General features: G+C 38.9%; 48 protein-coding genes, 1 other RNA gene and 1 pseudogene (2 of these 50 only partly in view). 21 read left to right on the top strand and 29 right to left on the bottom strand.

All coding sequences use genetic code 11. The annotated features are described in order from the left end of the window. Window positions 1-252, bottom strand: the 5' portion of a protein-coding gene (fdxA, locus tag BLV99_RS03875; RefSeq protein ID WP_053580096.1) for a ferredoxin FdxA. The gene continues 72 nt to the left of window position 1, outside the view; only the first 252 of its 324 coding nucleotides appear in the window; it begins with the start codon at window positions 250-252; the stop codon falls past the left edge of the window. Window positions 253-457: 205 nt separating this feature from the next. After that, window positions 458-3,109: a DNA mismatch repair protein MutS gene (gene mutS, locus BLV99_RS03870; protein WP_092687909.1), complete on the bottom strand. Its 2,652-nt coding sequence runs from the start codon at window positions 3,107-3,109 to the stop codon at window positions 458-460. 235 nt (window positions 3,110-3,344) lie between these two features. On the opposite strand from mutS, the gene BLV99_RS03865 reads away from it, so the two are divergent. Then, a complete protein-coding gene (locus tag BLV99_RS03865) occupies window positions 3,345-3,557 on the top strand; it encodes a hypothetical protein (protein ID WP_092687906.1) in 213 nt (70 codons plus the stop codon). Window positions 3,558-4,145: 588 nt separating this feature from the next. Further along, entirely contained in the window at window positions 4,146-6,335 is a 2,190-nt protein-coding gene (locus BLV99_RS03860; protein WP_092687903.1) for a TonB-dependent receptor, read from the top strand. 185 nt (window positions 6,336-6,520) lie between these two features. Here the strand turns inward: BLV99_RS03860 and BLV99_RS03855 are convergent, their stop codons facing one another. The 20 genes and pseudogenes from BLV99_RS03855 to BLV99_RS03765 all read right to left on the bottom strand — a co-directional run bounded on the left by BLV99_RS03855 (window position 6,521) and on the right by BLV99_RS03765 (window position 31,240). Further along, window positions 6,521-7,876, bottom strand: a complete 1,356-nt coding sequence (locus BLV99_RS03855; RefSeq protein ID WP_092687900.1) for a PepSY-associated TM helix domain-containing protein — start codon at window positions 7,874-7,876, stop codon at window positions 6,521-6,523. A 166-nt stretch (window positions 7,877-8,042) separates the two neighbouring features. Then, window positions 8,043-8,279 (bottom strand): annotated as a pseudogene (locus BLV99_RS18400) (tyrosine-type recombinase/integrase); the annotation flags it as partial. Between the two features lie 47 nt (window positions 8,280-8,326). Continuing rightward, on the bottom strand, window positions 8,327-9,598 hold the full coding sequence (locus BLV99_RS03850; protein ID WP_092687897.1) for a GGDEF domain-containing protein: 1,272 nt from the start codon (window positions 9,596-9,598) through the stop codon (window positions 8,327-8,329). A gap of 721 nt (window positions 9,599-10,319) precedes the next feature. Next, complete coding sequence (locus BLV99_RS03845) at window positions 10,320-12,329, bottom strand: esterase/lipase family protein (protein ID WP_092688060.1); 2,010 nt, start codon at window positions 12,327-12,329, stop codon at window positions 10,320-10,322. 124 nt (window positions 12,330-12,453) lie between these two features. Then, complete coding sequence (locus BLV99_RS03840) at window positions 12,454-13,368, bottom strand: ABUW_2363 family tetratricopeptide repeat lipoprotein (RefSeq protein WP_092687894.1); 915 nt, start codon at window positions 13,366-13,368, stop codon at window positions 12,454-12,456. Between the two features lie 110 nt (window positions 13,369-13,478). Then, window positions 13,479-14,285: a serine O-acetyltransferase gene (gene cysE, locus BLV99_RS03835; RefSeq protein WP_092687891.1), complete on the bottom strand. Its 807-nt coding sequence runs from the start codon at window positions 14,283-14,285 to the stop codon at window positions 13,479-13,481. Beyond that, window positions 14,278-15,135, bottom strand: a complete 858-nt coding sequence (locus tag BLV99_RS03830; RefSeq protein ID WP_086183377.1) for an RNA methyltransferase — start codon at window positions 15,133-15,135, stop codon at window positions 14,278-14,280. The genes cysE and BLV99_RS03830 overlap by 8 nt, the downstream gene beginning before the upstream one ends. Before the next feature lie 33 nt (window positions 15,136-15,168). Next, window positions 15,169-18,732 carry a DNA polymerase III subunit alpha gene (dnaE, locus tag BLV99_RS03825; protein ID WP_092687888.1) on the bottom strand — a complete coding sequence of 1,188 codons (3,564 nt, stop codon included), beginning with the start codon at window positions 18,730-18,732 and terminating at the stop codon, window positions 15,169-15,171. 214 nt (window positions 18,733-18,946) lie between these two features. Beyond that, window positions 18,947-19,642: a methionine ABC transporter permease gene (locus tag BLV99_RS03820; protein ID WP_086183375.1), complete on the bottom strand. Its 696-nt coding sequence runs from the start codon at window positions 19,640-19,642 to the stop codon at window positions 18,947-18,949. After that, the gene (locus BLV99_RS03815; RefSeq protein WP_092687885.1) at window positions 19,639-20,664 is read right to left on the bottom strand and encodes a methionine ABC transporter ATP-binding protein; all 1,026 of its coding nucleotides are present in this window, start codon (window positions 20,662-20,664) and stop codon (window positions 19,639-19,641) included. The genes BLV99_RS03820 and BLV99_RS03815 overlap by 4 nt, the downstream gene beginning before the upstream one ends. Before the next feature lie 73 nt (window positions 20,665-20,737). After that, the gene (locus BLV99_RS03810) at window positions 20,738-21,607 is read right to left on the bottom strand and encodes a MetQ/NlpA family ABC transporter substrate-binding protein (RefSeq protein ID WP_092687881.1); all 870 of its coding nucleotides are present in this window, start codon (window positions 21,605-21,607) and stop codon (window positions 20,738-20,740) included. A gap of 765 nt (window positions 21,608-22,372) precedes the next feature. Then, window positions 22,373-22,840 (bottom strand): hypothetical protein, encoded by a 468-nt coding sequence (locus BLV99_RS03805; RefSeq protein WP_092687878.1) that lies wholly within the window; start codon window positions 22,838-22,840, stop codon window positions 22,373-22,375. 211 nt (window positions 22,841-23,051) lie between these two features. Next, window positions 23,052-24,335 carry a phosphoribosylamine--glycine ligase gene (gene purD, locus BLV99_RS03800; protein ID WP_092688057.1) on the bottom strand — a complete coding sequence of 428 codons (1,284 nt, stop codon included), beginning with the start codon at window positions 24,333-24,335 and terminating at the stop codon, window positions 23,052-23,054. Window positions 24,336-24,466: 131 nt separating this feature from the next. After that, on the bottom strand, window positions 24,467-26,041 hold the full coding sequence (gene purH, locus BLV99_RS03795) for a bifunctional phosphoribosylaminoimidazolecarboxamide formyltransferase/IMP cyclohydrolase (RefSeq protein WP_092687875.1): 1,575 nt from the start codon (window positions 26,039-26,041) through the stop codon (window positions 24,467-24,469). A 94-nt stretch (window positions 26,042-26,135) separates the two neighbouring features. Beyond that, the gene (gene fis / locus BLV99_RS03790; protein ID WP_001086304.1) at window positions 26,136-26,405 is read right to left on the bottom strand and encodes a DNA-binding transcriptional regulator Fis; all 270 of its coding nucleotides are present in this window, start codon (window positions 26,403-26,405) and stop codon (window positions 26,136-26,138) included. Window positions 26,406-26,793: 388 nt separating this feature from the next. Continuing rightward, window positions 26,794-27,654 carry a DUF3426 domain-containing protein gene (locus BLV99_RS03785; RefSeq protein WP_092687871.1) on the bottom strand — a complete coding sequence of 287 codons (861 nt, stop codon included), beginning with the start codon at window positions 27,652-27,654 and terminating at the stop codon, window positions 26,794-26,796. Between the two features lie 3 nt (window positions 27,655-27,657). Further along, a complete protein-coding gene (prmA, locus tag BLV99_RS03780) occupies window positions 27,658-28,575 on the bottom strand; it encodes a 50S ribosomal protein L11 methyltransferase (protein ID WP_092687868.1) in 918 nt (305 codons plus the stop codon). Window positions 28,576-28,704: 129 nt separating this feature from the next. Continuing rightward, window positions 28,705-29,595 (bottom strand): bile acid:sodium symporter family protein, encoded by an 891-nt coding sequence (locus BLV99_RS03775; protein ID WP_092687865.1) that lies wholly within the window; start codon window positions 29,593-29,595, stop codon window positions 28,705-28,707. Between the two features lie 262 nt (window positions 29,596-29,857). Then, window positions 29,858-30,748: a bile acid:sodium symporter family protein gene (locus BLV99_RS03770; RefSeq protein ID WP_092687862.1), complete on the bottom strand. Its 891-nt coding sequence runs from the start codon at window positions 30,746-30,748 to the stop codon at window positions 29,858-29,860. Between the two features lie 141 nt (window positions 30,749-30,889). After that, window positions 30,890-31,240 (bottom strand): hypothetical protein, encoded by a 351-nt coding sequence (locus tag BLV99_RS03765; RefSeq protein WP_086164048.1) that lies wholly within the window; start codon window positions 31,238-31,240, stop codon window positions 30,890-30,892. Window positions 31,241-31,494: 254 nt separating this feature from the next. Here BLV99_RS03765 and mnmG point away from each other — a divergent pair, with 254 nt between their 5' ends. From mnmG to BLV99_RS03750, 3 genes are all read left to right on the top strand, one after another. Beyond that, window positions 31,495-33,375, top strand: a complete 1,881-nt coding sequence (mnmG, locus tag BLV99_RS03760) for a tRNA uridine-5-carboxymethylaminomethyl(34) synthesis enzyme MnmG (RefSeq protein WP_086183365.1) — start codon at window positions 31,495-31,497, stop codon at window positions 33,373-33,375. A 316-nt stretch (window positions 33,376-33,691) separates the two neighbouring features. Then, complete coding sequence (gene mhpT / locus BLV99_RS03755) at window positions 33,692-34,897, top strand: 3-(3-hydroxy-phenyl)propionate transporter MhpT (protein WP_092687859.1); 1,206 nt, start codon at window positions 33,692-33,694, stop codon at window positions 34,895-34,897. A 115-nt stretch (window positions 34,898-35,012) separates the two neighbouring features. Continuing rightward, on the top strand, window positions 35,013-35,339 hold the full coding sequence (locus BLV99_RS03750) for a hypothetical protein (protein ID WP_092687856.1): 327 nt from the start codon (window positions 35,013-35,015) through the stop codon (window positions 35,337-35,339). A 56-nt stretch (window positions 35,340-35,395) separates the two neighbouring features. On the opposite strand, the gene glnG is transcribed toward BLV99_RS03750, so the two are convergent. Together glnG and glnL are read right to left on the bottom strand one after the other, a co-directional pair. Continuing rightward, window positions 35,396-36,877: a nitrogen regulation protein NR(I) gene (gene glnG, locus BLV99_RS03745; protein WP_086164043.1), complete on the bottom strand. Its 1,482-nt coding sequence runs from the start codon at window positions 36,875-36,877 to the stop codon at window positions 35,396-35,398. Continuing rightward, complete coding sequence (gene glnL / locus BLV99_RS03740; protein WP_086164042.1) at window positions 36,864-37,973, bottom strand: nitrogen regulation protein NR(II); 1,110 nt, start codon at window positions 37,971-37,973, stop codon at window positions 36,864-36,866. Before glnL ends, glnG begins: the two co-directional genes overlap by 14 nt. 362 nt (window positions 37,974-38,335) lie before the next feature. Between glnL and rimO the strand changes: the two genes are divergently transcribed. The 12 genes from rimO to lpxA all read left to right on the top strand — a co-directional run bounded on the left by rimO (window position 38,336) and on the right by lpxA (window position 50,691). After that, a complete protein-coding gene (rimO, locus tag BLV99_RS03735; RefSeq protein ID WP_086183361.1) occupies window positions 38,336-39,679 on the top strand; it encodes a 30S ribosomal protein S12 methylthiotransferase RimO in 1,344 nt (447 codons plus the stop codon). A 49-nt stretch (window positions 39,680-39,728) separates the two neighbouring features. Continuing rightward, window positions 39,729-40,457: a UMP kinase gene (gene pyrH, locus BLV99_RS03730; protein WP_004651724.1), complete on the top strand. Its 729-nt coding sequence runs from the start codon at window positions 39,729-39,731 to the stop codon at window positions 40,455-40,457. A gap of 78 nt (window positions 40,458-40,535) precedes the next feature. Further along, window positions 40,536-41,090, top strand: coding sequence for a ribosome recycling factor (gene frr / locus BLV99_RS03725; RefSeq protein WP_004651725.1), 555 nt, complete (start codon window positions 40,536-40,538; stop codon window positions 41,088-41,090). 6 nt (window positions 41,091-41,096) lie between these two features. Next, window positions 41,097-41,843 (top strand): polyprenyl diphosphate synthase, encoded by a 747-nt coding sequence (gene uppS / locus BLV99_RS03720; protein WP_092687852.1) that lies wholly within the window; start codon window positions 41,097-41,099, stop codon window positions 41,841-41,843. A gap of 10 nt (window positions 41,844-41,853) precedes the next feature. Then, window positions 41,854-42,678 (top strand): phosphatidate cytidylyltransferase, encoded by an 825-nt coding sequence (locus tag BLV99_RS03715; RefSeq protein ID WP_086183360.1) that lies wholly within the window; start codon window positions 41,854-41,856, stop codon window positions 42,676-42,678. Continuing rightward, window positions 42,679-43,875, top strand: coding sequence for a 1-deoxy-D-xylulose-5-phosphate reductoisomerase (gene ispC / locus BLV99_RS03710; protein WP_092687849.1), 1,197 nt, complete (start codon window positions 42,679-42,681; stop codon window positions 43,873-43,875). It begins immediately after the preceding gene. 3 nt (window positions 43,876-43,878) lie between these two features. Next, window positions 43,879-45,234 (top strand): RIP metalloprotease RseP, encoded by a 1,356-nt coding sequence (gene rseP, locus BLV99_RS03705; protein ID WP_092687846.1) that lies wholly within the window; start codon window positions 43,879-43,881, stop codon window positions 45,232-45,234. Window positions 45,235-45,275: 41 nt separating this feature from the next. Next, entirely contained in the window at window positions 45,276-47,810 is a 2,535-nt protein-coding gene (gene bamA / locus BLV99_RS03700) for an outer membrane protein assembly factor BamA (protein WP_092687843.1), read from the top strand. 35 nt (window positions 47,811-47,845) lie between these two features. Beyond that, a complete protein-coding gene (locus tag BLV99_RS03695; protein ID WP_092687840.1) occupies window positions 47,846-48,343 on the top strand; it encodes an OmpH/Skp family outer membrane protein in 498 nt (165 codons plus the stop codon). Between the two features lie 3 nt (window positions 48,344-48,346). Further along, window positions 48,347-49,414 carry a UDP-3-O-(3-hydroxymyristoyl)glucosamine N-acyltransferase gene (gene lpxD, locus BLV99_RS03690; RefSeq protein ID WP_092687837.1) on the top strand — a complete coding sequence of 356 codons (1,068 nt, stop codon included), beginning with the start codon at window positions 48,347-48,349 and terminating at the stop codon, window positions 49,412-49,414. A gap of 6 nt (window positions 49,415-49,420) precedes the next feature. Further along, window positions 49,421-49,906: a 3-hydroxyacyl-ACP dehydratase FabZ gene (gene fabZ / locus BLV99_RS03685; protein WP_086183700.1), complete on the top strand. Its 486-nt coding sequence runs from the start codon at window positions 49,421-49,423 to the stop codon at window positions 49,904-49,906. Beyond that, window positions 49,903-50,691 carry an acyl-ACP--UDP-N-acetylglucosamine O-acyltransferase gene (lpxA, locus tag BLV99_RS03680; RefSeq protein ID WP_004651735.1) on the top strand — a complete coding sequence of 263 codons (789 nt, stop codon included), beginning with the start codon at window positions 49,903-49,905 and terminating at the stop codon, window positions 50,689-50,691. Before fabZ ends, lpxA begins: the two co-directional genes overlap by 4 nt. Before the next feature lie 56 nt (window positions 50,692-50,747). Here the strand turns inward: lpxA and BLV99_RS03675 are convergent, their stop codons facing one another. After that, on the bottom strand, window positions 50,748-51,581 hold the full coding sequence (locus BLV99_RS03675; protein ID WP_092688054.1) for a YbgF trimerization domain-containing protein: 834 nt from the start codon (window positions 51,579-51,581) through the stop codon (window positions 50,748-50,750). A 294-nt stretch (window positions 51,582-51,875) separates the two neighbouring features. Between BLV99_RS03675 and ffs the strand changes: the two genes are divergently transcribed. After that, window positions 51,876-51,972, top strand: an RNA gene (ffs, locus tag BLV99_RS03670) — signal recognition particle sRNA small type. Window positions 51,973-52,012: 40 nt separating this feature from the next. On the opposite strand, the gene BLV99_RS03665 is transcribed toward ffs, so the two are convergent. From BLV99_RS03665 to BLV99_RS03650, 4 genes are all read right to left on the bottom strand, one after another. Continuing rightward, window positions 52,013-52,609, bottom strand: a complete 597-nt coding sequence (locus BLV99_RS03665; RefSeq protein ID WP_092687834.1) for a regulatory protein RecX — start codon at window positions 52,607-52,609, stop codon at window positions 52,013-52,015. An 85-nt stretch (window positions 52,610-52,694) separates the two neighbouring features. After that, on the bottom strand, window positions 52,695-53,738 hold the full coding sequence (gene recA / locus BLV99_RS03660; protein WP_086183352.1) for a recombinase RecA: 1,044 nt from the start codon (window positions 53,736-53,738) through the stop codon (window positions 52,695-52,697). Between the two features lie 162 nt (window positions 53,739-53,900). Beyond that, window positions 53,901-54,323, bottom strand: a complete 423-nt coding sequence (locus BLV99_RS03655; RefSeq protein ID WP_092687831.1) for an RNA-binding S4 domain-containing protein — start codon at window positions 54,321-54,323, stop codon at window positions 53,901-53,903. After that, complete coding sequence (locus tag BLV99_RS03650; RefSeq protein ID WP_086183350.1) at window positions 54,316-55,002, bottom strand: HAD-IA family hydrolase; 687 nt, start codon at window positions 55,000-55,002, stop codon at window positions 54,316-54,318. Before BLV99_RS03650 ends, BLV99_RS03655 begins: the two co-directional genes overlap by 8 nt. A gap of 13 nt (window positions 55,003-55,015) precedes the next feature. Here BLV99_RS03650 and BLV99_RS03645 point away from each other — a divergent pair, with 13 nt between their 5' ends. From BLV99_RS03645 to BLV99_RS03635, 3 genes are all read left to right on the top strand, one after another. Beyond that, complete coding sequence (locus BLV99_RS03645; protein ID WP_092687828.1) at window positions 55,016-55,870, top strand: 3'(2'),5'-bisphosphate nucleotidase CysQ family protein; 855 nt, start codon at window positions 55,016-55,018, stop codon at window positions 55,868-55,870. Window positions 55,871-55,924: 54 nt separating this feature from the next. Then, window positions 55,925-56,662, top strand: coding sequence for a histidine phosphatase family protein (locus BLV99_RS03640; protein ID WP_086183348.1), 738 nt, complete (start codon window positions 55,925-55,927; stop codon window positions 56,660-56,662). A gap of 373 nt (window positions 56,663-57,035) precedes the next feature. Then, window positions 57,036-57,671, top strand: partial view of a M66 family metalloprotease gene (locus BLV99_RS03635; protein WP_092687824.1) — the 5' end (the start) only. It continues 2,232 nt past the right edge of the window; the window shows 636 of its 2,868 coding nt (coding positions 1-636); the start codon lies at window positions 57,036-57,038; the stop codon falls past the right edge of the window.

Raw genomic sequence — 57,671 nt, 5'->3', positions numbered from 1 at the left:
CTGTGTAATGTTTGGCCACTTTTGTGAAAGTTCAGTATTGAGTTCAATAAAGACTTCTTGACCTTCTGGTAACTCATCTTCAGAGAAAATAGCGTTAGCAGGACATTCAGGTTCACATAAAGCACAGTCAATACATTCATCAGGATTAATGACGAGGAAATTTGGACCTTCGTAGAAACAATCCACTGGACAAACTTCTACGCAGTCTTGGTATTTACATTTAATACAATTTTCAGTGACAACAAAGGTCATGGCGACAGCTACCTAAAAAATATGGTTCTAATTACTCTTGCTGTATTTTAGGCAAAAAAGCATGTAAGTAACAATTGCTTTTATTGATATTTGTTATATGCAGGGCTGTTTATTCTAATAAAAACTGAATATATGACTAAATAGAGGGCGTAAATGACAAAGACTCCTATTCGGGAGTCTTGGTCTGATACAAAATAGTTTTAAATTATGCTTCTAAAGCATCTTTTAAAGCATATATTTGCTGTAGCGCCTCACGTGGTGAAAGATTGTCGACATCTAAAGCTCTTAATAGATTGAGTACGGGTACATCTTTCTCAACTTCTATAATACGTTCAATGACTTCAACAGTAGGTTCATCCGCGACACTGAACAAGTCATTTTGCACGGCTTTATTAAATTGTAGATGTTGCTGTTTTTCTAAAATCTTTAAGCGATTTTGTGCTTCTTTAATTACGCTGGCAGGAATACCCGCTAATTTAGCGACTTGTAAGCCATGACTTTGACTTGCTGGGCCATGCTGAACTTTGTGCAATAAAATTAAATTGCCATTTAATTCTTTGGCTGTGACATGGTAGTTATCAATGCCTGATTCTTTGCCAAGTTCAGTGAGTTCAAAATAATGCGTGGCAAATAGACACAGACATTTAATCCGCTTACTGAGGTCGAGCACACATGCCCATGCTAAGGATAAGCCATCATAGGTACTGGTGCCACGTCCAACTTCATCCATCAACACTAAAGATTGGTTGGTTGCATGGTGCAAAATTTGAGACGTTTCCGTCATTTCAACCATAAAGGTTGATTTACCCGTAGATAAATCATCGGCAGAACCAATACGAGTGAAAACACGATCGATAGGGCCCAAAATGGCAGATTTGGCAGGAACATAACATCCGCAATAAGCCAATAAACTAATCAGTGCTGTTTGGCGCATAAAGGTTGATTTACCACCCATATTGGGTCCAGTCACAATTGCCATGCGGTGGTTGAAGTCTAAACTGGTATCATTCGGTGTAAAGGCAGTTTTGCTTAAGGCTTCAACCACAGGGTGTCGACCCGCAATAATTTTTACCCCAATTTCAGGGCTAAATTCAGGGCGAGACCAATTGCGTAAACGTGCTTGATGGGCGAAGTTAGCCAACATATCAATTTGTGCAATCGCGCTACTCATCATTTGTAGATTGCCAATATCTTGACGTAATTCATCCAACAGAATTTCAAACAACATTTTTTCACGCGCAAGGGCACGAGATTCACTGGATAAAACTTTATCTTCAAAAGATTTTAATTCTGGTGTGATATAGCGTTCAGCATTTTTTAAAGTTTGGCGACGAATGTAATGCTCAGGTGCTTGCTCTGCCTGAGCGCGAGTCAGTTCAATATAGTAACCGCTGACTCGGTTGTAACCAATTTTAAGCGTTGAAACGCCTGTGTTTTGACGCTCTTGAATTTCTAAGTCGATGAGGAATTGACCTGCATGATCGCGGATCTTACGCAGTTCATCGAGTTCACTATCAAAACCTTCTGCAATTACATTGCCATCACGAAGTAATACAGGTGGGTGTTCAACAATGGCTGACATTAAGCGTTGGTGTAGACCATTAAAATCACCTAATTCATGATCCAATTGCTGAATTAAGTTGGATTGATGCGCCTGTGTAATGGGTTGAATCGCATGGCGTAGTAAAGGAATTTGTGCGCAGGCTTGACGCAGTTGTACCAAATCACGTGGACGTGCACTACCTAGGGCTACACGGCTCAGCACACGTTCAATATCGCTAATGTCTTTAAGTACTAAGCGAATAGGAGAATCGTGATAGCCATTGAGCACAGAAGCCGTGGCATCGAGTCGGGCATCCAGTAATTTGGTGTCTCGTAAGGGCTGCATGATGGTACGGCTGAGTAAACGACTGCCCATCGCTGTTTGGCAGTCATTAATGAGTTGAAACAGTGATGTGCCGTGTTCAAATAAGGGTTCGACCAGTTCTAGATTACGACGCGTTACTGGATCAAGTGCAATAAAGTCACTGCTTTGTTCTAACTGAATTGAGCGAATGTGCGGTAAAGCCGTTTTTTGTGTTTCTTTGGCATAATGAATGAGCGCTGCCGCAGAGGCTTTGGCAAGCGGTAAATGATCAATTCCAAAACCAGAAAGTGTAGATACCGCAAATTGGTCACATAATGTTTTTTGCGCATTATTGATGTTGAAGTCAACATTGGGACGTTTTGTAACAGGGCAGTCCAGTTGTTTTTTTATTTGTTCAATAATATTGGGGTCGACAATATCTTCATCAACCAAAATTTCACTTGGCATTAAGCGAGATAGTTCGATAGCAAGCTGTTCTTGTTGAAAATTTTGCTGTTGAACTTTAAAAATACCCGCACTTAAATCAAGGAGTGCAATCCCAATTTGATTTTGTTGAACACAAAGCGCGACTAAATTAGACGATTGATGACTGTTTAAGAGTGCATCATCGGTCAGCGTGCCGGGAGTAATAATTCGGACAACGCCACGTTCCATAGGTGCCTTACTGCGAGTGCCTGCGCTCTCGCCTTCGCCAAGCTGTTCACAAATGACAACTGTTTCCCCTTTTTTTACTAGTCGCGCTAAATAACCTTCAGCAGCATGATAGGGAACGCCTGCCATAGGAATAGGTTCGCCATTGGCTTTACCACGATGGGTGAGGGTGATCCCAAGTAATTTTGCTGCCTTATGTGCATCGTCAAAAAATAATTCATAAAAGTCACCCATGCGATAAAACATGAGTGAGTGTGGATGCTGCATTTTTATCGTTAAATACTGCTGCATCATAGGTGTTAGTAAGGACAGGTCGGGTGTTGTTTTATCAGCATTCATCTATTAAAGCCCTTTAAATATATACGTTTTTTCAGTAAGTTGCATTTGATGCGCTGTCCTATTTTGACCTATGGTGTTTCATGTAAATCAAAAGAATCCGAAACATAAGTGTACCTTTTGGTAGACCTAATTTTAAATGCTAATGTGTGATCTGTATCAGAAGTTCAAAGTAACAAAGCCCGTTACTGGGGAATTTTAACAAAATCTAATGAATCAGAAAGGGAAATAGGAATAGATGGGTGAAAATAATACATTTGCTTTAAAAAAGGCAGTTTTGTCTGCTGGTGTGATAAATAAAATGACGCTTGAGCTTGAGGCTATAATGGACTTCTTTCATAAGTCGTTTTTTGATCAACACAAATCGTTTGAAAGCCAAAATTTAAAAACAAATTCTAGGAAGTATTGGGTTGATGAGTGTGGCATGAATGCCGCACATTTCCCATCCTGAGCCAGTTTTAAAGCAGTGCCTTAAAACTGGCTCAGGATGTCATGTATGGGAAACAAAAGGTTTTTCTTGCGAACTCAAAATATATTTTGAAATCCTTATTTTGACCTTTCAAAAGTAGAGATAATGCCTACGCAAAGGCATAAAAATTGAAGTACTCAAAATGAGGCAGTGCAAATTTCAAATAATCGAATATTGAATTTTTTTGATTTATGCAAGTTATCTAATACTTAGCCAATAAAACTGAACTGAATGGTTGGGCAATATCTAAAGCTAACACCATGTTTAATAGAGAAGGACGCGGTGCAGAACTGAGTTCAGCCAAAGATATTGTATAAACAAGTCAAAATCAGTCGGATGTTGCTTTACAGTGGTTTAAGTATTTCTTAGAGATTATGATTTTACCGCTTATGGAGTTTTATCATAAGTTTGGTATGGTATTTGAAGCACAGAAAAATCAAATGTTAGAAAAAACAGCCATTTAATCCAGCATGCTTAAAAATCATTAAAATTGAAACAAAAGTTTTACAATGTAAATAATAATGATTATTATTTTCGCTAATATTAATACTTATGATTCAAGGAATAATAATGCGTCTGTCTCACTTTAGTCTTTGCCTGCTGACCACAGCCATTTGTACACACTTGTATGCAGATGAAGTTACAGCACCATCATTGCAAACAAAGAAAGCAGATACGCAGTTAGCTCCAATTGTAGTAACAGCAACGCGAACACCTAAAAGTATTGCGGAAGTGGCAGGAACAGTTCAAACCATTCGTGGTGAGGAAATTGCTCAACAGGCTGGGGCAGGTCGCAAGGTCGCAGATGTTTTGGCACAACTTGTACCGCCTTTAGCACCAAGTAGTGGAACAACCAGTAATTACGGTCAAACTATGCGTGGGCGTAATGTGCTGGTGATGATTGATGGGGTATCGCAAACGGGTTCTCGTGATGTAGCGCGTCAGTTGAATAGTATTAGCCCGAATATGATTGATCATATTGAAGTCGTTTCTGGTGCAACCAGTATTTATGGTTCAGGGGCAACAGGCGGGATTATTAATATTATTACTAAACGTGCGGATAAATCAGAACCTGTTGCTTTTCAAACCAAGCTAGGTATGACATCGGCTGATAATTTCCGTGGTGATAGCTTAGCGTATCAGGTTGGACAAACCGCTTCATTTAGTCATGACAAAGTGGATGGCTTTTTAGGTTTAGACTATACCAGCCGTGGTTCTCAGTTTGATGGCAATGGTGATCGTATTTCATTAAGTCCGTGGCAAGGCAGCACTATGGATACCGATACCATCGATGTAAATGGTCGTCTAAACTTTAATTTAACTGACCATCAAAGCTTAAGTTTTGGCGCTCAATATTATAAAGATGAACAAGATACAGAATATGGGCCTGACTATTCTTATTTAAAAACAAAAACCCAACCCTCTTATAAAGCGATTAAAGGCTGGAGTTTAGATAATCAGCCATTTACAGAGCGCTATGCGTTTAATACTCAGTATCAAAACCAAAATTTCCTTGGGCAAATTTTGAATGTCGAAGCGTATTACCGCAATGAAAAATCCCGCTTTGTACCTTATGGTTATTCGGCTGATGGTGTTGATGTAAAACAAAGCCAATCTAATGTGGACTATGCGGGTATTCGTTCTACGGTTCAATCTGATCTTAAAGTTGCAGAACGGGATCTAAAACTCACTTATGGTCTAGATTACGATTGGGAAAAAGACCATCAATGGGCCGAATTCTATAAACCGACTAATAATGGTTTGGTCTATACCGCAACGGGGGAGACACAAGGTTCAGGGCCAGACACACAAATCCAAAATATTGGGACATTTTTACAAGGGGACTATGCTTTAACAGAGCGCTTAAATGTTCAGGCTGGAGTACGTTATCAATATGTTCAGGCAGACACAGACAGTTATTTAACTGCGCGTAAACCTTATACTTTAATGGCTGCCGATTCGACAGATTCTGATAAATTCTTATTTAATTTAGGTGCAGTCTATAAACTGACCGATGCTCAACAAATTTATGCGAATTTCTCACAAGGTTATAGCTATCCCGATGTACAGCGTGTGCTACGGGATGTTGCTGCTTATACATTAACGACTTCAGGCATTGCACCGATTACGGTCAATAGCTATGAATTGGGTTGGCGCTTAAATCAAGATGATGGTCTAAATCTGGGCTTAACAGGTTTTTATAATACTTCTGATAAAGTGGTACAGTTCAATTCAGACCGATCAGTGAATATTGTCGATACCGATCAACGTGTTTATGGTGCAGAAGCCAATATTAGTTATCCATTTATGGAAAACTATAAAGTAGGCGGCACTTTGGGTTATACCCGCGGGCAATATAAAAATGGAGCAAATAATTGGCATGAATTAAATGCCTTTGCTATTTCTCCAATAAAAGGCACACTGTTTGCTGAATGGAATAATGATGACGGCTATGGTGTCCGTGCACAAATGCAAGCCATTAAAGGAACAGATAAAGCCTATCAAGATGACCAAGCATTAAAAGCAGCAGGCTTAACAGATAGTAATAGCGCGGCAGAGATTAAAGGTTATACCACAATGGATGTATTGGCACATTTCCCTATGGCGAAAGGGCGTGTAGATTTCGGTGTTTATAATGTTTGGGGAAATCAATATAAAACAGTATTTGCTCAACAAGCAGCAGTAACCAATGCAAATACATTGTTAGCAATTCCTGCTGAAGGTCGTACTTTTGCCTTAAGTTATACGATTAATTATTAACCTTTTCTATCAAAATATCCGTAAATTTTGCGGATATTTTGAGATAGAACTGTTTTGTTGTACAAACCCATCATTGAAGATTAGTTCAGTCATATAATTCTAATAGTCATATAATTTTAAAATGAATAAACCTGCATCTGAAACTTACCGTACTTTCGACTGGTCACCATACAATAGCGCTTTAACTAAGTCCGATTAATATTTTCTTGTGCTGTTACATGCTTAATGATGATGACAACTAGAGCAATAAGCACACTGATCCCAAATATGGGCAAAAGAATTCCCATGATGCTCAGAACAAAAAATAGTATTATTTTTTGTTTAATTGCAGCCTGCTTCCAAATCATTATCGTTTGACCGACGAGTTGAATGGTTGTTTGTTTTAAATCAGTCCGTTTGTACCAAGCCAAATATGCATAAATAATCATACTGCATAGCGCAAGTGCATAAATGATTAAAACGAGTTGGTTTATCCAGCCAAATAAAATACCGATATGTGCATCAACTCCCCAACGTGTCAGTTTGGCAATCAATGGATAATCTTGGAAATAAAGCTGATCTAAGACTTGATGCTGTTGCACATCAATGGCAATACTGTCTGCCTGAGTCGGCCAGCGCCGCTGAATTTCTGAAACAGTCCATACTTGGTTCACATCTGAAGGAGGCTTGATTTGTATTTGAGACGCATCGATACCATGCTGCCGTGCAATTGCTAAAGCAGTATCGAAATCTTCAGAGGAAATATGCACAGTAGGATTGTTAGGAGTCATGACATGATCGCCATGATGCATTATAACTGCTGGCATACTCTCTGCTTTGAGCGATGTTACTAATGTAGGTGTTTGCCAACTCAGTGATTGCCGAAGAATACGAATATTTTCTCCCGCCCATTCAGACCATGTTAGACCAGTAATCGCAATAAAGAGCAGCAGGGGAAATAAAAATAACCCGATCGTGCTATGTTTTTGAATGAGTCTGTTGTGATTGGTTTTCTTATCTTTTAATATTTTACGACGTTTAATCCATTGATATAAACCTGTAAAGATTAAAATGGCTAACCAACTTGCTGCTAGTTCACTATAAAAGCGTCCCCAATTTCCTAATAATAAATCTCGATGAAGGTGGTCAAGTGTTGTTCGAAATGGCAATAAGCCACTTGTACCATACACAGCGAATTGACCTTTGATTTCAAGCGTATAGGGATCTACAAAGACAGCTTCATTTTGTTGCTTTAGCTTCGGGTCTGAGAAAATAACCCGAGTCGTTTGGTTAGGCGCTGCCGATGGACGGACTTCTGTAATGTGTGCAGAGGATGATAAAGATTGTTTAGCTATTTCAATTTGTTGACTAAGAGGCTGAATTTTTGAATGGTTTTGATCTACATATAGTATTTCACTGTAAATCAACTGTTCAATTTGAGGCGTGGCAGCATAAAAAAGGCCAGTTAGTGCAGCAATAAAAATAAATGGAGCAATAAAAATTCCAGCATATACATGTATTAAACGGAAAAATATTTGCCAAAAATTAAAGTTCAAATTCATTTTCTAACGCAATTTTAGGGAGCCAAGTTAAAAAGCTTACTTGATATAAAAATAGATATAAACATGTAAGTGTTTATGAAGATTTAGCATAAAGCCGTTTTGGATCAAAACCTATGCCATTTTTTTTAGCTTTTTGTTCATACATCGGCTTGATCAAAACTGTTTATGACATATCAGAGCACATTCTATCACTTCGAAGTGCAGGGAAAATAAAATGACTGTGTATCATTTTGAATGGATTCGAGTAAATTGATAGCTTTTTGGGTAAAGGAACACTTGGAAGAAATTATTATTTTTTCTGCCGTATATGTTGAACAAATTCTGCAACCTGTGCATAGGGGAAAGATGGATGAGGAGGTGATCCTTGCTTCAGATTACTTAAGATTGACTCTAAATTTCCTTTGCATATAGTAAGATTAATCTTACGATAAAATGTTGACTTGCTAAGCTCTAAAGGTAAATGTGCTTATTTGTTGTGTCTGTAGAGGTGGTTTCGGCATAGGGTTCAGCAATATGATAACGGTTTCGTCCTTCATTTTTGGCGAAATACAATGCACGATCCGCTAAGTTAATCAGTTCCGAGATTTGATGATCCGCTTGCGGTACTACGGTCGAGATTCCTACACTAATGGTAATGTGTTCAGAAATAGGACTGGATGGGTGGGGAATAGCAGCTGCCTCAATGAGTTGTAAAAGGCGTATGGTTAGTGCTTCGGCTTGCTGTTGGTCTGTCATTGGAAAAACGAGTAAAAATTCTTCTCCACCATAGCGTGCAGCTAGATCATTGCTTCGTGCAGTAATCGAGTGTATTGAATCTGCAATCAATTGCAGACATTGATCACCTGCGATATGCCCAAGATGATCATTGTAGTTTTTAAAAAAGTCGATATCGACCATTAATATACTTAATGGTGTTTGATGTCTTAGCGCATAGCGCCACTCTTTATCGAGAACCTCGTTTAAATAACGTCGATTAGCCAAACCTGTGAGTGAGTCTAATTGTGATAATAATGCCAATTGTTGAGCTTGTTGGGTTAATTCAATTTGGTTCAATTCAATAATACAGTTTTGTAAATAATTTTCCCGATGCTGGCGGTCAATGGCATAGGTTAAAGCCATGCCTAAAAAGCTATAAAAAGTATAGGTTCTATTTAATAAGGTCCAGCCAATATCTTGATTTGACCAGATTGAAATGAAAATCGCAATCAGACCACCCATCCAACATACAATAACTGCCGTGTAAAATCGCATACCGACAAAACTGTAAGTAATCACCACGGCATACATCATGGCAGTATGAAATAGCACATTATTCTGTGCGGTATTATTGGGATCTGCGCCAATATTGGTGATAATGATAAAGGAGATGGCAATCGCGACCATGGAACCAAAACCGGTATAATAGTCGAAATATTGGTTAAATTTTTTAAAAAAAGATAAGATCCAAGCGGTGATGACAATAATTCCGACCCATGCATAATAGGTGAGCCACTGCTGCATTATGTCATGGTCAGAAATAGTTTGATAAATACCTAAACTGAGAAATAAGTACAAAATTAATATAATTAATCCACGAAATCTAAATTCATAAGCTGCTTCATTTTTATATTGTTCTTGGTAAATCCGCTCGAGTGTTTTAGAAAAATGAACAGAGTTTAATCCCCTAGAAGCAACTTGTTCAATTTGCATTCTATTTAATGCACTAGACCCTTTTAATTTCATGAATTTTCTCACTATTCATGTAAAAAATGATTGTTCATTTTTTTATTAAATATTCTATATTAAAAAACAATATACTTATCAATATAATAAATAGCTTGCATAAATCAAAAAATGTTTAAAATTCAATTTTTATGCTTTTATGTCAGTATTTCACAGCTATGAATCTAATCTTTCCTAAAGTTTATTTTTTAATGTCGGCTTTATAAATTATGTGCATTGATCAAAAAATGACTTGTGGAAGAAGTCTAATATAATTGAATTTTTCCTGAAAGAATAGCCATTTATGAAAATAAGCAGTGCTATTTCTGCGCTTTCGATATGGTTCAGTAAGCGTTTTAAAAGTCTTTAGATTGCCAATATATGTGCGATTCTGATGGTTATTTTATTGATTTCTTGGTTATGCGATTCCAATTCTGGAGTTAATGTGCATCCTTATTTGGTTTTTAAAAATAACGCGCTTCTTGTATAAAAAGAATGAAGATCCTGCTCGTCTGGATCTTGTATTTAGGCATTAAATGTAAATTATGGTTAAATCAGGTACTGCTCTTTTACAGCTCAGAATGTAAAGTGCCTTATAGTGAATTATCGTTTGTACTTGAACGGAAGGAGCTTTCTACTTGGGGATAACATTATTCTGATTGATTTTATTTCCATGACCACACAACGGATTAAGCCGTTATGTGGTGACAATTCAGCCATGCTTAGCGCTTGAATTTGCTCACTAAGGTTTATACACACCTAGCTGTGTGAGATGTAATCGTAGAATACGACGTAATTCTAAAACGGCTTCTGGTGTTTCCTGAATAGAATGCCCACCGTTGATGATCTTTTCAGAAACAGCACCATCTAAGTGTGCGCTTTTATACGGCACGACATCATCGGTAATCAGATTAAGATCATCACTCTTGGTCGCATTACCAATAATTGAATGGAAGGCTAAACCTTTACGTGGGCTAACGTCTTTGGTGAGCTCCATAAATTTTGATTGATAGCTTAAATCGCTTGGCCCATTTTGAATTAGCCCGTGATCAATCTGTTTTAATAAATCTTTAAAGTCTAAATCTTGGCTCTGTAATGTATCGCCTATGGCAGAAAGGAATGCACCAGGTAAACGAATGACTTTACGTGCTGCTTTGGTAAACCATCGGTCAGCAAATTCGGTTCCTTTATGTGGTGAAGCAAGGAAAATTGCGCGATTAAAGTTAGGAATATCTTTAAGAATTAAACGCTGCGATACAATCGGGATATTTTTATATTTATTCAATTGACGATTGCTCATCATGGATAATGCTTTTTGAGTGAGGTTGGCGTCACTGACCAATAGTCGGGCAATAATTCCACCCATGCTATGTCCAACAAGAACAGCATCTTTTTTTGCCGCAGCTTTAGGATCAACTTGAGAAAAAGTTTGGTTAAGCAAGGCATAAATCTGGAAGCGGCTTTCAATAATGGGCATATTGGTGGAGTAGAACACTTGCCATACTTGGAAGTGTTCACGTAGCACAGGGTCGCCCATAATGTCATTGGTGAGACGTATCCATGCTTCTGGGCTACTGGCGAGACCATGAACCAATACGATGACCTTTTTATTCGGATTATAGGGTTCCAGCATATATAAATGCGGCATGGTGAGATGATCATCACGATCAATCAAAGTTAAATATGCAGCTTTACCTAAATTGTTTTGTGCAAGCCATAAACCATAAGGGGTAGAGAAGTTGGCTGCAAGTGGATAGGTTTTACCCGCCATCACAACATTGTCATATTTGTAAGGATCAAAGGCTTTTAATTCAAACTCGGGATTATTTAAAATATCCTCAATACTGCTGGCTGACTTAGGTTCTACGGTGAGCGTCGCAGCTAAATAACGGGCTTGGTGGATATTCGGATTGATGCCATTTTTATAACTAAAATTGATCGGATCAATAATATACTTGCTTTTAGCTTCGCCAATATCATTTTTAACTTGGGGTAAAACAACGACAAATTCCGAACCAAAACCATCACGGCGGTTAATGGAACGTAAACCAGAAAAATTGAGATTATAGCTAGAGAGCATTTGTTCAATTTTTTGTTCTTTTAATTGAGGATAATGGTCAAAGTTAATGTTGTAGATACTTTTGCCAACTTTAATTTGGTGTTCTACTTCTGTTGGTTTGTAACGTAGCGCATAAGCTGAAACCAATTTTGCGATGGCTAAATTATAAAAATCTCGAATTTGTACTTGTCTGTTATCAAAAATACGGTCTTGCGGGCCACGTTTGGTTTTGAACATGTATGCATAACTATAGCGGATACTTTTATCCAACATATAGAGTTGTTGATCTAAGCATTTTTCATAAGCAGTTTGTTGTAATTTTTGTTTTTCTTCAGATTTATGACTGGTTAAAATGCTGACTTTACAATCACTTGATTTTTCATATGCCAAAGCTTTGGCTAAAAAAACTTCACTTGCTGTAGAAAGGATTTGTTCGTCTTGAATTTGAGGGATTTGTTGTATTTCTTGGATGCACTGTTCTGGTTTGTCAGCGCAAATTTTTGCTTCGCGCCCTGTCATAGAAAGTACATTTAAACTGGCTTCACTTAATTTGTTGCGGGTGAGTATGCTTTCTCGCTCATTGGTAATGGTTACGTTGATGGCTTGATTTTTGACACTGACGATTTGACAACCCGTCAATAGAGAACTACTCAATAGTGCAGCAAACAAAATTTTGTATAGCGAGTTTGGCATAAAGATCATCTGCATTAAGTATTTGTTTGAGTTTTTCTTCATCATACAGTCATTCTTCTAATTTTCCATTGCTACAAACAAAAATAGACCGTACAAGACGGTCTATTTGATGAGGACTTAAAACTTAAGATGCTTTAGGTGAACTAAGCACTTGCCATACGTTCCAACGACCTTGTTTTTCAATTTCATTGATTAAACGGTCTGCAACTTCTGCTTCTTGCGGATATTTTACTTTGTAATTTTTCAAAGTTTGAATCGCATTTTTCTTCTGTTCCATCGCAATATAGTTATTTGCGGCAGATAGATAAGCCTCTTGTACGCCTGCTTTCATGGCTTTGTCTAAATATGGAATCGCTTCACGTTGACCGCCACCTTCAGACAAACCAAAGCCAAACCAAAAGTTTGCTTCAGCATCGTCTTTGTTAATTTTTAAAATACGCTGTGCGTAGGTTAAAGACTTGGTGGTGTAGACCGAACCCAAATCAAGGTTACGTGCCATCACGCTGGCTTTAAATGCGCGAATCAGGACATCGAAAGACGCATTATCTTTAGATGCCAAGGTGTCTAGCTGTTGTGTTAACTCTTTGAGTTTGGCTTCAAAGCCTTTACGTTCTTGACGTTCACTAAAGCGAGGTGGGTAATGACGTGCTTTACCTTCAACCAATTGTAAAAAGTCATCAATTTCAGTGATGTCAATTTCATTATTACCCGCAAGAACAGCATATTTTAAAGTACGTTGATTGCTGTTCACGGTTGGAATGATCAGTTTATTAACATCTAAAGTGATTTTTTTAGATGGGTCACTTTGCAGATTCACTTCCATTTTAGTCACAGGCTGTGCAGCTGCTTTTCTAAGTGCAATTTCAAATGGAGGTGGTGCATCGTAATTAAATGGATTTAGTGCATAGAATGGTGCAGTTAAATCAGGTTCAGTGAAGATGATTGGGCTATTCGGTTTTTTATCTTCAGTTGGTGCCATGCTACATGCAGAGAGCAAAGACATTGCAATGAGTGTACATGCCAAAGGCTTAAGTGTCATATGGGTCATCCATTCATTTAATTTTAAAGTTGATCAATAAGCACATTTGTCAGTCTAAGAAAACTCTGATCAACATGCAAGTTAGCGCTTGTTAATATTTCATAACAACTTTAGGCTTTAGATTGAGTGCTTTGTGCTTCACATTCGCGTCGCACATCTTCAATAATTTTAAGTTCTTCAATACTAAAAGGCTGTTCATCTTGCTGTTTCTTAAATGATGGATCGAGCAAAGATAAGCGCTGACATAAAGTATTCATACGTTTTTCATTATGCTGAATTCTGTCCAGTAGAACACGCATACCCTCTAAAATTGGGTCAGATTGATCTTGCGTTGCTGCATATGGCTGGAAACCAATACTTTCAGCATAATCACGACGACGTGCTTCTTCGGCATCTTTAGGTTTGTCTTTGGTGATAAAACGGGCAGGGTTACCGACTGCTGTGGTATCTGGCGGAACTTCTTTGGTTACGACTGCGTTAGAACCCACTTTAGAGTTTTTACCAACAGTAAATGGCCCTAGAATTTTTGCACCAGCACCGACCACCACACCATCTTCTAATGTCGGATGACGTTTGCCTTTATTCCACGTGGTGCCGCCTAAAGTGACACCGTGATATAGCGTGACATCATCACCAATTTCAGCCGTTTCACCAATGACGACACCCATGCCGTGATCGATAAAAAAACGACGACCAATTTTAGCACCCGGGTGAATTTCAATACCTGTGGCAAAACGACTAAAAGAAGACAACAGGCGAGCAGAGCCTTTACACTCTTTTTGCCAAAGTTCATGAGCAACACGGTGCATGATGAGTGCGTGAATGCCGGGATAAGTGGTGAGAACTTCCAAAGTGTTTCGAGCAGCGGGATCGCGCGCGAATACAGCTTGTATGTCTTCTTTGAGCTGTTTAAGCATGAGGTTGATCCTCTGAAGAATCTGTTGTTTTATCTACTGATTTTTTCCATGTACCATTATTCATCGCTTGTACACGAGTGAATATGCCACGAAGTAAATGGTATTCCATACGGTCTAATTGTATACGTCCAAATAGGCGACGCAAGCGTAAAGGCAATAATCTTGGGTTTTTAGGGTCCATAAATTCAATTTCAGCCAACATTTTTTCAATGTGTGGATAAAACTGTTCCATTTGTTCATGCGTGACTAAAGGCTCATCCCAATGCATAGATTCTGTTTCGGTCACAGGCATGCTTGCTTCAGGATTTTCCTTTTGTTCTACAAACGCCATCGCGGCCATACGCATTTCATAACAAATGACTTGAATGGCTTGTGCAACATTCAATACGCCATAATCAGTATTGACTGGAATAGTGACGTGATAATTCGCCATCGCCAATTCTTCGTTGGTCAAGCCGCGATCTTCACGACCAAATACAATCGCAATTTCTTGTTGGTCTTTAACAACTGCTTGCATGGATTTTTCAGCAGCAGGGCGTGCATCAAGCAAAGGCCACGGAATGGTACGGCTACGCGCACTGGTGCCAAAAACAAGGTGACAATCTTTAATGGCATCTTCTAATGTCGCTACAATTTCAATCTGTTCGATGAGATCTACAGCACCTGCGGCTAAAGCATTAATATCGGGGTGTGGATAGGTTTTAGGCGCAACCAACACCAATTTAGATAAGCCCATGGTTTTCATGGCTCTTAATGCACTGCCAATATTTGCAGGTAATGTAGTATTCACCATGACAATACGCACATGGGAAAGATGTGCTGAAACAACAGCATTGTCAACTTGACTCATAAGGTGTCCAATTTGAATTTAAATATTTAAAAATTAAGAATATTGGTTGGCTTCAGCCTGATACATGTCCATTGCATCATCCATGCTGACATTGGCAGGTGGCGGTGCAATTTGCGCGGGCTTACTATACTGTACGGCTTTTGCGGCCTTAGATTTCACTTGATATTCGATATGGATGACATCTTTACCAAAATAATCGCGTAATTTAGCCAGCAATTCATCCTGTGGTGCAACTTTCCAGTTTAATCCCAAGTGAACTTCGGCAGTCGCATAGGGATAATCAATTTGTAATTGCATTGGAATGTGATTACACATATCGACATTGCAAAATGGCAGCAGAATTTTTTGTAAATCTAGACTGAGTGATTTGGTCAGATGTTCAGCAGCCAATTTAATTTGGATACTATTGGCTCGTTTCTGGCGAATCTCATTGAGACTAAAGGCTTTGGTTAAGCGTCCCATTGGGCGATCATAACCTTCACGCTCATAGATTTCACCTTCAATCACCACCACACGGTCAGCTTGGATAATATCTTTAAAGCGTTGGAAGCGTTCATGGTTGGCAGACACTTCAATTCGCGCTGTACCATCATCTAGGGTGACCATCATCCGATTTGGGAAATTGGCAACATCCACCACCAAGCCGGCAAAAACGGTGGTAACCCCACGACGTGTAGGTGTTAATTCATTAATACGCACAGGAATAAATGACTTTAACTCTGGGCGATAAACATCAATCGGATGTCCAGTTAAATATAAGCCAAGGGTATCTTTTTCACCTTTGAGACGGACTTCATCTGACCATGCTTTAACGGGTTTAGCAGGTTTACGTTGAACTTCTTCAACTTCACCAAATAAATCCATGATGCCCGTTTCACGATTAGAGCGTGCTTGATCAGCTGCTTGCACCGCTTCAGGCAATTGCGCCATGATGCTGGCACGATCAATACCTAAGCAATCTAAAGCACCTGAGCGAATCAGGGCTTCTAAAGTTCGTTTATTGATTTTTTTCAAATCAATACGATGGCAGAAGTCGAATAGATCTTTGTAAGGGCCATCTTGCAAGCGTGAATCAATCACCGATTGCATAGCGGCTTCGCCCACACCTTTAATTGCACCTAAACCATAGACAATGGTTTTTTCATCACTGGCATGGAACTGATAAAAAGACATGTTAATTGAAGGAGGAAACACTTCTAAACCATTGATTCGACAGTCATCAATCAAAAATACAATACTGTCGGTATTCTGCATTTCTGAAGTCAGTACTGCCGCCATAAATTCAGATGGATAATAGGCTTTTAGCCACGCGGTTTGGTAAGCAACGAGGGCATAGGCTGCGGCATGTGATTTGTTAAAACCATAGCCAGCGAATTTTTCCATATAGTCGAAAATATGGTTGGCGGTGGCTTCATCAATGTCTTTTTGCGCGGCACCTTCAATAAAGATTTGACGCTGTTTGACCATTTCCTCAGGTTTCTTTTTACCCATGGCACGACGTAACATGTCTGCGCCACCCAGTGTATAACCCGCACAATATTGCGCGGCTTGCATCACCTGTTCTTGGTAAACCATAATCCCATAGGTTGGTTCTAAAACCCCTTCGAGTAAGGGATGTAGATATTCAAACTCGCCACCATGCATACGGTGAATAAAGTCAGGAATAAGATCCATTGGACCCGGACGGTACAAGGATACAAAGGCAATAATTTCTTCAAACTTACTTGGACGTGCCTCTTTCAGCATTTTTTTCATGCCGACGGATTCAAACTGGAAGATCGCAGTGGTATTGGCATCGGCAAAGATTGAATAGGCTTTTGGGTCGTCTAACGGAATATACGTAATATCGACTGATTTTTCAGGCCCAATGCGTTTATTAATATTTTGAATGGCATCTTCAATTACGGTTAGGTTACGTAAACCTAAAAAGTCGAATTTAACTAAACCTGCTGATTCGACATCATCTTTATCGAATTGTGCTACGCGGTTAGTACCATCCGCATCACACATCACGGCTGAATAATCGGTGATTTTACCCGGTGCAATTACCACACCGCCGGCATGTTTACCGGTATTACGGGTAATGCCTTCAAGTTTTAAAGCCATTTCCCAGATTTCGGCTGCATCGTCATTATCTGGGTTAGATGGATTGGTCACGATGTCTTTCAGCTGCGGCTCGATGTCGATGGCACCACGCAGGTCTACACCTAAGGGTTTGGTCGGGATCATTTTCGAGATACGGTCTGCCAAACCATAAGATTTACCCAATACTCGCGCGACATCTCGAATTGCACCTTTCGCGGCCATCGTCCCGAAAGTCGCAATTTGTGAAACCGCTTCACGGCCATAATGACGCGCAACATAATCAATCACGCGGTCACGCCCTGCAATACAGAAGTCGATGTCAAAGTCGGGCATCGAGACACGTTCTGGATTCAAGAAACGTTCGAATAGCAGGTCGTAACGGAGTGGATCAAGATCGGTAATTTTTAAACTATAGGCCACCAATGAGCCTGCACCTGAACCACGTCCTGGGCCTACTGGAACGCCATTATTTTTAGACCATTGAATGAAGTCCATCACGATCAGGAAGTAACCGGGGAATCCCATGTTTAAGATGGTGCCAATTTCATAGGCGAGGCGTTCATCATAAACTTTACGAATTTCAGGCCAATCTTCATCGCGTTTTTCAACGGGATAAAGGAAATCTAAACGTTCTTCTAAGCCTTCTTGAGAAACATGCTCAAAGAAGGTGTCAATGGTATGACCTTCAGGTACTGGGTAATCTGGCAGGTCATTGAAACCTAGGCGTAAGCTGACATTACAGCGTTTAGCAATGTGGTAGGTGTTTTCAATCGCAGACGGAATATCTGAAAAGAGTTCCGTCATTTCCTCTGCGGTTTTAAAATATTGTTCAGAACTATAATAACGAGGACGACGACTGTCACCTAAAACATAACCATCGGCAATACAAACACGAGCTTCATGTGCTTCAAAATCTGTGGGTGCAATGAAATGCACATCATTATGCGCAACGACACCGATATTGTATTTTTGAGCCAGTTTGATTGCCCCAGCAATGAAATTTTCTTCATCAGGGCGGTCGGTGCGGGTCAGGGCTAAATAGACACGATTGCCAAATTTTTCGATCCATTCTTCTAATAATGGTTCCGCTTTTTGTGGGTTGGATGAGTTCAGCATTTTACCCACATCACTATGCATGCCTAAGAGTGCAATAATGTCTTGGTTTTGTTCAAGAACCCACTCTTTTTGTACACAAGGGATATCAAGTTGCTGACCTTCAATAAAGCCACGCGAAACAATTTCAGTGAGACTACGCCAACCTTTGTTGGTCATTGAAAGCAGTGTGACTTTATGTTCTGCATCATTTAGGCGAATGTTACTGCCCATAATTGGCTTAATGCCTTTATCTAAGCATTTTTTATAAAATTTAACTGCGGCATGTAAATTAGATAGATCAGTTAATGCCAAAGCTGGCATTTCATCATTCACTGCAGCTTTAATAAGATCAGGTATACGTACGATAGATTCCGTAATTGAAAATTCTGTATGTATACCAAGATGAACAAAGTGCATAAATGAGTCCCTGCAAAAACCGTCGGCTATTTTAGCATGCTCTGAATATTGTTATGGCTTATATTTGGCAAATTCAAAGCTGATTATGTGGTCTATTATTGACCATAGTGTATGTTTTTATGTATCGCTGATGCAGCTGACTTATTTTTAAGCGAAAAGCATAAATAAAAAACCCTCAAATTTGAGGGTTTTAAAGGATTTCTTCAATGCTGATTTATCTGAGCTTAGCTAACCAATTACCTAAAGTCTGCACAATTTGAACAAGCACTAAGAGGACAATAACGGTGAGGTAGACGACACTTTGATCAAAGCGTTGATAGCCATACGAAATCGCTAAGTCACCAATACCACCTGCACCGACAGCACCCGCCATCGCTGTTGCACCAATAAGACTAATGGTTGCTGTTGTGAGGCTCAAAATTAATGAACTACGAGATTCAGGAATAATGAATTTGAAAATAATCTGCCAAGGAGATGCTCCCATCGCTTGGGCAGACTCAATAATTCCTTCATTCACTTCAAGCAATGATGTTTCTACAAGGCGACCAATGTAAGGGCCGACATAAATGGTCAGTGGTACAATGGCTGCCCAAGTGCCAATGGTTGTCCCGACTAACGCTTTGGTGAGTGGGAAAACAGCAATCAGTAGAATAATAAAGGGCAGTGAGCGTAGCGCATTTACAATCGGATTTAAAATTTGATAAACCGCTCGATTTGGCAGAATACCATTCGGACGAGTGACCAATAACGTGATCGCTTGAATAAAGCCCCAAATTGTACCGAACAACATAGCGAAAACGACCATTTGAATCGTTTCTTGCATTGCTGTAACAAATTGGTCAATGCTTAAAGAGCTTTCCCAAAATGGTGCTGTCAGTGTGGTGAGCCATTGTACGATGAGTTCTCTCATGGTCTAACTCCTGACTGTTCCACTTTGACGCCATTTTGTTCGAAGAAGTCGATGGTTTGACGAATTATTTCGGGGTCACCCAAAAGTTGTACGAACATTTGACCAATTACTGAACCATTAATTTCAGTCATATTGGCAAACAAAATGTTTAAACTCACATCAAATTGCTTAATTGCAGTTTGTACGACAGTTTCTTGTGCAGATGTACCTAAAAATTGCAGGCTATAAATACTTTTATGATTTTGGTTTTCTAGATTATTTAAAATATTAACTGGCAATTGTTGTTGTAAAACAGTTTGAATAAAGTTTTTAGTCGTTGGATGTTGAGGTTGACTAAAAATTTCTAAAGTAGAACCCGTTTCAATGACTTTACCTTGTTCCATGACTGCAACATAATCACAAACAGATTCAATGACATCCATTTCATGCGTGACCATGACAATGGTAATGCCTTGCTCCTTATTAATCTTTTTAAGCAAAGCAAGAACAGATTTCGTGGTTTGCGGATCAAGTGCAGACGTCGCTTCATCACAAAGTAAAATTTTAGGGTGATTGGCTAAAGCTCGGGCGATACCGACACGTTGCTTTTGACCACCTGAAAGTTCATCAGGGAAAGCATCTTTTTTATGTGTTAAATCAATAAATTCAAGTAATTCATTGAGCCGTTTTTCACGTTCAGCCTTATTTACACCCAGCAGTTTCAAAGGCATTTCAATATTGTCTGCAACCGTTTTGGTTTGGAGTAAATTAAAATGCTGAAAAATCATGCCGATATTTGCACGTTCTTGACGTAATGTACGTGAATCCAGTGCCGTAAAATCTGTTTGATTAATAATGACTTGTCCATTATTTGGACGCTCAAGCAAATTAATCAAGCGGATTAAGGTACTTTTTCCTGCACCACTATAGCCAATAATGCCAAAAATACTGCCTGCTGGAATTTCCAAATTAATTTGGTCCAGTGCGCGTATGGTTTGACCTTTCAGCTCATAGTGTTTTGAAATGTTTTTAAATTCAATCATATCGTCAAAAGCTATACAAAAATGAAAAAACAGGCAAATTAACTTTGCCTGTTTCGTTTAAGTCATTATAAGACTATTTTGATTCTGTAAGATAGCTTACAGGTTTATTTACATCGACTTTAGTTCCACCGAAGTGTTTTTGAACATATGTACCTACAGCTGGAACGTGATATAGCTCACCCACTTTTTTCAAAATAGGATCATCTTTACGTGATTCAGCAACGGCAAGAACATTGACATTCATTTTTGTGCTTTGGTCAGTAGGCTCATAGTAAATAGAGTCTTTCAGTACGTTTAAACCACCTTCCATTGCCAAAGTATTACCCAGTACAATCGCATCAACTTCATCTTTAGCACGTACAGCAGTTGCCATTTGAATAGGTTTGATCACGATTTTTTTCGTATTTTCAGTAATGTCTGAAGGTGTACCTTTAACAATATCAAAGCCGTCTTTTAATTTGATTAAGCCAGCAGATTGTAAAAGTAATAATGCACGTGATTCATTTGCACCGTCGTTAGGGATTGCAATAGTTGCACCATTGGCAAAGTCTTCAACTTTTTTAACTTTGCTTGAATAGATTCCCATAGGCTCTAAATATGTTGTTGAAACAGGTGCAATTTTATCTTTATTTGACTCGTTGAAGGCAACTAGATATGCATAAGATTGGAAGGCATTAATATCCACTTCTTTATTTGCAACAGCAGTATTCATGGCTACATAATCAGTGAAATTTTTCACTTCAAGTTTAATCCCTGCTGCTTTTGTTTCAGGCAGAGTTGCAATATAACGCCAAATGTCAGCATCAGAACCAGTCGATGCCATAACAACGGTTTGTTCTTGTGCTGTATCTGTTTTTGCTGTGTCAGTCGCAGGTGTTTCCGGTTTAGAACAACCAGCTAGACCAACGGTTAAACCTAAAACAAGTCCAAGGAGCTTTTTCATGTATCCATCCTCAGTAAATTTAATTTTGGCTTTAAATTTACGAATTATTCTATTCATTGAAGAGATTAAGTCAAAATCGAGATCAGTATAAAACGAAGATGTGATTACAGTCATTCTATCCAAACGTTCTCTGATCTATGCATAGCATGATAAAATTAACAAATTATGCTATTCAATTAGCAATTTGGTGAACATCAAATTAAAACAATTATAAGATGTTTTAAATCATTGTATTCATTCACGAGATTGCATTTTAACTGAATCAAAATTTGGCTCATCATAACAATAAATCTATATGTAATATAGTGAATAAAAACTCAATAATTATCTCTTTTATAGCATAACAAAAGCGAGATATTTGAAAATTTAATAGTAAAAACAATATATTATTTTAAATTATATTAACAATCTATAAGATATTGTTTTTAATACTTCTTTATAATTTTTTTTTCAGTCTAAATCTAAAAAATAGATAATGATGTGATAGACAAGTTTGTACTATGTTATGGTTTGTAAGGATATTTATTTAATGATCATCTAAAATGATCAAAAAGAGGAATCTGTGGCTAATATTGTCCCATTAATGTAATTACATCGCGGTAAGTTTTCACAGAATAATGATCTTGTTCATTTCGATTGGTCAATTTCAAAAAGCGATCAAGATAGAAAACTTATCCAATAATAAAGAAGATAGCATAAGATATTGGTATTAAATAATGTAATAAGGGAGTTTAAATTTCATCCGTAATGTTTGAAAGCATACTTCTATTGGCGTCTTTTCTGATCTTTGCATTTTTGAATTAATGTTGCCCCAATGATAGGCAGCCAAGGTAAAGTGAGTATTGCAATATTCCAAGTATAGATACGCAGAGGTATGGAGCCTTCAGAATAAAATATCCCCCACCAAATAATTTGTAAAATGATAACCATGGCTAATGTAGTTAACAGGATGCTAAATATAAACTTTAAATTGTTACCATTATTTTTTGAAATGATTAAATGAATACTCATAAATATGGCAAGAAAAAATACATAACCTATTAAAAATCCGATAGTTATTAAAATAGGTGAAATAAACATGATGAGTGCAACTCCTAATACATATGAACCATTTGCATTGTCAGGCATTTGCGCATGGTTTAAGTCTTTAATAAATATGTACCAAACCAATGGCAGTAGACAAAGGCAAATCAAGAAGCATTTTTTTATAAATACATATGCAGGAGTATTCATATATCTTTTATTGAATATCTTAAGGATATAGATTGTTATTAAAATAATGAGCAAAATAATACAAAGGGATATCGTCAATTTTTTTCTTCTTTGTAAGGTAAGTGCGAATAGTGAAAAATCATATAATCTTAAGTGATTATTACTTGTATTTTGTAGATAAATTTTCGAATAAAAAACCCGCACTTGGCGGGTTTTTAAAACTTAATAAAAATTAAGCATTTTCACGCGCAATTGCACGGTAACCAATATCTTTACGATATTGAACGCCATCAAAAGTCACTTTTTCACAAAGTTCTAATGCTTTTGCTTGTGCTTCACCGATGGTATTGCCCAATGCTGTTACGCAAAGTACACGACCACCCGCAGTCACGATCTCGCCATTTGCATTTACAGCCGTACCCGCATGGAAAACTTTGGCATCGGTCATTTCTGTGTCTAAACCAGAAATCACATCATCTTTGCTTGATGTTTCTGGATAGCCTTTCGATGCAAGTACGATACCAACAGTTTTACGCTCATCCCACTGCGCTTCCGCAGGTAAATTACCTGCAATGCCAGCTTCAACCAAATCAACCAAAGAAGATTTTAAGCGCATCATGATGGGTTGAGTTTCAGGGTCACCAAAACGACAGTTGAACTCGATTACTTTAGGTTGACCTTGTTCATCAATCATCAAGCCTGCATACAAGAAACCTGTATAAACATGACCATCAGCCGCCATACCATCCACAGTAGGACGCATGACTTCTTTCATGACTTTATCGAAAACTTCAGCAGTCACAACAGGAGCAGGAGAGTAAGCCCCCATACCACCAGTATTTGGGCCTTGGTCACCTTCAAAGATACGTTTGTGATCTTGTGAGGTTGCCATTGGTAAAATGTTGTTGCCATCAATCATACAAATGAAAGAAGCTTCTTCACCATCTAGAAACTCTTCGATGACCACACGTGAACCAGCATCGCCAAATTTGTTGCCTGCAAGCATGTCATCAATGGCATCAAATGCTTCTTGATTGGTCATGGCAACAATCACACCTTTACCCGCAGCAAGACCATCGGCCTTGATCACAATCGGTGCGCCATTTTGTTCAACATAGGCTTTAGCAGCATCGACTTCTGTGAATACATCGTAGAACGCTGTTGGAATGTTGTGGCGTTTTAAGAAATGCTTCGCAAAAGCTTTTGAGCCTTCAAGTTGCGCTGCAAATTGGGTAGGGCCCCAGACTTTAACATTCGCAGCACGGCAAGCATCAACCACACCATTAACGAGAGGTGCTTCTGGACCAACAATGACCAAAGAGATTTCATTTTCTTTTGCAAAAGCAATAATGCCTGCATTATCTAAAATATTTAGTTCTACATTTTTACATTTATTTTCTGTTGCTGTACCTGCATTGCCAGGGGCGACAAATACTTGTGCAACTTTTTCATCTTGAGCGATTTTCCATGCGAGTGCATGTTCACGTCCGCCATTACCCAATACTAAAATATTCATCGCTTCATACTCCATGAATCGAAAATGACATAAAGTCCTCAACCCAAAATAGGCGAGGACTTTATGTCAGATTTAGAAATCTGTTTTAAACCACATGTATGACTTTGTCATTACAGTCAGGATTCCATCAATTAATGACGGAAGTGACGCATGCCCGTGAAGACCATGGCAATGCCTGCTTCATCAGCCGCAGCAATAGTTTCTTCATCACGCATAGAACCGCCCGGTTGGATGATACATTTGATTCCTGCTTTTGCAGCGTTATCAATACCATCACGGAATGGGAAAAATGCGTCAGATGCCATTACTGCACCTTCAACCACTAAGCCTGCATGTTCAGCTTTAATTGCAGCAATACGCGCTGAGTTTACACGGCTCATTTGACCTGCGCCAACACCAATGGTTTGACGACCTTTGGCATAGACAATCGCATTTGATTTTACGTATTTTGCAACTTTCCAAGCAAAGATCAAATCGTCGATTTCAGCTTCAGTTGGTGCAATTTCAGTCACAACTTTAAGATCATCTTTCGTGATCATGCCTAAGTCTTGGTCTTGAACCAATAAACCGCCATTCACACGTTTGTAGTCAAGCTGAGATTGACGTGCATCAATTGCAGGAAGTTCACCACAGACCAGTACACGTACGTTTTTCTTCGCACCTGTAACTTCAAGTACGCCTTCAGCGATACTTGGGGCAATAATCACTTCAACGAATTGACGGTCGACAATGGCTTGCGCAGTTGCAACATCTAATTCACGGTTGAATGCAATGATGCCACCGAATGCAGACTCAGGATCTGTTGCATAAGCAAGGTCATAAGCCGCAGCAATGCCCTCTAAAGACACAGCAACGCCACATGGGTTTGCGTGTTTTACAATCACACATGCAGGTTTAGTAAAAGATTTCACACATTCAAGTGCTGCATCTGTATCTGCAATGTTGTTATACGATAATTCTTTACCTTGAAGCTGTTTCGCAGTTGAAACAGAAGCTTCAGTTGCTGTGCTTTCAACATAGAATGCAGCAGACTGATGCGGGTTTTCACCGTAACGTAAATCTTGTGCTTTATTTAATTGTGTGTTGAAAGTACGTGCAAATTTATCTGCTTGACCTTCTTCTTTGCCGACCCGAGCACCTAAGTAAGATGCGATCATGCCGTCATATTGCGCAGTATGTTCAAATGCTTTCACAGCAAGGTCAAAACGTGTTGCATAAGACAATGCACCGTCTGTTTTAAGTTCTGCAATTACTGTGTCGTAATCAGATGCATTAACTACAATACCCACAGACGCATGGTTTTTTGCAGCAGCACGAACCATAGTCGGGCCACCGATGTCGATGTTTTCAATCGCATCGCTCAGTGAACAGTTTGGTTTTGCTACAGTTGCAGCGAATGGATAAAGATTCACAACCACTAAATCGATTGCATCGATGTTATGTTCAGCCATTACAGCTTCGTCTAGACCACGGCGAGCTAAGATGCCACCATGAATTTTTGGATGAAGTGTTTTAACACGACCATCCATCATTTCTGGGAACCCAGTGTGCTCTGAAACTTCCACTACAGCGATATTGTTGTCTTTAAGCAACTTATATGTACCACCAGTAGATAAAATTTCTACCCCAAGAGCTACGAGGTTTTTAGCAAATTCAACGATCCCTGATTTATCAGATACAGAGATTAAAGCGCGTTTAATAGTCATGATTTTCGTCAACAATATTAAAGGTCTAGATTAAAACAATAGGCAAAACGTAAGATAAAAAAAATGCCCACGGTAGCCGTGAGCATTTTATCATTTATTCACTCATTAAACCGTGAGCTTTTAACTTTTTGCGTAAAGTGCCACGGTTAAGTCCGAGAATCTCGGCAGCGCGTGTCTGGTTGCCGCGAGTATATTCAAGCACTACAGATAAAAGAGGTTTCTCCATTTCTGCTAGCACCATGTCGTAAACTTGAGATGGCTGCTCACCTTGCAATTGTGCAAAATAGTGGCGAACTGCGCGATCTACGTGAATACGAAGAGCGACATCAGATTGTGCAGTAAAAATAGGAGATTTGCTATTCATGCGAATTAATCCGAAAAATCAAATATCACTTGGGTAAAGAGATATATAAAAGTGGTCTATAAAATTAAATGAACTCCGTTTTAGATCCTAAAGCGGAGTTCTAAAACTTGAACATTTAGCATGCCACAAACCAACGGAATGGTCGAAATTTAAGCGTAACAATAGTTAAATATTTGTTACCGACCAAAATCAAAACAAAAAAATCTGCTCTATACGCAATATATAGATAAAGCGCATTTTGCTAAATTGTATTTGTTGTGAAAAATAGCGAGGAGTTTGCGGCACAAAGCTTTCGTGGCGCGTATGATAGCATTGTCTCAGAAAAAGTGAGCAAGAAAACTGCATTTTTTTTACATTTTTTTGTTTTTTTTAATAGTTTTTTTCAATCTTAAGGAGAAATTATTTCTAAACTGTAGGTGTCGAAGCTTTTGCGAGACACAGGAAGGTTAAACTTAAATTTAAAAGGACTATTCTGTGGGATGCGGTGGATGCCCGCAAGACTGCTAATCAGGTATTCGGAAGGTTGCAAAGAATAAGAAGATATAATTTCTCCATTATCTTTTAAATTCACCTTGATGATTGGAAGGGCCAAACTTTTAGAATGGTAATTGATTAACTCACCAGTAAACTGAGTTTCTTGTTTAGAAATCTGTTTTAGTTTTACTTTGTTGGTCGAAATAAGACGATAATTCTGATCCAATATCGAGCAATTAAATGCCTGACACACGGTATTAAATGTGGCACTCGCTGCTGGACTATTGTTTAAAATTTTAGGGTTAAACCAGAAAAATTGGAAAACAAGTAAACTAATTAAACAGATATTCACCACAATCCAAAGCGCATAGTGCCAAGCACTATGTTTGTTTTCTTGTTCTGATTTGTCAGACCAATTAAGCGCAGGATAGTTGCCAATAGGTTCCGTACTGAAATAATTTAAGTTATTGAGATAGGTTTTTAAATCAATATTTGAGTTTTCTACTTTACGATCAAAAATATCCAATAGATGTTGTTCTGATCGTTGGCCGTCTATAAATTGCTCTGTTATTTCTGTGGCTTGGGTTGGGTTTGCAGAAGGAATAGAAAGAGGAGTAGAGCAAGGTTCTTCTTTGTCTACTACCAGATGTGTTAACGCATTAAAATTGGTTGAGCATTTGGCACAACAAACCATGCCCCGAGCAACTGTGAGTTGAGCCACTGAGACTTTATACTTGGTAAAACAGTTAGGGCAGTAGGTTTGTTTTTCGCTCATAGTCTATTCAAAATTTGAATGGGTATTTTGGCGTTTCCCCGAAATACGGCACCAATGTTGTTCACGTTTTTCAACTTCTAGTATATCAAAAAAACTTGAATAAACATTAGAAACATCAGCTACTTGCTCTTCTAATATGCCTGCAAGTGCGAACTCTCCCTCAGATTTGATCAAAGTTGCGAATTCAGGCGCAAGAGCCATTAGGGGGCCAGCAAGAATATTTGCGACAAATACATCTGCTTTTTGATTTTTTAACTCGACATTGAACTCTTCTGGTAACCCAACATATAAGTTGTCGAGCACACCATTAAGTTCAGCATTTTGTTTGGTTGCAAGAATAGCTTGTGGGTCAATATCGGTTGCGTAGACTTTTTTCGCACCGAGCAGTAGCGCAGCAACACCTAAAATGCCAGAACCACAACCATAGTCGATTACAATTTTATCTTTAACATCGGTTTTACCTAGCCATTGTAGGCATAAGAAAGTACTGGCATGGTTACCTGTACCAAATGCTAGGCCCGGATCAAGCTTGATGTTTACTGCATCTGCTTCAGGTGCTTCCATCCATTCAGGAACAATCCAGTATTTTTCAGCAATTTGAATAGGTTCATACGCATCCATCCAAGTACGTTCCCATTCTTGGTCTTCAATGAATTCATGGCGTAGTGGTGCTTCAGGCATTTGTGCAGTAATAAATGTGAGTAAAGCATTCACATCAATTTCTTCGTCATCTTCTTGGGCATAAATACCTGTCACAATGACTTTATTCCAAAGCGGAGTTTCGCCTGGAAGTGGTTCAAGTAAGTCCTGATTTTCAGCATCATCTAAAGTTACACTGACAGCACCGAGTGAACTTAATAATGTTTCAGTAAAATCGACTTGCGCTTGTTCAACAGTAATATGAATTTGTAACCACTTCACAGAGATAACCTAAAATTAACTTTTCTAAAGTCAGCATTGTATAGAACTGATGCAATAACAGCTACCTATTCATGCAGTAGAGTAAGAAAAGGATGCACTGCGGCATCCTGATTTTAAGTTGTAGTTGTTTTAAGTCGTAGGTTCATGAATAACGTCCACCTTCGGTTGCGGTGCGAACTTATTTAACAACATGCCAAATACAGCTGCAAATACATACATGAAAATAGAATATACGGCAGCTGGCATTGCAACTGTAGAGCTAGCCATGACTGTAAGGGCAATGGTCATCGCAAGGGTGCTATTGTGAATGCCAATTTCAAATGCGCATGCACGTGCTTGTGCACTATTGATTCCCAATAATCGTGGCACGAAATAACCGATCAATAAACTACATAAGCAGAATAAAACAGTGGCTAAGCCCACTTGTGCTAAATATTCTAAAATTTGATGACGCTCTTTGGTGATGGCGCCAATAATAATTAAGATTAAAAAGCTCACTGCAAAAATACGCAGGGGTTTGTTGAGTTTTTCAGTGAAGTGCGGTGCATAGTGTCGAATCAGCATACCAATACCAACAGGAACAATGATGATCGCAAACACTTGTAAAATTTTACTGAACTGCAAGCTAATTTCTTGCCCATCATTCATAAAGTGCTGAATAGCAAAATTAACAATGAAAGGTAGGGTAAAAGCAGCAATGACTGAATTGATTGCGGTTAAAGTAATATTGAGTGCAATGTCCCCTTTAAAGAGATAACTAAATAAGTTGGCTGTACTCCCACCCGGTGATGCTGCAAGGAGCATTAAACCAACAGCAAGCAAAGGTGGAAGGGCTAAAACTTTACAAATGATAAAAGCAATACTGACTAAAATCACCAATTGGCAAAATAAGGCAATTAAAACTGCCTTAGGTTGTTTGGTTACACGGGTAAAATCCTTTGGTGTGAGTTCTAGTCCTAAGCCAATCATGATAATGGCGAGTGCTAAGGGTAATAAAATGGTGATAATTCCTGAATCCATTCAAAATCTCCTATCTTGAGTTGATTTTTATTTAATTGAGATTAATTTTTTTCTACTGATTGTTATAAATTGAATAATAGTTGTATAGCTGATAAATAAAAAATATGGAATAGCCTGTATGAATTTTGCATTGGCTTCGGTTGTTAATGATTTGTTCACTTTTACCAAGGGGCTGGAGTGCTTGGGTCTGATCAAGATTGTTCATCTTAAAGGGAATGTAGATTAACTACTCCTTTGTGGTTTAAAGGAGTAGTCTGGCTATTTAGTCATTAATTGCTTTAGGCTTTTCTTGCTTAATAGTAAGTGGACTTCTTGTTAAAATATAACCAAACAAAAATGCAAAAGCGTACATGAAAATAGAATAAATGCCTGCGGGTATGGCGATGGTGCTATTGGATAACACTGAAAGTGCAATCGTTAATGCAATAGTGGTGTTGTGAATGCCTATTTCAAAGGTACATGCACGCGCCTGTTGGTCAGGGATTCCGGCGAGGAGAGGTAATAAATAACCCACCAATAAGCTGGTAAAACAAAAAAGAGCGGTTGCAATGCCAATATCGGCAAAATATTCGATGACGTTAGATTGTTCCTTATATAATGCAAAGCAGAAAATAAAAGTTAAGAAACAAACAGACAGTAATCGCATGGGTTTTTTAAGTTGCAATGCAATCGTAGGTATAGCTGAACGAATGAGCATCCCTAAGCACACAGGGATAAAAATGATTAAAAAGACCTGAGTAATTTTTGTGATCGGCATGCCAATTTTTTGATGATCGCCTAAAAAATAGTGAATTGATAAATTGACTATAAAAGGTAGGGTAAAGGTGCAAATAATCGAGTTAATAGCTGTGAGGGTAATATTTAATGCAACATCCCCTTTATAAATATAGCTAATTAAATTTGCAGTCGGCCCACCTGGTGAGGCTGCAAGTAGCATTAAGCCTACAGCTAGAAGAGGTGGTAGTTGTAAAAAGATACAAATTAAAAAAGCAATAAGAACTAAAATAATCAGTTGGGCGAATAAAGCTAAAAAAATAGCCTTTGGATAGTATTGGATCCGTAGGAAATCTTTCGGTGTCAGTTCCAGTCCCAATCCAGTCATCATGATGGCAAGTGCTATTGGTAAAAAAAATGTGAATAGCCCTGAATCCATGAAACATCCTTTTTCTATTTTTATTCCTTAATATGCTGTGAGTTTAAACAAGTTCTTTTAATAAGCAATAAAGGAAGTGGGCAAAGAAATAATTTTTTTGCCCACTTTTTTGACTTGGTTAACGAAATAATAATAATCTGATTATTTAGGCCGTGGTGCAGTAAATCCTAAAGCACATTTACCTTTGATTTCATGCCCTTCAATATTCATTGAGGTTGCATTTGTATCGCTGTGGCAAATAGAATTTAACTCTGCTTCGTCACCTTTTAGCATCACTTTTTTGGAAGACGGGAAGAATTGAGGTTCACAAGTCCCATTCCAGATAATGCCTCGGTAAGCAAAGCTGACTTGATCGCCTTGCATTTTGCCTTTACAAACCTGTTGGTACTTTTGCGCATTATAAGTTGTTTCAACTTTATCATTGGCCTGCGTGGTAAAGGGTGTGAGACAAAGACTACAGAGTATTGCGGAGAAGAAAATATTCTTATTCATCACTTATACCTTTGTTTGTCGTGTACTAACTTACAGGTTATAAAACACCCAAAATAAAACAATGTGATTCAAGTAAATTTTGAAGATTAAATGTTTTATTTATATGTAACTCTGCAAAGCATGATTACATTTCAATTTTTTGATGCGCTGTACATGAATACGGTGGTCACGCTTAAAATTGACTGAATTTGTCAACTTATCTTGCTTAGTTTTGATATAATACTCCGTCATTCTTTTTTATCTCTCAAACCATTATGCATTATCCTAAAGTTTACGATGTCATTGTTATCGGTGGCGGTCACGCAGGTACCGAAGCAGCACTTGCTGCGGCGCGTATGGGTCGACAGACATTACTCTTAACTCACAACATTGAGACTTTAGGGCAGATGAGCTGTAATCCTGCCATCGGTGGTATTGGTAAATCACACTTAGTACGTGAAATTGATGCTTTAGGCGGTGCAATGGCATTGGCTGCTGACAAAAGTGGTATTCAATTCCGTATTTTAAATTCGCGTAAAGGTGCGGCAGTACGTGCAACACGTGCGCAAGCTGACCGTGTGCGTTTTAAAGCAGCCATTCGTGAAACATTAGAAAATCAAGCCAATTTGGATATTTTTCAGCAGTCGGCGGATGACTTAATTGTAGATGGCGATACCGTTAAAGGTGTTGTGACGCAAATGGGTATTCGCTTTGATGCGAAAACGGTGGTGCTAACCACGGGTACATTCTTGGGTGGCGTGATTCACGTAGGACTGGAAAAATCGAGCGGTGGTCGTGCGGGTGATCCTCCATCTATTTCATTGGCAGCACGTTTACGTGAGTTAAATTTACCAGTTGGTCGTTTAAAAACCGGTACACCGCCACGTATTGATGCGCGTTCGGTGGATTTTTCAGTAATGACACCACAGCCGGGTGATTTCCCATCGCCAACCATGTCATTCATGGGCGATGCGTCTATGCATCCTGAACAAGTGAATTGCTATATTACTCATACCAATGAGCGGACACATGAGATTATTCGTGGTGGTTTAGACCGTTCACCAATGTACACAGGTGTGATTGAAGGTGTGGGACCGCGTTATTGCCCATCGATTGAAGATAAAATTCATAAATTTGCCGATAAAAATTCACATCAAGTGTTCCTTGAACCAGAAGGTTTGGAAACACACGAGCTTTATCCAAATGGTATTTCGACGTCGCTACCATTTGATGTTCAGTTTGAATTGGTACGTTCAATTCGTGGTATGGAGAATGCACATATTCTTCGTCCGGGTTATGCAATTGAGTATGATTATTTCAATCCACAAGCATTAAAATTCTCTTTAGAAACCAAAGCCATTAATAACCTGTATTTTGCTGGTCAAATTAACGGTACGACGGGTTATGAAGAAGCGGGTGCACAAGGTTTACTTGCAGGCTTGAATGCTGCACGTCGTGCGTGGGATCAAGAGCAATGGACACCTAAGCGTGATGAAGCGTATATGGGTGTATTGGTTGATGATTTGATTACGTTAGGTACGAAAGAACCGTACCGTATGTTCACTTCACGTGCGGAATACCGTTTAATGTTACGTGAAGACAATGCGGATCAGCGTTTAACTGCAATGGGTCGTGAACTTGGTTTGGTTGATGATACGCGTTGGGCGGCTTACTGTGAAAAAATGGAAGCAGTTGAGAAAGAAACCAGTCGTTTACAACATTTATGGGCTGCACCGAATAATCCAATGGGTAAAAAATTCGTTGAGATGACGGGTGCAGATCTTTCTAAAGAGTGTTCTGCGATTGATTTGTTGAAACGTCCAAATATCAATTTTGCTCAAATTGCAGAACTCACAGGTTCTGAAGTTACTCCATTTGTGGGCGAGCAAATTGAAATTGCAGTGAAATATGCAGGTTATATCAACCGTCAACATGAAGATGTTGCACAGATGAAACGCCTTGAAGATACGAAAATTCCTGCTGATTTTGATTATGACATCGTGTCAGGTTTGTCGCGTGAAATTACGTTGAAATTAAAAGATGTACGACCTGAGACTTTAGCACAAGCGAGTCGTATTCCGGGTGTGACACCTGCTGCGGTACAGCTAGTCATGATTACCATTCGTAAGAATGCACAAGCTAAAAAATCGGCTTAAGCTAATTTGACTTGAAAAAACTCGCATCATCATGCGGGTTTTTTTATGGCTTAATTTTAGTGAATCAATTTTGACTATGGTTTGATCATAAAAAACTACTACAGATATAAGTGTTTGAAAATATATAAAAATCAAAAACATTAAGATTATAAAAGTCTGTTTGTTTAATCTTTTAAGTCTAATTGAGTTGGCTTTTATTGTTTAAAGGGGATTAAACCCGACCATTGTCGTGCTATTTCTATACAAGATTTGATTTCACAATACTTGAGCAAATTACTTGGTCATGTAATTTGCTAATTATTGATGGAGATCGATCATGGCACAAACACACACAGGGAAACTACAAAAAATCTTAACGATATTTTTGTGTTTTTGGGTCGCATTTTTTGAAGGTTTTGATCTTCAAGCACCGGGTATTGCAGCTAAAGGAATTGCAGCGACATTCGGTTTGGATCAAGTTCAAATGGGATATGTTTTTAGTTTAGGTGTATTCGGAATGCTATTTGGAGCATTCTTTGGCGGGCGTATTGCGGATTATTTCGGGCAGAAGAAAGTCTTGATGCTTTCTATCGCCATTTTTGGCATTTTTATGTCTTTGACGGCATTGGCACCAAGTGTTGAAGCTTTATATGCGGCCCGCTTTTTTACAGGTTTGGGACTTGGAGCTGCAATGCCAACCATGATTTCAGTTGTGGGTGATGAAGCAACTGAAGCGAATCGGGGTAAATTAAATAGCTTGATGTATTGCGGCTTACCTGTTGGTGCAATCTTTGTTGCGAGCCTTGCAATATTGTTACCTGAAGTTCAATGGCAAACTTTATTTTTGATTGGCGGTTTAACGCCGTTGCTATTAATTCCATTGATGGCAGTTATTCTTAAGGATAAGCCAAAAGTGGTTGTTGTCGAGAAAGCAGCTATAGAAACTGTGCCAAATATGGCGCAAGTATTGTTTAAAAACCAACAATATAAGAATACCTTGCCACTTTGGGTGGGTTTCTTTTTTACCTTAATGATTAATTATATTTTGATTAGTTGGTTGCCTAACTTGTTGATGGAACAGGGTTTGGAAAAGCCACAAGCCTTTATGGTTATGTTGGTCTTTCAAGTCGGTGCGGTTATTGGTACTTTGGCTTTGGGTTATTTGTTGGATCGCTTAAAACTCTGGCAAATGGCGACCATTATCTATGGTGGGTTATTTATTGCGCTGGTTTTATTGTTTACGACAACGTCTATTCCTGTATTAATTTTAGCAGGCGTGATGGGCGGTATTTTTTCTACAGGTGGTCAGTCTATTCTTTATGGGATTTCACCAATTTTCTATTCAGGAATGGGGAAAGTAACAGGGGTAGGAAGTGCGATTTCTTTAGGGCGTTTAGGTGCAATGACAGGGCCTTTGTTAACGGGGAAAATTTTAACATTAGGCTTGGGCACGACGGGTATTTTAATCGCGAGTTTACCTGCTGTAGTTATTTCAGCAATTGCTGTAACTGCGCTATCGCGTTATAAATCGACTTACAAGTAACTCAAGCGAGAAAAAAGAGAATCGAAAGATTCTCTTTTTTGCAATTTTATTTAAAAAATAGAGAAAGTTGAATTGTTTGCTAAACTATCATGATAGAAAAACTGATTTATTTTTTATGACCTATCAATTGATTCAACTCTCTATTCAGGCAACAGATAATATTTCTTGTCCACATTGCCAACAAAACATTATAGATTGGGCTGAGGAACAATATGTTCAGCCATGTGAACATACATTATTTATTGCCATGGATGTTGGCTTTGAATATATGACCGATGAGTTTGAGCAGACTATGCCGCGTTCGGTAGATGATTTACATGCTCATGATGATCAGGTGAATATGTTTTCAGAGATCACCCAATCTACTTATCCTGATTATTTGATTGTTAAATCAGATTTGGGAATAGAGGGGTATTTTCGTTATGTAGGTTTTACTGCATAAAATGGTATGACATTGGATTAAAAAAGCTCCCGAAGGAGCTTTTTTTTGAGAAGAAATTAACTTTCGATAATTTCTTCTTCAACATCATCATCGACAGTGTCCATGCCAAGTTCTTTGAGCTTACGGGTTAAAGTATTGCGACCCCAGCCTAAAAGTTCAGCCGCATGGCGTTTACGTCCACGTGTTTGTTGTAAAGCTGCTGTAATTAGAGTGCGTTCAAACATAGGAGTTGCAATGTCAAGAATCTTCATCTCGCCATTTTTAAGCTTTTGTATTGCCCATTGCCCTAATAATTCATCCCAATGATGCAGTGAAACGCGATCAAAAGTACTATTGGGTTGAGCTTCATCACTAGAGCGCTGAATTGGAATTTGCTTTAATTCAGAAGGTAGGTCTTCAGGGTAGACCTCACGCCCAGTAATCATGACCGTTAGCCAACGGCAAGTATTTTCAAGCTGACGCACATTGCCTTGCCAAGGCAGTTGTTGCATATATTCTTGGGTTTCTGGACGTAAAATTTTAGGATTCACACCTAATTCTTTACCAGCACGAGCTAAGAAGTGTTGCGCCAACATTGGAATGTCTTCGCTACGGTGTGCAAGTTTTGGAATGTGAATACGGATCACATTTAGACGATGATATAAATCTTCACGGAAGCGCCCATCATTGACTAATTTTTCTAAATCCTGATGAGTGGCAGCAACAATCCGTACATCAACTTTGACAGGAATGTGTCCACCAACGCGATAAAATTCACCATCTGCTAATACACGTAATAAGCGTGTTTGGGTTTCAAATGGCATATCGCCAATTTCATCTAAAAATAGCGTTCCACCATTGGCTTGTTCAAAACGACCTTGGCGTTGAGAATTTGCACCGGTAAAGGCACCTTTTTCATGTCCGAAAAGTTCAGTTTCAATCAAGTCTTTTGGAATGGCTGCCATATTTAAGGCAATAAAAGGTTTGCTGCTACGTGGGGAATGGCGATGAAGCGCATGTGCAACTAACTCTTTACCTGTTCCAGATTCACCATTAATCAGTACAGTAATGTGAGATTGCGATAGGCGGCCAATTGCTCGGAATACTTCCTGCATAGCAGGGGATTCACCAATGATTTCAGCAGATTGAATTGGAGGAGCTGTTTTGGCAGATTCTTGTTGTTGTAACTTGGTAATATGCAAGATCGCACGATTGACCAACGCCAAGGCTTCATCAATATCAAAAGGTTTCGGTAAATATTCGAAAGCACCTGTTTGATAACTGGATACAGCAGATTCTAAATCTGAATGTGCTGTCATAATAATCACAGGGAGATCAGGATGGCTGGCTTTTACTTTGCCTAAAAAGGTGAGACCATCGATGCCTGGCATACGAATATCGGTCAAAATTACATCAGGTAAATCCGTGCTCAGTTGATCAAGAGCAGATTGCGCTTCTTCAAAACTGGTTACATCAAAACCTTCTTCTTTGAATGTTTTTTCCAACACCCAGCGCATGGCACGATCATCATCAATTACCCATATTTTATTTCGCGACATGGTTAGACTCCCAAGGTAAATATAAGCTAAATACTGTTTTTCCTGGAACTGACTGACATTCAATCATTCCGCTATGTTGATGCATAATATTTTGTGCAATGCTCAGCCCTAGTCCCGTGCCTTTAGCACGTCCTGTGACCAGTGGGTAAAACACGGATTCTAAAATTTCTTCTGGCACACCTGGGCCATTGTCTTCAATGTCGATGCGAATAGCAGAGCGTTTTAACACACCATTAATCGTGACAAGGCGTTGAATACGTGTTCGTAAAATAAGTTCAGGTTGGTGATCAACAAAGAATTCTTTATTTTCCATCATGGCTTGTACTGCATTGACGCTGATATTAAGCATGACTTGAATAAGTTGATCGCGATCTGCCATCACATCGGGTAATGACAAATCGTAGTCACGGGTGATTTTGATTTTCTTTTTGGTTTGATTGGTAATGAGAGAGCGAACACGTTCTAAAGGTTCATGCACATTAACCAGTTCATAACTCGGTAATTGGCGAGATCCAAGCATAGTGTCGGCCAGATTACGTAAGCGATCGACTTCACTAATAATAATGTCGGTAAATTCTGCATATTGTGGATCATTCAAGCTTCGCGCAAGGAGTTGTGTTGCACCACGAATGCCACCTAAAGGATTTTTAATTTCGTGCGCTACACCGCGAATCAATTGTCTTGCAACTTGATGTTGTTGAATTAAGTTTTCTTCTTTAGAAATTTTCAACATCCGATCAATTGGATTGAGTTCGATTAGGAGCAGTGGATGATACGGCTTTTGAGCGTTAATTTGTGAAACAGTATAATCCACATGAATATCTTTAAAATTCACACTAATGGTTGCTTCACGACGGGTATAGGGTTGTCCTGTGGTGAATGTATTTAATAATGCTTCTTGGGTATTGAATTCATCATTGGGCATATGGAGTAAATTTAAAACAGGTTGACCCGAGGCGCGCAGCAAACTAATGTCAAATAATGATTCACAAGAAGAATTTAAATAAAAAATATTAAGGTGACGATCGACCAGCAAAATAGCTGTAGTTAAGTTATCCACTAAAAGGCGGTAGTCGATAGCGACGGGTTGATCCATTAGCGAAAGCATCCTGTATTAAAATAGCGCAATGGCATCTGCACTTCTTGTCATTTCTCCCTATTCTGGGACATTCAACGAATTAAACGTTGTCGAAATAAAGCAAAATGCACGCCAACTTTAAGTATTTGTCTAAATAAAAAAATTGCCGCAATAAAAGTGTGCTTTTTTTTGTGCTTTGATTGCAGAAACTCATAGCATAGTAAAGCAATTAAAATTATTAGTGAACCAAAATGGTGCGCATAAAATATTTGCTAAAAAATTGGATGTATTTTGGTGCGTTATACAAAGAGTCGGCTTTCTGTCTGTTTTTATGATTCGAAAAGACATACAATACGCGCATTATAGTGGAGTGCAGATTCATGAAGTCCCCCAAAGTCGGTTTCGTTTCTTTAGGTTGTCCTAAGGCATTGGTAGATTCTGAACGAATTTTAACTCAGTTGAAGACTGAAGGTTATGATGTAGCATCGGATTATGATGGTGCTGATTTGGTTGTTGTTAATACTTGTGGTTTTATTGAATCTGCAGTACAAGAGTCTTTAGACGCAATTGGCGAAGCCATTAGCGCAAATGGCCGTGTCATTGTGACAGGGTGTTTGGGTAAAGATGAAGAAAAAATTCGTCAAATGCACCCAAGTGTTTTAAAAGTAACGGGTGCTGCCGCGTATCAAGATGTGATGGAAGCTGTGCATGAATATGTGCCTGCACCACCTAAGCATAACCCATTTATTGACCTTGTTCCTGAACAAGGGATTCGTTTAACGCCAAAACATTATGCTTATTTGAAAATATCAGAAGGCTGCAACCATCGTTGTACATTCTGTATTATTCCAAGTATGCGTGGCGATTTGGTTTCACGTCCTGTGGGTTCAGTGTTAAGCGAAGCACAAGCGCTGAAAAAAGCGGGTGTGCAAGAAGTCTTAGTGATTTCACAAGATACATCAGCTTATGGTCTAGATACCAAATACAAATTAGATTTTTGGAACGGTCAGCCGGTTAAAACCAAATTCTATGATATGTGTGAAGCTTTAGGTCAGCTTGGTATCTGGGTGCGTTTACATTATGTTTATCCATATCCACATGTGGATGCAGTGATTGATTTAATGGCGCAAGGCAAAATTTTGCCATATTTAGATATTCCTTTTCAGCACGCCAGTCCGCGCATCTTAAAATTGATGAAGCGACCAGCTCATAGTGAAAACACATTGGAACGTCTGAAATTGTGGCGTGAAAAATGTCCAGAATTGGTGATTCGTTCAACATTTGTGGTGGGTTTCCCAGGTGAAACTGAGGAAGATTTCCAAGTATTGCTTGAATGGTTGAAAGAAGCTCAGCTTGATCGTGTCGGTTGCTTTACCTATTCGCCTGTAGAAGGTGCGACAGCAAATGATTTGCCAGATCATGTGCCTGAAGAAATCAAGCAAGATCGTTATGAGCGTTTTATGGAAGTTCAACAGGCTATTTCTGCTGCGAAACTACAAAAACGTATTGGTCAAACCATGACTGTGCTGGTTGATGATTTAGATGAAGAATTCCCAGTAGCGATTGCACGTTCTTATGCAGATGCGCCTGAAATTGATGGTAATGTTTTTGTAGAAGATATTGATAAGAGCTTGATTAAATCGGGTGATTTGCTCGAAGTTGAAATTACTGATGCAGATGAATATGATTTATATGCCAAGTTAATTCAGATCAAATCAGCTTAAAAAAGATGCGAATAAAGTTTTAGATATTTGAAAATTCGGAGATTCCCAGATGTTGGACTCAAAAAAGCCCCGTTACGAACGTATTTTATTAAAACTTTCTGGTGAGGCGCTTGCTGGAAATAAAGACATGGGGATTGATGCACAAGTGCTTGATCAAATGTCTTTAGCAATTGCACACTTAGTTGGTTTGGGTGTTCAAGTGGGTATCGTGGTTGGTGGTGGTAACTTATACCGTGGTAGCCAATTGCAAAAAGATGGTTTGGTTGGCCGTGTAACAGGCGATCAAATGGGTATGCTTGCGACTGTGATGAATGGTTTGGCTTTGCGTGATGCTTTGGTGCGCCGTAACATTAAAACGCGTTTAATGTCTGCTTTACCGATTGGTGCTGTAGTTGAATCTTATTCAAGTCGTGATGCGATTCGCCATTTAACTCAAGGCGAAGTGTGCGTATTTGTTGCGGGTACAGGTAATCCATTCTTTACGACAGATACAGCAGCTTGCTTACGTGGTATTGAAATCGAAGCGAACTTGATCTTAAAAGCCACCAAAGTCGATGGCGTTTATAATAAAGATCCAAGTAAATACGATGATGCTGTGAAATATGACAAGTTAACTTTCGATCAAGTACTTGATGAAAAATTAGGTATTATGGATTTAACCGCAATTTGCTTGTGCCGCGACCATAATGTACCACTTCAAGTCTTTGATATGAACAAATCTGGCTCATTGCTTTCAGTGGTTATGGGTGAAAAAGAAGGGACACACGTTACGAATTAATGTACGTGAGCCTGAAAGCTCTTTATACTACACGCTATTTAGTAATTACATCTCTTAGAATTAAGTAAGGAAGATCATATGATTAACGATCTTAAAAAAGACAGCGAAGACCGTATGAATAAGACTCTAGAGTCTCTAGAGCACGGTTTTGCCAAAGTTCGTACAGGTCGTGCGCACCCATCTATTTTAAATGGTGTGATGGTTTCTTACTATGGCTCTGATGTTCCACTGAACCAAGTGGCAAACGTTGGTCTTGAAGATTCACGTACATTGTTGGTACAGCCATTTGAACGTTCAATGGTATCTGCAATTGATAAAGCGATTCGTGAAGCAGGTTTGGGTCTTAATCCAATTACTGCGGATGCGATTCGTGTACCAATGGCTGCACTGACTGAAGAAACGCGTCGTGATATGCAAAAAGTTGCGCGTACTGAAGCTGAAAATGCCAAAGTTGCGATTCGTAACATTCGTCGTGATGTATTGGGTGATATCAAAGCATTATTGAAAGAAAAAGAAATTTCTGAAGATGATGATCGCCGTGCATCAGACGACATTCAAAAAATCACCGATAAATTCGTTGCTGAAGTAGAAAAGCGTTTGGCTGCGAAAGAAGCTGAATTGATGAAGGTTTAAGATTTAATGACCGCATCAGAAGATAGCTTGCTTCTTCCAAAACATGTTGCCATCATCATGGATGGCAACAATCGTTTTGCTAAAAAGATGCAAATGCAAAAAGGTGATGGACACCGTGAAGGTAAAAATGTCCTCGATCCGATTGTTGAACACTGTAGAAAAAATCAAATTCAAGCGTTAACTGTTTTCGCATTCTCTAGCGAAAATTGGAATCGTCCCCAATTTGAGGTGGATTTACTCATGGTATTGTTAGAAGAAACAATCCTAGAGCAATTGCCTCGAATGGAAAAATTTAATATTGCTTTACGTTTTATTGGTGATCGTTCTCGTTTATCTTCACATTTACGTGAGTTAATGTTGCAAGCTGAACAAAGGACTGCTAAGTTCGACAGCATGACGTTGACCATTGCGATCAGTTATGGTGGTATGTGGGATATGGCGCAGGCTGCAAAGCAAATTGCAGCGGATGCTGTGGTAAAAAAAATCGCTATTGAAGATATAAATGTTGAGTTGTTTGGACAACATGTCAGTATGGCGGATTTGCCAGCTGTCGATCTATTGATTCGTACAGGTGGTGATTTTCGTTTGTCGAATTTTTTACTTTGGCAGGCAGCATATGCTGAACTGTATTTTACCCAAACCTTATGGCCTGAGTTTACTGTTGAGGAATTCGATGATGCGTTAGCAGTTTTTGCTGGGCGCGAACGTCGTTTTGGGAAAACTTCAGAGCAAATCCAACAAGAGAAAAATTGAGAATTAATACATGTTAGAGCGGATTATAACCGCATTGGTATTGGTAGCAGTCGTACTCAGTTGTATGTTTGCTACACAGTCTCAGTATCCAATGTTTATGCTGATGATTGTTGCAGCAGGGGTTGCAGGGTATGAGTGGTTTAAGCTTATGCCAAGAAAAAATAAAAATTCTGTGAAACTCCTAGCTTGGGTTTATGGTATTGCAACTGCGGCTTTAGCAACTTTGGCATTATATTTTAATGATATTGCTTTATTGCTTTGGGCGGCTTCTATTTTATGTTGGATTTTAAGCATCTTTTGGGTTAAATCGTATCCAGATTATGATGGATGGTACAATCCAAGCTTAAAGATTATTGGGTTTGTTTTAATTTCTGCTGCGGTTACCGCAATTTTCTCTGTATGGCATAGTTCACCATGGTGGCTCATGTACCTATTTTTATTGGTATGGGGGGCAGACAGTGGTGCTTATTTTGTCGGACGTAAATTAGGAAAGAAAAAACTTGCACCAGATGTGAGTCCAAATAAATCGGTTGAAGGTTTATATGGGGGTGTTTTTACTGCAATGCTGATTGTTGCTGCTGTAGAAGTTCTTTATTTAGACTTAACCATTGCTCAACATATTCTGTTTTTGATTTTATCTGTAGTCACGGTATTTAGTTCTGTTTTAGGTGATTTGTTTGAATCTATGATCAAACGTCGTGCAGGAATTAAAGATTCAGGTCGTATTCTACCAGGACATGGTGGTGTGCTCGATCGTATTGATTCATTGCTTGCTGCGGCTCCAATTTTTGCTGCTGGCATGTATGTTTTAAAACTTATTGGTGTAAATTTATAGATGTCGCAATCTGTTTGTATATTGGGTGTAACGGGTTCCATTGGTCAAAGCACCTTAAAAATTTTGCAGCAGCATCCTGAAAAGTATTCTGTATTTGCAGTCACGGCACATAGTCGAATTTTAGAACTTGTTGAAATATGCAAACAGTATCGACCGAAAATTGTGGTGGTTCCAGCAAATAAAGTTGCCGAACTACAACAGCAGTTCCAAAAACAAGATTTGAATCATATTGAAATTCTGATAGGTGAGGCTGGCTTAATTGCTGTTGCTGAACATCCAGATGTTGATGTGGTTATGGCTGCTATTGTAGGTGCTGCGGGCTTATTGCCAACACTTGCTGCCGTTAAGGCGGGTAAGCGTGTCTTGCTTGCAAATAAAGAAGCATTGGTGATGTCTGGCGATCTCATGATGCAAGCTGCACTTGATTACAATGCCCAATTGCTTCCTGTTGATTCTGAACATAATGCTATTTTCCAATGTTTGCCTGATGGGTATTTTCAGGCGGAGCGCAATGGACAGCCGAAGCAGGGTGTATCGCGAATTTTACTGACCGCTTCTGGTGGTCCATTTCTTAACCATAGTCTTGAACAATTACAAAATGTAACGCCTGCACAGGCCTGTAAGCATCCGAATTGGTCTATGGGGCAAAAAATTTCTGTTGATTCTGCCACCTTAATGAATAAAGGTTTGGAGCTGATAGAAGCTTGTCATCTGTTTGCAATTTCAGAACAGTTTGTAACAGTGGTGGTTCATCCGCAGAGTATTATTCACTCTATGGTTCAGTACGTGGATGGTTCAACTTTGGCACAAATGGGTAATCCTGATATGTGTACGCCAATTGCGCATGCACTTGCATGGCCTGAGCGTATTCAGACCCATGTGCCTGCACTTGATCTATTTATGAATCATCAGTTGGATTTTCAAGAACCTGATACAACGCGTTTCCCTGCATTAAAACTGGCACGACAGGCTATGCAAAGTGGTGGATTGGCTCCTGCCATTTTAAATGCAGCGAATGAAGTTGCAGTTGCAGCATTCTTGAATCAAGCGATTGCTTTTACTGAAATCCCTCAAGTGGTCGAACAGACTTTGAATCAAGTGGAAAATAGTGCTGCGGAATCGATAGAGCTTATTTTGCAAGCAGATCGAGTGGCTCGTTCTATTGCACAGCAAATTGTCATCAATAATGGAAGTTAAAACATGAGTGCCTTGTTTATTATTGTGGCTGCAATCTTTCTGCTCGGGCCGCTGATTGCGATTCATGAGTTTGGACATTATATTGTTGCACGTAAACTCGGTGTCAAAGTTTTAGTCTATTCGATTGGTTTTGGTCCAACTTTATTGAAGTGGACATCTAAAAAGTCTGGCATTCAATATCAGCTTTCGGCATTACCATTTGGTGGCTATGTCAAAATGTTGGATGAACGCGAAGGTAATGTTGCAGAAGAAGATTTGCCGAAGGCATTTAATCGACAACATCCTTGGAAGAGAATCGCAATTGTCGCTGCGGGGCCGCTGATTAATTTGGCTTTTGCTGTGGTTTTATTTTGGATTTTATTTTTACCATCTCAAGAGCAACTCAATACTCGTGTTGGTAAAGTGTTACCGAATACACCCGCTGCCACAGTTCAACTGAATGTTGGTGATAAAATTACGGCAGTGGATGGTACGCCAGTCACAACGTGGGAAAAGTTAAATTTTGCGTTGGTGGATCGGGTCGGTGAAACAGGTTCAATCGAAGTTCAAGCTGATCGTAATGGTCAAATACAAACGTTTAAATTGCCGATTCAAAACTTTTTAAAGGATCAAAGTCAGTCTGCATTAGATAGTCTTGGCTTTATGCCATATCGTCCACCTATTGCTGCTATTGCTACTAAACTGAGCGCAGATGGTGCTGCCATTCGTCAAGGGATGAAAGAAGGCGATAAAATTATTGCGATTGATGGTGTGAAAATGAATGATTGGTTTGATGTCGTTCAAACTGTTCAGGCTGCACCGGAAAAATTATTGAAAATTGATGTGTTGCGTCAAAATCAATTGGTACATTTGCAAATCATGCCACAAGCGAAGCGTGATAATATGGGGAATGTTTCTGGTGTGCTTGGTGTACAAAGTATACCCGGAAAAATAACTATACCTGCAGAATACAAACAAACGATTCAATATAGTCCAACTGAAGCTTTTGTCATGGCGGTTGATAAAACGGGTCAAATATCAGGTATGATTTTGAACTCGATTGTCAAAATGGTCCGTGGTTTAATTGGTTTGGATAATTTATCTGGGCCTATTACGATTGCTAAGGTTGCAGGACAGAGTGCAGAAATGGGTTGGCAGACCTTTATCTCATTCATGGCTTTAATGAGTGTAAGTTTAGGAATTTTAAATTTATTGCCTATACCCATGCTTGATGGTGGACATTTAGTTTACTATTTTATTGAGCTGATCCGTGGTAAACCTGTTTCTGAACAAATACAATTGGTTGGTTTGAAAATTGGTATGGTACTGCTTGGGAGTATGATGCTCCTTGCATTATTCAATGACTTCATGCGTTTATAAGAACGTGGATACGAAATAAATTAACATCGGAAAAGACAGGCATGCAGCACACACATTTATTTATGCCTTTGGCACTCATCAGTGCAATGGCAGCAGTACAACAAGTATATGCAGCAGATGAATTCATTGTCCGCGATATAAAAATTAACGGGCTTGTTCGTTTAACGCCAACCAATGTCTATGGGATGTTGTCTGTCAATGCTGGTGATCGTGTCAATGATACAACCATTGCAAATGCGATTCGTGCTTTATATGCCACGGGCTTGTTTGATGATATTAAAGCATCTCAAGAAGCGGATGCGCTCATTTTTACAGTGGTTGAACGCCCACTCATTTCAAAAGTTGAGTTTAAAGGTAATAAGCTCATACCTAAAGAAGCGCTAGAAGAAGGGCTGAAAAAAATGGGTATTGCAGAAGGTGAGGTTTTGAAAAAATCTGCCCTGCAAACCATTGAGACCGAACTTGAACAGCAGTATATGCAGCAAGGTCGTTATGATGCTGATGTTAAAGTTGTTACCACGGCTAGACCGAATAATCGTGTCGATTTAACCGTTGATTTTGTGGAAGGTAAAGCCGCTAAAGTTGTTGATATCAATATTATTGGTAATACTGTTTTTCAAGAAAGCGAAATTAAGCAGGCCTTTGCTGTAAAAGAGAGTGGTTGGAGTTCAATTGTTACGCGTAACGACCGCTATGCACGAGAAAAAATGGCAGCCAGCCTAGAGGCTTTACGCGCATTATATTTAAATAAAGGTTATATCAATTTTAATATTACCAATTCAAATTTGAACTTGAGTGAAGATAAAAAGAATATTTTTGTTGAAGTTGCTGTAGAAGAAGGTGAGCAATTTAAGTTTGGTGAAACTAAGTTTTTAGGCGATGCACTTTATAAGCCAGAAGAATTAAAAGCCCTAAAAATTTATAAAGATGGCGAGACTTATTCTCAAGAAAAAGTAAATGCAGTCAAACAACTTTTACTTCGTAAGTATGGTAATGCAGGTTATTACTATGCTGAAGTAAATATGGTTCCTGAAATTAATAAAGAAACAAAACTGGTTGATTTGAACTATTACATTAATCCGGGGCAACAGGTGACTGTGCGTCGTATTAATTTTATGGGTAATACGAAAACAGCCGATGAAGTTTTACGTCGTGAAATGCGCCAAATGGAAGGTGCATTGGCAAGCAATGAAAAAATTGACTTGTCTAAAGTTCGTTTAGAGCGTACAGGTTTCTTTAAAACGGTTGATATTAAGCCAGCACGTATTCCAAACGTATCTGATCAGGTTGATTTAAATATCAATGTTGAAGAACAACACTCAGGTACAAGTACGCTTGCTGTTGGTTTCTCACAAAGCGGTGGTGTAACATTCCAAGCGGGCTTAAGTCAAACCAATTTCTTGGGTACAGGTAATAGTGTCGCGATTGATTTATCGCGTTCAGAAACCCAAGATTATTATAATTTAAGTGTGACAGATCCATACTTCACCATTGATGGTGTACGTCGTGGGTACAATATGTATTACCGTAAAACCAAGTTAAATGATGACTATAACGTTAACAATTATGTGACGGACAGTTTTGGTGGTGGTATTACGTTTGGTTATCCAATTGATGAAAACCAAAGTATTAGTGCGGGTCTGAATATTGACCAAACCGATGTTACGACAGGGCCATATGTGTCAACCTATGTTCGTGATTACTTGTTGGCAAATGGTGGTAAGGCAACTGGTAAGGCAACTGATGTTTGTGTTGGTAACATTGAATATCTATATGAAGATGCGAGTAATCCGACCTTGATTACAGGTAGTAGATGTAATGGACAACAAGTTGACTTTGACAATGAATTCAAATCTGATTTTTTAACTTACAATCTTAATTTAGGTTGGTCATATAACACATTAAACCGTCCTGTATTCCCAACCAGTGGTATGTCGCATCGTGTGAATGGGGAAATTGCTTTACCAGGTAGTGATGTTGAATACCAGAAATTGACATATGATGCCCAAGCCTTCTTACCCTTACCTTATGAGTTTGTACTGCGTGGTTATGGTAAGTTGGGTTATGGTAATGATTTGCCCTTCTATAAAAACTTCTATGCCGGTGGTTTTGGTTCGGTTCGAGGTTACGACAACAGCACTTTAGGTCCAAAGTATCCAGGTGTAACGAATAATGAGTCACGTCTAATGGATAATAATCCTGAAGAAGTGGGTGGTAATGCATTAATACAATTTGGTGCGGAACTCGCATTGCCTTTACCATTTAAAGGGGATTGGACACGTCAAGTTCGACCAGTACTTTTTGCTGAAGGTGCACAAGTGTTTGATACGCAATGTAATATTCCAAGTGGAACGTTGTATTTAGCTGGTACACCAACTGATCCGGGTGTGAGTGCTAAAAAATATTGTGAAGATAACTTTGGTTTTGATGCTGAAAACATGCGTTATAGCGTAGGTGTTGGCTTTACATGGATTACCATGATTGGTCCACTTTCACTCAGTTATGCATACCCATTGAATGATAAACCGGGTGATGAAACTAAAAATATCCAGTTTGAAATCGGTCGTACTTTCTAAGTACGATCCTGTAAAGGTTTAAGAAGGATATTAAAATGAATAAAATATTAATGAGTCTACTTGTTGCTGGATTAGCCAGTACTTCAGTTGTTCATGCTGCCGGTTATGGCGTTGTTGATTTAGAAAAAGTGGTTGAAAATAGCACTTATTTAAAGCAGCAAAATGCTTCTTTACAGCAGACTGTGAATCCGCAAACGACAAAACTTGAGCAATTGGGTAAGGAGTTGGAGGGTATTCAACAACGCGCTCAACAAAACCCAAATTTATCTGAAGCTGAGAAGCAAAAGATGATGACTCAGTACCAAACAAAACTGAAAGAGTTTAATTCAATTCAACAGGGCTTGCAAACGACGGTTCAGTCTTCAATTCAGGTGATGAATAAGACTTTGGATGGTCGAGTGAAACAAGTTGCTGAACAATTGCGTAAAGAAAACAACTTAGATGTTGTTTTAAATAAAAATTCAGCACTTGCCTATGACGCTAAATATGATTTAACTGATAAAATGATTCAAAAGGTCAATGTTATTAAGTAATCAATGAATCCTAGACAATTGCGCTTAGAAGATCTGGCTCGCCTTGTACAAGGCGAGTGTATCGGTCAATTTGATTTAATATTAGAAGGGCTGGCAAGCTTAGATGCTGCCCAAGCAAAACATATTGCATTTGTAAATGCAGATAAATACTTAGATCACGCACGTGCTTCAAAAGCAGGTGCGTTAATTGTTACGTCAGCTTTAAAAGCGCAGCTAGATAGCCATAATAACTTTATTGTGGTTGATAATCCTTATCTGGCTTTTGCTATTCTGACCCATGTGTTTGAGAAAAAACATACACAGCAGGGTATCGAAAGCACAGCCAAAATTCATCCCTCTGCCATAATTGCTGATAGTGCCTACATTGGGCATTATGTAGTGATTGGTGAACACTGTGTGATTGGTGATGAAGCGGTTATTCAATCACATGTCAAAATTGATGATGATGTCGAAATAGGTAAACAATGTTTTATCGATTCGCACGTAACAGTCACAGGCGAAACTAAAATAGGCAATCGCGTCCGTATTCATGCCAATAGTGTGATTGGTGGTGAAGGTTTTGGCTTTGCACCTTATCAAGGTAAGTGGCATCGGATTGCACAATTAGGCTCAGTCAAAATTGGTCATGATGTCAGAATTGGATCAAATTGTAGTATTGATCGTGGTGCATTAGACGACACAATTTTGGAAGATGGTGTCATTATTGATAACCTTGTGCAAATTGCGCATAATGTGAAAATTGGTGCAAATACAGCTCTGGCTGCAAAATGTGGTGTTGCAGGTAGTACTACAATTGGCAAAAACTGTGTACTTGCTGGTGGGGTAGGTGTGGTTGGTCATATTAATATTGCAGATAATGTGACAATTACAGCTATGTCAATGGTCACAAAAAGTATTTCTGAATCTGGTAGCTATTCTTCTGGTACGCCAATGTTGGAAAGTTTACATTGGAAACGCGCTGCTGTACGCTTTAAACAATTAGCAGATGTGCCATTGACCCAATTGCTAAAACGGCTTGATCATATACAGACTCAAATCGAGTCCCTTGAATCAACTTTTAAGCGTAAATAGAATATGATGACTGAGTCGAATACTCCTGCATTTACGAAGCCTGAATTGCCAATGCACATTCAACAAATTCGTGAATATTTACCTCACCGCTATCCATTTTTATTGGTCGATCGTGTTGTTGATGTGACTGATAATGCTATTGTGGGTTATAAGAACGTTTCAATCAACGAAGAGTTTTTACAGGGACATTTCCCAGGCTATCCAATTATGCCTGGTGTATTGATTGTTGAGGCATTAGCTCAAGTCTCTGGTATACTTGGTTTTATTATGAATAATGAAAAACCAAGTGAAGGCTCTTTGTTTCTTTTTGCTGGCGCAGAAAAGGTCCGCTTTAAGAAACAAGTTGTTGCGGGTGATCAACTGGTTTTAAAATCTGAGTTGGTGATGCACAAACGTGGTATTTACAAATATAATTGTATCGCCACAGTCGATGGTATTGTAGCAACTACTGCGGAAATTATGGTTTCGCATCAAAAAATAGAGCAGGCATGAGTAATAACGATTTAATTCACCCAACAGCTATTATTGACTCATCAGCAGTCATTGCTTCAGATGTGCAAATTGGTCCCTATTGTATTATTGGGCCACAGGTCACTATTGCTGAGGGCACCAAACTACATTCCCATGTCGTTATAGGTGGCTTTACTCGGATTGGGAAAAATAATGAAATATTCCAATTTGCGAGTGTGGGTGAAGTTTGTCAGGATTTAAAATATGCTGGCGAAGAAACTTGGCTTGAAATTGGTGACCACAATTCAATTCGTGAACATTGCAGTTTGCATCGTGGTACGGTTCAAGATCAAAGTTTGACTAAAATCGGTAGTTATAACTTATTGATGGTAAATACTCATATTGCCCATGACTGTGTAATTGGCGATCATAATATTTTTGCCAATAATGCTGGTATTGCTGGTCATGTACATATTGGTGATTATGTGGTGGTTGGCGGAAATTCAGGTATTCACCAATTCTGTAAAATTGATTCTTACAGTATGATTGGTGGTGCTTCGTTAATTTTAAAAGATGTGCCTGCTTATGTGATGGTCTCGGGTAACCCAGCACATGCCTTCGCGATGAATGTAGAAGGTATGCGTCGTAAAGGTTGGTCTAAGAACGTTATTCAGGCATTACGCCAAGCATTTAAATTGATTTATAAAGATGGTTTAACCACTGAGCAAGCGATTCAGCAGATTCGTACGGAAATATTACCTGAAGTTCCTGAAGTACAGTTACTGATCGATTCTTTAGAGCAATCTAAGCGTGGCATTGTTCGTTAATTCAATCTTGCGTTGCATAAAAAAAGACACCTAATGAGGTGTCTTTTTTTTTGATTTTATTTCTTAAAATAACCTGCTTCTTCTGATTTTGGATAATTTTTAACAAGCTTGCTTTTGAGTTGGTTGGCAAGTGTTGTATTGCGATCTACATCTTTGGCAATATTGTGAAGTTGATAGAGTGCTCGTGCCGCTTTTGCTGAATTAGGATATTGATTGACGACAATATTGTAATTCTTTTTCGCTTCAGTGTAATTGGTCGGTTCAATGGCTAAATTAAATTCAGCGAGCCAAAAATAAGCATTGCTAATATAGACACTGTTGGGATTGTTTTTGATGAAGTTTTGCATTGGAGCAATTGCTTTTTTAGCACCACCTTGTTTGTAGGCATCTAAAGCCACGGTATAAGCGGCTTTATCTAAATCAGCAGTAGACGGAGGTTGTGTGCTCACAACAGGTGCTTGAGTGTTTGTTGTCGCTGCTATTGGGGTTGGTGTGTTGGAGGTACTGGGAGGAGTATCCTGTTGGTTATCCTCCGCTGGAGTCGCACTTTCAGGATCAATTTTTTGTTGTAATAGTTCTAGTCGCTGATCTAAGTCTGTGTAGCGATTGGTTAATTCATGTTTAAGCTGTTCAATTTCATTACCTTGTTCTTCAATTTTGCCACGTAGTGTACGAATATCATTTTCTAATTGTTGATTTTTTTGCATGATTTGCCAATTCAGATTGGTCGGTACATTTGCAGTAGTTGCACCTAAATTAATGGCAGCATTATTTGCGCTGGTCTCGTTGTTATTCTGACTTAATCCACGTGATTCAATTGGAATATTGGCATAAAGTGAGGCTGAGCTAAATAAGACCAGTGCGCATAAAGCATGCTGTTTGAGCATCATAAAAATATCCATTTCGTATTTTTGGGCACATTCTAAATTCCTGACTTTAGAGCGTACCTATTTAAAAGACCTGACGACATTAAAAACGTCCATGCTATGAAATGCAATATACATTTACAATCTTGTCGTAGTTTTAAAGTAAGTGATTGCATTGATAAAAAATATACAAAAATACTGTTTTTAATCAAGATTGTTTTTTTAATAAGCAAATGAAAGCAATACGCTTATAAAAGTTGCTTGAACGCTTGCAAGTTAAATAAAAATCTCTATACTCTGTTCTTGCAATGGTAGCCCCGCTGGTGGCTTCGCAATTGTACTCTGTGAACCCCGCCAGGACCGGAAGGTAGCAACGGTAACAGAACTATGATGTGCCGAAGTTTTGCTAGTGGGGTTGCCACCAGTTTATATAATAATAACGTTAATCCCTTCTGTTAAATATCATGTTCTTGTCTCGTAATTGCTTTAATAATTGCCTCCATTTCAAACCCTCGATACATTAAAAAGCGAATTTGTTTTGCTTTAAGTTTTGCTTCTTTTTCTACAGTTAAACCAAACTTTTTTACCTTCAGTTGATACGCTTGTTCGTTCCAATCGGTTTCTTTTAATTCTTCTTGAATTAAACTGCTATCAATTTTTTTTGATTTTAAAGCCAGCTTAATGCGATTAGGTCCTTTGCCTTTGCGTTTTTGACTCGACAGCATCATTTCGGCAACACGTTGGTCACTCTGATAGTTTTGCGTTGCTAGCTCATCGACCAGTTTTAAAACTTCATCTCGATCCATCGCATATAAGGCTAGTTTCTCAATCAGTTCTGCTTTTGAGTATTCCCGACGTGTCAGTACAGCAAAGGCATAGGAGCGCAAACGCGAGCCTGTAAGACCTTGTGCTTTAGGTTGTTGCTCATCGTCAAAGTTCAACGCTTCTAATGATTCAGGTGGAGTGGTAGGAGAGGTCGACTCTGTTGAGTCATCAAATTGCTGCTTGAGTACATCATAATCAAGCATTGTCGGAAATTTTGAATTGCTCATAGTGTATCGATCACATCAAATAAAAAACGCCCCGTAGGGCGTTTTACAGTTTAAGACTTATATAGCTTGAAAACAAATAGCTGTTTTAAGCATCTAGAAAGTCTGGTTCTACTTCATCTTTTTCTTCAATAGGTGTGGTCGTTGGTGTCAACAATTTTTCACGAATGAGACGATCAAGTTCTTGTGCAATTTGAGGGTTTTCCTCTAAATGGCGAATCACATTGTTTTTACCTTGACCGATTTTATTGCCTTGATATGAATACCAAGCACCCGCTTTTTGTACCAGTTCTTGTGCAACAGCAAGATCAACCAATTCACCCAGTTGATTCACACCCTTGCCATATAAAATTTGGAACAATGCTTCCTTAAAAGGAGGTGCCATTTTATTTTTCACGACTTTAACGCGGGTTTCTGAACCGACAATTTCATCGCCTTCTTTCACTTGACCAATACGACGAATATCCAAGCGTACAGAAGCGTAGAATTTGAGTGCATTACCGCCAGTTGTGGTTTCAGGGCTACCAAACATTACACCAATCTTCATACGGATTTGGTTAATGAAGATGACCATGCAATTTGAGCGTTTTGCATTACCAGTAATTTTACGTAATGCCTGACTCATCAAACGTGCTTGTAAGCCCATGTGTGAGTCGCCCATTTCACCTTCAATTTCAGCGCGAGGTGTAAGTGCAGCCACGGAATCGACAACGATCATGTCAACAGCACCAGAGCGGACTAACATATCTGCAATTTCAAGGGCTTGCTCACCGTGGTCTGGTTGAGAAACCAATAGGTTGTCAAGGTCAACACCCAGCTTACGTGCATACTGAGGATCGAGTGCATGTTCTGCATCGATGAAAGCACAAGTACCACCCGCTTTTTGACATTGTGCAATGGCTTGCAATGTCATTGTGGTTTTACCAGAAGATTCAGGACCGTAAATTTCGACGATACGACCTTTCGGTAAACCACCAATACCGAGTGCAATGTCTAGTGTTAAAGAGCCTGTAGAGACCGCTTCAACGGCCAATACGGTATTATCACCTAGACGCATTACGGTATTTTTACCAAATTGTTTTTCAATCTGGCTTAGGGCAGCATTAAGCGCCTTACTTTTATTATCATCCATCTCACAACCTCAAAACGATGTCACAAAAATATTAACTTAAGTGGATGAGTTACTTTTAAACGTGTTCCACTCAAGTATAGTGACAGATCTATTCTTTATGTTCTATATCAATTCTGTCTAGTGCGACAGAATATGACGCTTAAATTAATCATCATTATAAGATCAGCTTTGGTCAGACTGCTGATTATTGTCTTGTTTAAATTTACTGATTTGTCGTCGATCTTTTTTACTTGGTCGATGTTCAGGTCGGGCTAGATTATGCAACTTTCTTTGTGTTGCAAGCAACTCTCGTCGCGCAATACTGACTTCTGTTTCTGCATAAAGTTGTTGTGCAATTGGTGCTGCACCGCGTATAGCCGACAATGCTTTGATCACAATGGTTTTTCGGTCGAAACCTTGTTGAATGGTCAGTTCCATGCCAACACGAACTTCTTTCGATACTTTAACACGTTCACTATTATGGTGAACCTTACCACCTTCAATGGCAGCCTTCGAGATTGAGCGTGTTTTAAAAAAACGTGCAACCCAAAGCCATTTATCAACACGCATACTTTCAACGTTGTTTTGTTGAGAGAGATTAGGCATATTTTTTCAGATCCTCAGCTTGTTCCAATATTGCAATAAAGTCAGTTAAATGATTTAAAATCGGATAAGGGCTTTCAGATCTTATCTGTCCTTTAGATGAGGGCTGCGCAATGGTAATCAAATGCTGAAGACCAAATTTTTCTGCTCCATTAAGAACTTTTTCTGTGTCATCAATAAAATAGGCTTGATTGATTTGGAAGGGATGTAGTGCGTGTAGCTGTTGCCAAAATTCGGGATATTCTTTGGCATAGCCGATACTTTCGCTGCTGATAATCACATCAAAATAATGGGCTATTTGGGTTTGTTCAAGTTTAAACTTTAAACCCTCACAATCGGCATTGGTTGCAATCCAGCAGGAATAACCATTTGATTTTAAATAATCGAGTAATTCCAAACAGCCTGCACGTAAAGCAACGTTGTGTTTAAATTCTTGTTGCAATGCAAGGGTGTCGACAGCTACTTTTGAGCTCCAAAAACGGGTCGAATACCAATTTAGGGTATGATTATGTTCTTGATAAAACTGAAATAGGGCTTGGGTGCTTTGTTCCAATGTGCAACCATGTGTGGCAGCATATCGAAGTGGAAGTTGATGATTCCAAATGAAATCATCATAAGCAAGATCAAGGAGCGTACCATCCATATCGAAGATGATGGTCGGTTTTTCTGAGTAATTCGACATATAAAGGTAATCTATGTTTAAAACAACAACAGCACCACAAGATGCTTTGATTTTACAGTTGGTTCCCATTGTGACACAGGCATGTGAAATTTTGCGAGCAGAATATCAAGCATATTGTGCAGGTGTCGCCTTTGATGTTGAGAGAAAAAGTGATAATTCACCTGTAACCCAAGCGGATTATCGGGTGAATGAATTTATCACGACAGCATTGCAAGAAAATTTCTCAGATATCCCTGTATTGTCAGAAGAAGGGGACAATACAGAACGTAAGCAGTGGCAAAGCTTTTGGTTGCTTGATCCTTTAGATGGTACGAAAGAATTTCTGCATAAGAGACCTGAATTTACAATTAACTTAAGTTTGGTGGAGGGTGCGCATACTACTTTTGCTATATTGGCTATTCCGGGTGAGCAAGCGATTTATATCTGCCCAAAACAAGGTTTGCCTTTAAAATTTGAGATTCAAACGGATCTATGGCAGGAATATGTGGAAGATCAGCCATCGACAGAGATTCGAATTGGTTTAAGTCAGAGTAGTCAAGATAAACCTAAATATGCTGAATACTTAGAAATATTAAAACAAAGTGTGAGCATTGCTGAGTTTAAAGCAGGCAGTGCTTATAAATTTTGTATGATCCTTGAAGGGAAAGTCGATATTTACCCACGGTTTCATCCTACTAGTGAATGGGATACCAGTGCGGGTCAATGTCTGGTTGAGCGTATAGGTGGTGGAGTGGTTGATTTAAAAGGCCGTCCTTTTTTATATAATCAACGGGATAGCTTGTTAAATGGTGGCTTTATTGCATTTCGTAATATTGATATGAAAGAATTGGCATTTCAAGCGCTAGAACTTATGGCAAACAGACCTTGAGCTGATGATTTAACATGCTATAGTGTGCCGAACCATGTTTATTTTGGCTGGATCATGGCGTTAGAGCTGCTCCCTGCAAGTATGTTGAAGGCAATTGATTTATTGCCCGATGCAAAAACACCTGTCACTTTATTTACTCGTCATTCTATTCGTGAAGTAGTGGCTGGGCAGGGTTTGGCTGGCTATGATTTACAGTTAACCTCGCAAGGTCGTGACTTGGCGCAGGCGTGGGGAACTTATTTAATTGATCATACAGACCGAAGTATTCAGCACTGTATTTCAAGTCCGATACAACGCTGTGTCGATACCGCCGCTTTAATGATTCAAGGTGCTGATTCCAGTACACTTGCGCAAAACACCCATTGTATTGAGATTGTCGAGCAAGGCTTGTTGGTCGAACCGGGAAGTTTTGTACTGGATATTAAGCAGGCTGGGCCTTATTTTCGAAAACAGGGTGCATTGGGTTTTATTAATAGTTTTGTGAAAAATGCGTTGCCGGGCATGAAACATCCAATTTCTGGCGTGGTTGATGTATTGGAACTGATTTATAACACGCATCCACAAGATAATTTTGGTTTAAGTTTGGCAGTGAGTCACGATACGATTTTAGCAGCAATCATCGCAGTGATTTCTGGGCGTAATACCGTTAGTCAGGAAGACTGGCCTAGAATGATGGAAGGTCTGTTTGTCTGGTTTGAAGGCGATGAGTTTTTGGAATCGAAACTGAAATGGATTTGGCGTGGTGAATTGAATGAGTTGTCAATACGTGAGTTTCAAAATTTAGAAAAATAAAATAGATATGCATAAAAAATTCATGGACCTAAAAAATTATAAAGCAAGTTTTTAATAAATTATAAATATTTGATCTGTAGCAATAATAACTAAATTGAAGTGAGTGTTATATACACGAACTTTTTTAAATCATTTATAAATTCACATATTTCATATAAATAAATGTTCTAACAGGCTCTCGTTTTATTAAAAAAATCAAACATAAATCAAATAAATACAGGTATTTGGCGCGGTATTTTACATATTTTATAATGGTTACTCTTGTTGTTTTAATATATTATTTATTTTGTAAGTTATTGATTAATATAGTTTTAATATGATCACATAATTCTTCTTTTTGGAGAGGTTATGGTGCTATTGGGGTGGGAATGTGATGCAACTACGGTTTAAATATTTAACTGTGTGTACTTTATCTATAATGCTTATGGCATGTGGTGGGGGTTCTGGTAGTTCTGAAGGAGAGGTTTCAAATAAAGTTCCAGGGGATGGAACAAATGAACTTCCAGGGGATGGCACACCAGAAACCCCAGAAGGTGGTACACCAGAAACCCCAGACGGTAGTACGCCAGAAACACCAGACGGTAGTACGCCAGAAACACCAGACGGTGGTACACCAGAAACCCCAGATGGTGGTACACCAGAAACGCCAGAGGGTGGGGATACACAGCCACCAATTGTTTCAAAATATCCAGAACCTAAAAAAAATATCATGGATAATTCTATTATCGGTTTTTTTGATTTTGATAAATTTGGACTTGTTCGCCAAATCAGAAATGACTTAAATGGTAGTTTTTCGGCTATGGTGCAATTTGCACAAAGTCATGTAGTTAATCCTAATAATAATGAATCGAAATTTTTACCACGATTAACCACTGAAAAAGATGCTTTGCTTCTGGTGACACCCACTGTTGAAATGGGTGATCCTGAAAAATTAAATGCTGAAATATATTTTAATAATCAGTTGATTAGAACGATTCGACTGAAAGAGCCATCTCGTATTTCTTTATCA

The sequence above is a fragment of the Acinetobacter kyonggiensis genome, assembly GCF_900107285.1.
Taxonomy (GTDB): Bacteria; Pseudomonadota; Gammaproteobacteria; order Pseudomonadales; family Moraxellaceae; genus Acinetobacter; species Acinetobacter kyonggiensis.
This window is presented reverse-complemented; position numbering and strand designations above follow the sequence as displayed.

Bases quoted from the DNA above. Each gene is read 5' to 3' on its own strand.
- mutS (WP_092687909.1), bottom strand. From the start codon at position 3,109: ATGAATGCTGATAAAACAACACCCGACCTGTCCTTACTAACACCTATG.
- BLV99_RS03865 (WP_092687906.1), top strand. From the start codon at position 3,345: ATGGGTGAAAATAATACATTTGCTTTAAAAAAGGCAGTTTTGTCTGCT.
- BLV99_RS03860 (WP_092687903.1), top strand. From the start codon at position 4,146: ATGCGTCTGTCTCACTTTAGTCTTTGCCTGCTGACCACAGCCATTTGT.
- BLV99_RS03855 (WP_092687900.1), bottom strand. From the start codon at position 7,876: ATGAATTTGAACTTTAATTTTTGGCAAATATTTTTCCGTTTAATACAT.
- BLV99_RS03850 (WP_092687897.1), bottom strand. From the start codon at position 9,598: ATGAAATTAAAAGGGTCTAGTGCATTAAATAGAATGCAAATTGAACAA.
- BLV99_RS03845 (WP_092688060.1), bottom strand. From the start codon at position 12,329: ATGCCAAACTCGCTATACAAAATTTTGTTTGCTGCACTATTGAGTAGT.
- BLV99_RS03840 (WP_092687894.1), bottom strand. From the start codon at position 13,368: ATGACACTTAAGCCTTTGGCATGTACACTCATTGCAATGTCTTTGCTC.
- cysE (WP_092687891.1), bottom strand. From the start codon at position 14,285: ATGCTTAAACAGCTCAAAGAAGACATACAAGCTGTATTCGCGCGCGAT.
- BLV99_RS03830 (WP_086183377.1), bottom strand. From the start codon at position 15,135: ATGAGTCAAGTTGACAATGCTGTTGTTTCAGCACATCTTTCCCATGTG.
- dnaE (WP_092687888.1), bottom strand. From the start codon at position 18,732: ATGCACTTTGTTCATCTTGGTATACATACAGAATTTTCAATTACGGAA.
- BLV99_RS03820 (WP_086183375.1), bottom strand. From the start codon at position 19,642: ATGAGAGAACTCATCGTACAATGGCTCACCACACTGACAGCACCATTT.
- BLV99_RS03815 (WP_092687885.1), bottom strand. From the start codon at position 20,664: ATGATTGAATTTAAAAACATTTCAAAACACTATGAGCTGAAAGGTCAA.
- BLV99_RS03810 (WP_092687881.1), bottom strand. From the start codon at position 21,607: ATGAAAAAGCTCCTTGGACTTGTTTTAGGTTTAACCGTTGGTCTAGCT.
- BLV99_RS03805 (WP_092687878.1), bottom strand. From the start codon at position 22,840: ATGAATACTCCTGCATATGTATTTATAAAAAAATGCTTCTTGATTTGC.
- purD (WP_092688057.1), bottom strand. From the start codon at position 24,335: ATGAATATTTTAGTATTGGGTAATGGCGGACGTGAACATGCACTCGCA.
- purH (WP_092687875.1), bottom strand. From the start codon at position 26,041: ATGACTATTAAACGCGCTTTAATCTCTGTATCTGATAAATCAGGGATC.
- fis (WP_001086304.1), bottom strand. From the start codon at position 26,405: ATGAATAGCAAATCTCCTATTTTTACTGCACAATCTGATGTCGCTCTT.
- BLV99_RS03785 (WP_092687871.1), bottom strand. From the start codon at position 27,654: ATGAGCGAAAAACAAACCTACTGCCCTAACTGTTTTACCAAGTATAAA.
- BLV99_RS03775 (WP_092687865.1), bottom strand. From the start codon at position 29,595: ATGGATTCAGGAATTATCACCATTTTATTACCCTTAGCACTCGCCATT.
- BLV99_RS03770 (WP_092687862.1), bottom strand. From the start codon at position 30,748: ATGGATTCAGGGCTATTCACATTTTTTTTACCAATAGCACTTGCCATC.
- BLV99_RS03765 (WP_086164048.1), bottom strand. From the start codon at position 31,240: ATGAATAAGAATATTTTCTTCTCCGCAATACTCTGTAGTCTTTGTCTC.
- mnmG (WP_086183365.1), top strand. From the start codon at position 31,495: ATGCATTATCCTAAAGTTTACGATGTCATTGTTATCGGTGGCGGTCAC.
- mhpT (WP_092687859.1), top strand. From the start codon at position 33,692: ATGGCACAAACACACACAGGGAAACTACAAAAAATCTTAACGATATTT.
- BLV99_RS03750 (WP_092687856.1), top strand. From the start codon at position 35,013: ATGACCTATCAATTGATTCAACTCTCTATTCAGGCAACAGATAATATT.
- glnG (WP_086164043.1), bottom strand. From the start codon at position 36,877: ATGTCGCGAAATAAAATATGGGTAATTGATGATGATCGTGCCATGCGC.
- glnL (WP_086164042.1), bottom strand. From the start codon at position 37,973: ATGGATCAACCCGTCGCTATCGACTACCGCCTTTTAGTGGATAACTTA.
- rimO (WP_086183361.1), top strand. From the start codon at position 38,336: ATGAAGTCCCCCAAAGTCGGTTTCGTTTCTTTAGGTTGTCCTAAGGCA.
- pyrH (WP_004651724.1), top strand. From the start codon at position 39,729: ATGTTGGACTCAAAAAAGCCCCGTTACGAACGTATTTTATTAAAACTT.
- frr (WP_004651725.1), top strand. From the start codon at position 40,536: ATGATTAACGATCTTAAAAAAGACAGCGAAGACCGTATGAATAAGACT.
- uppS (WP_092687852.1), top strand. From the start codon at position 41,097: ATGACCGCATCAGAAGATAGCTTGCTTCTTCCAAAACATGTTGCCATC.
- BLV99_RS03715 (WP_086183360.1), top strand. From the start codon at position 41,854: ATGTTAGAGCGGATTATAACCGCATTGGTATTGGTAGCAGTCGTACTC.
- ispC (WP_092687849.1), top strand. From the start codon at position 42,679: ATGTCGCAATCTGTTTGTATATTGGGTGTAACGGGTTCCATTGGTCAA.
- rseP (WP_092687846.1), top strand. From the start codon at position 43,879: ATGAGTGCCTTGTTTATTATTGTGGCTGCAATCTTTCTGCTCGGGCCG.
- bamA (WP_092687843.1), top strand. From the start codon at position 45,276: ATGCAGCACACACATTTATTTATGCCTTTGGCACTCATCAGTGCAATG.
- BLV99_RS03695 (WP_092687840.1), top strand. From the start codon at position 47,846: ATGAATAAAATATTAATGAGTCTACTTGTTGCTGGATTAGCCAGTACT.
- lpxD (WP_092687837.1), top strand. From the start codon at position 48,347: ATGAATCCTAGACAATTGCGCTTAGAAGATCTGGCTCGCCTTGTACAA.
- fabZ (WP_086183700.1), top strand. From the start codon at position 49,421: ATGACTGAGTCGAATACTCCTGCATTTACGAAGCCTGAATTGCCAATG.
- lpxA (WP_004651735.1), top strand. From the start codon at position 49,903: ATGAGTAATAACGATTTAATTCACCCAACAGCTATTATTGACTCATCA.
- BLV99_RS03675 (WP_092688054.1), bottom strand. From the start codon at position 51,581: ATGATGCTCAAACAGCATGCTTTATGCGCACTGGTCTTATTTAGCTCA.
- BLV99_RS03665 (WP_092687834.1), bottom strand. From the start codon at position 52,609: ATGAGCAATTCAAAATTTCCGACAATGCTTGATTATGATGTACTCAAG.
- recA (WP_086183352.1), bottom strand. From the start codon at position 53,738: ATGGATGATAATAAAAGTAAGGCGCTTAATGCTGCCCTAAGCCAGATT.
- BLV99_RS03655 (WP_092687831.1), bottom strand. From the start codon at position 54,323: ATGCCTAATCTCTCTCAACAAAACAACGTTGAAAGTATGCGTGTTGAT.
- BLV99_RS03650 (WP_086183350.1), bottom strand. From the start codon at position 55,002: ATGTCGAATTACTCAGAAAAACCGACCATCATCTTCGATATGGATGGT.
- BLV99_RS03645 (WP_092687828.1), top strand. From the start codon at position 55,016: ATGTTTAAAACAACAACAGCACCACAAGATGCTTTGATTTTACAGTTG.
- BLV99_RS03640 (WP_086183348.1), top strand. From the start codon at position 55,925: ATGGCGTTAGAGCTGCTCCCTGCAAGTATGTTGAAGGCAATTGATTTA.